The sequence below is a fragment of the Variovorax raffinosi genome (genome assembly GCF_051216615.1).
In the GTDB taxonomy this organism is placed as follows: Bacteria; Pseudomonadota; Gammaproteobacteria; order Burkholderiales; family Burkholderiaceae_C; genus Variovorax.
Map to the genome: position 1 here is coordinate 55,860 of NZ_JBPJZR010000017.1, position 54,385 is coordinate 110,244.

Sequence of the window (54,385 nt, forward strand, 5' to 3'; positions counted from 1 at the left end):
CGCGAAGTCACGCCGTGCGCGAGCGTCGCGCCGCGCGGCGATCCGCTGCTCGACCCAGGCGGCATCGACGTGGTCCGGATCGGGGGGACGAGCCGCCAGTTCGGTCAACGCCATCTCCGCCGGTCGCTGCCACAGCCCAACATGGCCGCCGACGCGCGCAGGGTGGCCTGGGCGCTACGGCGCGCTGCGGTCGAACCGGCCCGCTGCACGGCATCCGACAGTTGCCGCAGCCGCACCAGGGCTCCCGGCACGTTAAGGTCGTTGCACAGCGCCGCGAGCACCTCGTCGTCCGGCTCTGCAACCTCCTGGGCCCTCTCCCCGGCCTCCATCTCGGTGCCCTCCTCCAACGCCAGCGCACGGTAGCCGTGGATCAACGCCTGCTGCGCCGAATTGAGACGCCGGGCATTCCAATCCAGCGGGTGCCGATAGTGAGTGGACAACAGCGCCAGCCGGATCGCCTCGCCGAGCGCCTGCGCCAGCAGGTCGCGCACGAGCAGCACATTGCCCAGGGATTTGGACATCTTGTGCCCGTCCACCGTGACGAAACTGTTGTGCACCCACATGCGGCAGTAGCTCTGCCCATCGTGCGCGCAAGTGCCTTGGGCAATCTCGTTCTCGTGGTGCGGAAAGATCAGGTCCTGCCCACCTCCATGGATGTCGATGCCCATGCCAAGGTGCCGCCCGATCATCGCGGTGCATTCGATGTGCCATCCCGGCCGGCCTCGCCCCCAAGGGCTTTCCCAGCCGGGCAGATCCGGCGTAGACGGTTTCCAAAGCACAAAGTCCAGCGGGTCGCGCTTGTAGGGCGCCACCTCCACGCGCGCGCCGGCCAGCATGTCTTGCGGGCGCCTGCGCGAGAGCCGACCATAGTCCGGGAACGAGGCCACCTCGAAAAGCACATGGCCCTCGGCCTCGTAGGCATGACCACGCTCGATCAGGGTGCGGATCAGCGCGATGATGTCCGGGATATGGGCCGTGACCCTTGGCTCCAGGTCCGGCGGCAACACACTCAGTGCCTGCATGTCGGCTTGGTAGGCTCGGATGTACCGCTCAGTGACGATACCGATGGGCACGCCGGACGCGCTCGCGGCGGCGTTGATCTTGTCGTCCACATCGGTGAAATTACGCGCGTACAGAACGCGCGGATAGCGCTGGCGCAGCAGGCGCGTCAGCACATCGAAAACCATAGCGGGCCGTGCATTGCCGATGTGCGCGAAGTCGTAGACCGTTGGCCCGCATACGTACAGCGTCACACGCGTCGGATCGGCCGGATCGAGTACATCCTTAGTGCCGCTGAGCGTGTTGTGCTGCCGCAGCGGTGGCCCCCCACGCCGCATCACCATGGTGCTGGCTCCTCGGCCGAACTCGCCGGCACCACCTGCATGAAGCGGCGGAAGCTCTCCTCGATCACCACACGGTCGATGTCGCGCGTAATGAACACGAACTGCGAGCGTCGCCGTGATGAGGGCCAGGCCGGAAGCGCCTCAGCAGGATGGAGGATGTGCTGCACGCCATGCAGCACCAAAGGTAGGGCCTCGCCGCGGACGTTCAGCAGCGCCTTCATGCGCAGCATGTTGGGCCCCAGCAGCGTCAGCATCACCTCCAGCCAGGCTTCGAGTGCCACCGCCTCGATGGGCTCTTCGACCTCGAAGCAGAATGCGCGGATGTGGTCATCGTGCCGATTGACGTCGTGATGATGCCCATGCCCATGCCCATGCCCATGCCCATGTTCTTGCTCGTGCTTGTGTTCGTGAGCAAGGTCATGCGCGTGCCCAACCTCTCCGCCTGCTTCAGCATAAGCTTCGGTGCGCAACCATCGCGCCACATCGGGCGTCTTTCCTTCGGCATCGAAAAGACCCAGGTTCAGCACCGCCACCGGAGCGATCACACCATCCCGCACAGCCCATTGGCGCGCGCCCGGATTGATCAATTTCAGCCGGTCGCGCAAAGCCTGCGCCTGCTGCGAGTCCACGAGATCTTCCTTGGTCAACAGCAGCGCATCGGCCACGGCCACCTGTTTCACCGCTTCCGTATGGACATCCAGCGTCTGCGCCCCGGTCGCCAGATCGATGGTGGTGATCACACCATCCAGCCGGTAGCGGCTGGACACGAAGCGCTCTGTCATGAGCGTGTGCAGGATGGGCGCAGGGTCGGCCAGGCCGGTGGTCTCGATGACCACTCGATTGAACTGGCGCACGCCACCCCGGGAGAAGCGCCAGAGCGCGTTGCGCAGGGTCTTGACCAGATCGCCACGAATGGTGCAGCACAGACAGCCGCTGCTCATCTCCACCACGATATCCTCGGCGCTGTGCGCCATCAACAGGTGATCCAGCCCGATCTGGCCGAACTCGTTGATGATCACGAGCGCCCGCGCCATCTCGGGGCGCCGCACCAGCGCATTGAGCACCGTCGTCTTGCCGCTACCCAGGAACCCAGTGAGCAGCGTTACGGGAACCAAAGCATTCTTGTCCGATGTGGTCATCATGAGTCCCATCCCTTGGACACCCGTGCTACCGCATCGTGAGCATGGAGGCTTTCGCGGTGGGTCACACGCACGCTGTAGGCGTCGAACTGCGCGGCCAATGCTTGCTGCAACCGCCGTGCGGCATCTTCGACATACATCAGGTTCTGGCCGTTCAGCCTCGCGAAGGCCTGTTCATCCGCCCGCTTGACCGCGGTCTGCACCGGTGTACCCAGCGCAGCCTCCGCGAGGTCAATGAGCTCGCGCAGCGCCAGCCGCCCCTGGCCGTCCCAGTAGCGCACTCCTACCCGTGCCTCGCTGCGTTGGCTGTGAGGCGTGGCCCAGGTGGCGTTGTCGCGCAACCAGTCGGCAACGGTCTGCACCGGAACGGCCTTATCGGCAGCGAACTGGGCACTGAACGCCTGCTCCACCAGTTGCCTCGACAGTGCAGCCGAGCAGGGGCAGGTCGATGAATAGGCCACAGTGACCCAGGCGTCGAGCTGGAAGTCGCCTGCTTCCCAGCGAGCCTCAAGACGTATCGGATAAGACTTCCAGCCACCCAGATCTGGTGTGACCAACGCTGGGCGTTGAAGGGTCAACTCGAAATCCAGCACGATGTTCGCTTGCTGCGAGCCGCACTCTTCATGGCTGTCCACGCACTTGTGCAGCAAGTGGCGCAGCGAAGCTGGCGTCAACTTATGCGCGCCGGCGAAGGCATCCAGCAGCCGGTACAGGCGCGACATGTGGATGCCCTTGACATGGGGGATCGGCAGATCCACGCAGAGGTCCGCACGGGCACGGACCGGGCTCAGGGCACCGGGCTCATCCAAGGACAAGGGCACGTCGATGCCGGACATCCCGACTTCTTCGAGCGGAGAAAGAATGGCCGACGATTCGGCCGAGGCCACGTCGGGCAGGCGAGCGTTCATAAAAGCTCCATCAATGCATCGGGCCGGACCCGTGAAGGGTGAAGCCGTGCGTCAAGTCAATCGGAGGGGGGGGTCAGTTCCACGTGGGGAATGGGTCTTCGTAGCGGGCCCAGGTTTGCGGGCCCCGGGCCATCTCGGCATCGCTCAAAAGACAGGCGTCAAAACGTTGTCGCAACGCAGGCTCGTCCATGCCGATGCCAATCAGCACTAGCTCCTGCCGAGCGTCACCCACGCCCTCTTCCCAGTTCTTCTCGATCGATGCGACTGCCTCGGGATCCTCTGGCCAGTGCTCGCGCGGTACGGCTGCCCACCAATAGCCCGCGGCGCCATGCCGAGCCACCGCGCCAGCCTGCGACCAGGAGCCGGCGTAGGTGGGCCGGCTGGCCACCCAGAAGAAGCCCTTGGAACGCACAACGCCCGGCCACTCGCTTTCGACGAGATCGAAGAACCGCTTGGGATGAAATGGCCGGCGCGCGCGGTAGACAAAGCTGCCGATACCGTATTCCTCGGCCTCTGGCGTGTGCTGACCGCGCAGTTCCTTGAGCCACCCCGGCGCCTGCGAAGCCTGCTCGAAGTCGAACAGGCCGGTGTCGAGCACCGAGGCCAGGGCCACCTTGCCGAACGCCGACACCTCGATCTTTGCGCGCGGGTTGAGCCCATGCAGGATAGCCATCAGCTGCTCGCGCTCCGGCTCGGTGATCAGATCCACCTTGTTGAGTACGATCACGTCGCAGAACTCGATCTGCTCGATCAATAGATCGACCACCGTGCGCTGATCTTCCTCGCCCAGTGACTCGCCCCGTGATTGCAGGCTGTCGCGCGAGCTGTAGTCCTTGAGAAAGTTGTAGGCATCCACCACGGTGACCATCGTGTCCAGGCGGGCAATGTCCGACAGGCTTTTACCGTCCTCGCCTGCGAAGGTGAAGGTCTCAGCCACCGGCAGCGGCTCAGAGATGCCAGTGGACTCGATCACGAGCTGGTCGAACTTACCGTCCCGGGCCAGCCGTTCGACCTCGATCAGCAAATCCTCGCGCAAGGTACAGCAGATGCAGCCGTTGCTCATCTCGACGAGCTTCTCGTCGGTGCGCGAGAGCTCCGCTCCGCCTTGACGCACCAGATCAGCGTCGATGTTCACTTCGGACATGTCGTTGACGATCACCGCGACGCGCCTGCCCTCGCGGTTGTTCAGGATGTGGTTGAGCAAGGTGGTCTTGCCCGCGCCAAGGAATCCGGACAGGACCGTCACCGGCAGACGCCTGGCGTGCAAGACGAGTTCAGTGGACATATGGGTAAATGCTTTCTGTGGTCATGGATGGGGTTGCAATTGAAGGTTTTGTCACAAGGCGTCGATGGCCACTAACACCCGAGGCCCATGCAACGGAGAAACTGATGGCGACCGGTGAATGGCGCCAAGTTCCTCGCTGCCGGGCCAGCGCGCTCCCTTGAGGAGAGCGATGGCAAAGGGAGGAAGCGTGCGCACCGCAGCAGGACGCAGAATGAGACCGGAGGCTTCGTCGGACAGGCCAGCCGCGCCCCCGCCCAGCTTGGAACGATCGGCGTCCCGCTCGTCCAGCCACTGCGTCCCTGCCCCCCGGTAGGTGCATAACAGGCGGGCTTTGACGTTGTCGACGTGCAACCGTGGACAGTGCACGCCGGAGATCACGTCGAAACGGATCCTGGCCGCGCAGGCGCCCGTGACGTCGCGAAGCGGCCCGGCCAGCCCTTCGATGTCTTGCATCAGAGCCCCTCGCCCGCGCAGCAGCGGCAAAAGAGCGAGCTGCAAAGAGTCCCCCTCCTGAAACCGCTCGATCTGCCAACCTCGCCCCAACACCCCCTCCTGTGCTGCCTCGTCCAGATAGCGATGGATCGGCAGATGAGGCGGCCGATCCACCCAGCACATTTGCACGTCAGAATCGCGCCACTGCGACAGCGCCGCGACGAAGCGCGGCCTATCGATCGACAGCATGGACAACGTGGTCACCGACGGCTTCTGCATGAAGCTCAATGTGCTACGCATCGGGCACACACTCCACGCACCGCCACGTCTGCTTGCAGTCCTTGATGACCCTGCGCGCCCCACTGAGCAAACGCCTGCTGAAGGGCAGCGCTCAGCGCCTGAGGCAGCCCCGACAGCTGGTAGAGGCGATGGCAATGGCGGCACTCGAAGCGGGGATGAACAACGGAATCCGAAGCCATGCGCTCCCGCCCATAACGGGTCATGCGCTCCTGGTCCACGACCCGGACCAGCAGACCAGCGTCAACAAAGCGATCAAGCAGCCGGTACAGCGTGACCCTGCTGATCTCGACCTGCGATCGACGCAGGAAGCCATCGATCTCCGCGTGTGTCAGCAGCACCTCCCCCTCTTGGTCAAAAACGCAGAGCACTGCCCGCGACGCTGCCGTGCAACGCAGGCCCACGGACCCCAGCACTGCTTGGGCCGCCGAAGTGTCAGGAATGTTCATGATGGATGGTGTTCATAATCGCAACTCGGTTGCATTATAAACATTAACGCAACATAGTTGCGTTTGATGCGAATCGACCGGCTGGCGCCCGGAATCTCCACCCGTCCAAACTTTTGCGAGAATCCATTCTCAACAGTAAGTACGCATGGCAGCCACCTTGGCTGGTCACGCCCCTGCCCTAGGAGAACCCGATGCCTTCCCGTTCAAACTGCCGCCTTCGTCCCGTCAACACCATGGCCGTCGTAGCTGCCATGCTGGCCTTCACCGTCCCCGCCGGCGCCCAGCAACATGCCCACACCCATGGACGCATGGCCCTGGATGTCGCAGTGGATGCACAGTCCATCACGCTGCAGATCGAGTCCCCGCTGGATGGCTTCCTGGGCTTCGAGCGTGCACCGCGCACCGATGCGGAACGCAAACGGGTTTCAGACATGGTGGCCCGCCTGAATGCGGCCGGCCAGCTGTTTCAACCTGATCCTGACGCCGGGTGCCAGTTGTCGAAGGTTGAACTCAGCTCTGCGGTCCTGGGCCTGGGCGATGTCAGGAAGGAGGACCACGGTCATGCCCACAAGGACGCACACGCCGACAAGAAGGGGCACGACCACGGCGAGGACGAGCACGCGGACATCGACGTGAGCATCGTCTTCGCGTGCGCCAAGGCCACCGACGCCCGGTTCATTGACGTCAAGCTGTTCGAGGTGTTCAAGCGCATTCGCACCATCGACGTGCAGGTGGCCTCACCCCAGGGCCAGTTCAAGCGCACCTTGCGACCCAACGCGCCGCGACTGAGCTTGGGACGCTAAGGCTATGGCACACGCCGTCCTGGCACTGGAACACATTCGCTTTGCCTGGCCGCGCAGCGGGCAGGCCTGCCTGGACATCGAGGACTTCAGCGTGGTACCAGGAGAAGCCGTGTTTCTCCACGGTCCGAGCGGCTGCGGCAAAAGCACGCTCCTGTCTTTGATGGCCGGCGTTCTGCTGCCTCAGAGCGGCCGTGCCGCATTGCTCGGCACCCACTGGGGCGACATGCGCCAGACGGCACGCGACCGCTACCGGGTGGACCATGTCGGCTACATCTTTCAGCAGTTCAATCTCCTGCCGTACCTCACCGCCCTAGACAATGTCCTGCTGCCCTGCCGCTTTTCGCCGCTGCGCCGCGCCGCGGCACTCCGGCAAACTGGCTCCCTCCACAGTGCCGCCCAAGGCTGGCTTGCAGAGATGGGGCTGGACCCGTCGACGTGGGAGCGCCCCGCACATACCTTGTCGGTGGGCCAACAGCAGCGTGTTGCTGCTGCCCGGGCGCTGATAGGGGCGCCTGCCCTGGTCATCGCCGATGAGCCGACGTCGGCGTTGGACGAAGACCGTCGCGAAATCTTCCTCGATCTCCTGCTCTCAGCGTGCGGTGCCGCGGGCAGCGCCCTGGTCCTGGTGAGCCACGATCGGCGCATCGCCGAACGCTTCGGCCGTCAGGTCCTGCTGCCTTCGATCAACCGGGCGATGCAGCGGGAAGAGGCGGTGGCATGAGCAGCGGCTTCCTTCTGAGCCTGGCCTGGCACAGCGCCTGGAACCGGCGTTTCACGCTCGCTCTGACCGTCTGCTCGATCGCGCTGTCGACCTTTATGCTGCTGGGCGTGGAGCGCGTACGCACCGACCTGCGCAGCAGCTTCACGTCGGCGGTGTCAGGCACTGATCTGATCGCCGGTGCACGCACCGGCTCGGTGCAACTGCTGCTGTATGCCGTCTTCCACGTCGGTGCGGCCACCAACAACATCGGCGGAGCAGCGTCCAGGCCTTGGAGCAGTTGCGTGGTGTAGCGTGGGTGGTGCCGCTGTCGCTGGGCGACTCGCACAGGGGGTTCCCTGTACTGGGCACCACGGACGGGTATTTCGAGCACTTTCGTCACGGGGAGCAGCAAGCGCTGCAGCTTCGGGAGGGGCAGCGCTTCGACGATCTATACGACGCGGTCATCGGCGCGGAGGTTGCCGACCGGCTGGGCTACCGCCTCGGCGAGCGCATCACCCTGGCCCACGGCACCGGCGAAGTGAGCCTGGGTGCAGACCATGCGGACAAACCGTTCACCGTCTCAGGCATCCTCGCGCGCACTGGCACACCCGTGGACCGCACGGTCCACATCAGTCTCGAAGCGATGGAAGCGATCCACGTGGACTGGATGGGCGGTGCGCCACTGCCGGGCGTACGCATCGGACCCGAGGAGGCTCGAAAGATGAACCTTCAGCCTCAGACAGTCACGGCCGCCCTGGTCGGCCTTCAGAACCGAGCTGCCGTGTTCTCGGTGCAGAGGCAAGTCAACAACTTCGCTGGCGAGCCGCTGCTGTCCATCCTTCCCGGCGTGGCGCTGGACGAACTCTGGGACGTGGTGGGTGCAGGCGAGAAAGCGCTGCTGCTGATGTCGGGCCTGGTCGCCCTCGTCAGCATGGCCGGGCTGATGTCGGTGGTGCTCGCCGGCCTGAATGAGCGGCGGCGTGAGTTGGCAGTCCTTCGGACCGTGGGAGCAAGCCCGTACCACGTGCTTATGCTTCTGGTCTTGGAAGGTATGCTGATGACCCTGATCGGCATCGCCTTAGGCATCGCGGCCCTGAGCATGATCATTTTTGCGCTGGCACCTTGGCTGCAGTCGGCTTTCGGCTTGGCGCTGCAACTCGCGCAGCCCACACCGGTGCAGTGGACGCTGCTGGCGGGCCTGTTGATCGCGGGCTGCTTCGCCAGCCTATTGCCCGGATGGCGAGCCTACCGGTTGTCGCTCGCCGACGGCCTGTCACCAAGGATCTGACACGATGGCCTCCCACCCCTCCCCGCTGCTTCACAAACGCCGCCGCTTGTTGCCGGGAGTCGCTGTCGTCGGCACCGCATTCGTGCTACGCCGTACCTGGGCGGCAGACGACCGGGAAATCTCCTGGGACGATCTGGTTCCAAAGGACTGGGATCCGATGAAGTCCTTCAGGGATCTGCAACATCTGGGTGCCCTGCCCGACTCGGATGCGCGGGTTCAGAAGCTGTACGACCGTATGCGCAAAGTCTGGGACGAAGCCCCGACGGTCCCTTCCTTGGCGGGGCAGGCCGTCAAGATCCCCGGCTTCCTGGTGCCACTGGAAGCCGGCAAGGATGGCATCCGAGAGTTCCTGCTAGTGCCGTACTTCGGCGCCTGCATCCACACGCCGCCCCCGCCCGCCAACCAGATCATCCACGTCCGCTCCGCCTCACCCCTCAAGGGCTTGCGGACTATGGACGCGGTCTGGGTGAGCGGCAAGCTCGGGCTGGAGCGCTCCAACTCTGACCTGGGCGTAACCGGCTACAGCCTGTCTGCGCGCCATGTCACCAAGTACACCCAGCCGAAGTAGCGTCAACGCGCGGGTAGCGACAGGGCTTTGAGCAACGCCGCTGTGTTGGCCTCCATTAACTGCAGATAGCTGGCCGCAGGTCCTCCCGGCGGCGACAGCGCATCCGAATACAGCTTGCCGCCGACGAAGGCGCCGGTCTCGCGCGCCAGTTGCTCCATCAGCCTGGGATCGGTGATGTTCTCGATGAAGATCGCCGGAATGTGCTCCTTGCGGATCTGGTCGATCAGCGCGGCGATGTCGCGCGCCGACGGTTCGGCTTCAGTCGAAAAGCCTCGCGCGGGAAGGAAGCGAAGGCCATAGGCCTCGCCATAGTAGCCAAAGGCATCATGGGTGGTCACCACGCTGCGTCGGTCCGGCGGAAGGACGGCGAGCATCTGGCGAGTTCTTGCGTCCAACGCCTTCAAGCGGGCCGTGTAAGTCGCGGCGCGCGAACGATAGTCCGCCGCCCGGGGCGGATCCGCTTGCGCCAAGCCGTTGGCGATGTTCTGGACGTAGGTGACCACATGGGCGGCGTTCTGCCAGGCATGCGGATCGCGCTCGCTGTGGACATGTCCATGCGAGTGACCGCCGGCGTGCTTTTTCTCTTCACCATGCACATGGGCCGCGAAAGTGCGCGGCTTGACGTCAAGCGATGCCACGATCTCCAGCCCCTTGAAACCGGACGACGTCTTCAGTCGCGGCATCCAGCCCTCGAAACCCAACCCATTGGTCACGAGCACGCGTGCTTGCAGCAACCTTCTCGCATCCTGAGGCGTCGGCTCGAAGACATGCGCATCGCCATCCGGTCCGACGAGCGACACGACCTCAATGGCGTCGCCTCCCACCTCTCGTACCAAGTCGGCCAGGATGGAAAAGCTCGCCACGACCTTGAGCTTGCCGGTGTCCGCCCAGGCGACGGAAGGGGCCCAGGTCAGGGCAAGTGCGGCGGACAAGAGCAAGCGTCGGTTTCGATGAAGTGAGTTCATGAAGGATCTCCAGTATTGAGGAATGCAGTCGGTCTCGCAGCCACGCGGCGATGCGCCAACAGGCTTCCGTGCCCACCGACCACGAGCGAGAGGACATACAGGACGCCGAGACACAGGGTGATTGCTGCCGATGCGGCGATGCCGAGATGAAACGACACGATCAAGCCGGTAGCGCTGCCCAGCAGCGCCAGGATCACCGCCAAGACCATCTGCGTTCCCAGACCACGCACCCAGAACCGCGCCGCGGCAGCGGGCAGCACGATGAAAGCCACAGCCATCAGAGTCCCAAGCGAATGAAAGCCCCCGACCAGGTTGAGGACCAGCAGCAGCATGAAGACGCCGTGCGCTAGCACTCCCTGCCGTCCCATCAAGCGCAGGAACCCAGGGTCAAAGCACTCGACCGCCAGGGGCCTGTAAATGAGCGCCAGCGCAAACACGGAAATCGTGGCGATGGACGCCCCCAGCAGCAGTGTCGGATCATCCAAGGCCAGCACGGAGCCGAACAGTACATGGAGCAGATCGATATTGGAGCCTCGCATCGAGATCAGCAGCACGCCCAGCGCGAGCGAGATCAGGTAGAAGGCCGCGAAACTGGCATCCTCGCGCAGCGTGGTCCACCGGGTCACCATGCCGGCCAGAGCCGCGACCAGCAGGCCAGCAAGCAAGCCGCCCACCGTCATGGCGGGCAGCGATAGCCCGAACAGGAGATACCCCAAGGCTGCGCCAGGCAGGATCGCGTGCGACATGGCGTCGCCCACCAGGCTCATGCGCCGCAGCAGCAAGATGACACCCAAAGGCGCAGCACCTACGCTCAGCGACACACACCCTGCAAGGGCGCGCCGCATGAAGCCATAGTCCACGAAGGGGGACCAGATGTCGCCGATCAGAATCACGCCACCGTTTCCGGGTTGCGCGGCTCGGGCGCATACGACCCATGCCCGTGGTCCGCGAGCGCCCGCAAGGCCTGCGCCGTGTCGCCCCAGGCGAGCACACGCCCCGCCAACGCCAAGGTCTGCGGAAAATGCGCGCGCACCAGATCCAAGTCGTGCAGTACCGCGATGATGGTCTTGCCTTGCACATGCCAGCCGGCGATAAGTCGCAGGAGATCGGCTACCGTCGGGGCATCGATCCCAGAGAATGGCTCGTCGAGGAGAACGATCGGGGCGTCCTGCGCCAGGAGCCGCGCAAAACGCACGCGTTGGAACTGTCCACCGGAAAGCTCTCCGATCCAGGCCTCCTCGCTGCCGTGCAAGCCGACAGCAGCGATGGCATCCCGGACCCGCTGCGCCAAGGGCGGCGTGACAGCTCCGAGGCCACCGATCCGCGTCCACAGGCCCACTGCGACGAAGTCTTCCACGGTGACCGGGAATCCCTGATCCACTTCGCTGGCCTGGGCAAGATATGCCATGGCCCGGCGGGGATGCGCGCACTCGACCGCTCCCTTTCGCAGCGGAATCAGACCCAGCACCCCCTTGAGCAAGGTGGTCTTGCCGGCGCCGTTAGGCCCCACGACCGCCGTCATCGAAGCGGGAGGAAATCGTCCGGAGATACCGTCTACCACCGCGCCGCTCCGGTAACCCAGAGTCACCTCATGCAGGATCACTTGGGACGACAGGCCCGTGACCCCCACCGTGGAATCGAGCCCTTCACTTTTCGGATACGTTACGTGCTTCACCACCACTGGATAGCCCAGCCGACGACCAGCCAGAGCCCCGCCACGACAACCGCGGCAACGATGCAACGTGTGAACGCGGAAATCTGCAGCAGACTGACCCCGCGCTCTTTCGTGGGTGACCCACCATTCAAAATGCTCATTTCTCTAATGATAATGGATAATCATTATTGGTTTTTTGAACTTTTTTTTGACGGCTGCGACAATAGAGTTCTCATGGAACGTTCAACCCGCCAACGCCACTCGATCCGCACAGTAATGGAAGCAGCCGGTCGCCCCCTTCTCCCCTCGGAGATCCTGATCGCGGCCCAACGCGAGGTTCCGGCACTGGGACTGGCCACGGTTTACCGGAACCTCAAGCAGTTAGTGGAGGCAGCCGAGATCCAAATGGTGGAACTTCCGGGCGAGCCGCCACGCTACGAACTGGCCGGCCACCAGCACCATCACCATTTCCGATGCAATGTCTGTCACCGGGTTTTCGACGTCCATGCTTGCCCGGGCGACATGCAGAAACTGACGCCGAAAGGCTTCACGGTGGAAAGCCACGAATTGACCCTCTATGGGCGCTGCAGCGATTGCAAGCGGGCACCTGCCAATCCGGCCGCAAAACGGAAGCGTCTTCAGCCGTCCGCGGCCTGAGTCGACATTCGCTGTTCACAGTGGAACGGTTGTTTTTCTCGGCCGGTTGATGTTGACCACATAGATTTCGACCGCAACTTGGAGACGCCAGCAGCCTCACCTTCCGGAACGTAGATGATCTCCCCGCTCTCCAAGCGATAGGCTGTGCCCACGCGCTGGCCTTGCCGACTACCTGCGGCCGCATCTCCGGCAACGTAGCGCGACACCTTGCCGCCTTCGCGCGTGATGATCTCCATGTCCGCCTTGCCCGGGTTTTTCACCACGGTGAAATCCTTCGGAGTCAGCATGTCGGCCATTTTGAGGTGATGGGCTGTTCTTGGTCGTTGCTGCAGCTATATCTTTAGGTCGTTCTCGATCGCATGGATTCTGCAACTCAGCCTCCAAGTCAATGCGAGTATGGATTGATGACACGCCCTAACACCATCAGTTCATCTCATCACGAGACACGCACACCCTTGATCACGGTGCGGTCCGAGTCTCGCCGCAAGCTTTCTTGAATCCCCGGTCCCGCGAGATGAACGCCGCCAGCATGTGCGGCACCAGCGCCACCGCATCCACCGGCACATGATGCACACGCGCATGCACCTCTGCGTATGCATCAAGCTGCGCCTTCAGCTCGGTTGAGACCGTGATCGTCAATTTCACCGAAGATGACGCCGGCAGCGGCCCCAGGCTCAACCGGTTCACGCTCTTGCTCATTGAATCCCTCCGCGACTAAAAAAAAGCGGCTGGTACGGTCGAAGGATCAGGTCCTTGCTCACCATCACCCGCATCGGGAAGCCCGGTCGAATTGTCAGCGTCGGCTGAATGCTCGCATTGCGCCTCGTGATCTCCTGCCCCACCTGATTGATCGAGTCCTGCGCGCCCTCGCGGATAGCGATCACCGTCCGGTTGCCATCCTCGCTGGTGCGGCTCTCCGGCGCCGCCAGTTCCGCTCCGACCCCAAGCAGCGTGGACAGCGCGGCACCGGCCAGGATGCGGTCCCAGTGCCAGTCCACACCATCCTCCAGTCCGGCATAGCCTGCCGGGTCAATGCCCGGCAAACGGTCCAGCGCCACTGAAGACGTGTCCGGCAGGATCAGCCGAGTCCACACCAGCAGCACGCGCCGCTGACCAAACGCCACCTGGCTGTCGTAGCGCCCGATCAGCCGCGAGCCCTGCGGGATCAACAGGTGCCGCCCCGTGGCCGTGTCGTACACGGCTTCGGCCACGTTCGCGATCACCTGGCCCGGCAGATCCGAGTTGATCCCGGTCACCAGTGCAGCTGAGATCACCGTGCCCGCCATCACTTGGTATGGCGATGCAGGTAACTGCAAGCTCCCAGGACTGCGCGTGGCACCGTCACCGGTCTTCGCCAGGAAGGCCTCCTTCGCATCCTGCCGGTTTTGCGCCGCAGTCGGATCGACAGATGTTGACGAAGCGATCGGCGACATCGCACCCATTGGATTGAACGCCTGTTGGCTCGAAGGCAGCGCTGCCGTACCACCGGCAGCAGGCTGCACCGGCGCGACCGCGCCGGTGCCAGGCCGCGTGCCGCCACCGTTGCTTCCCGTAGCCCGGAAGAACACAGAGGATCGGGCCGCTTCTTCGGCCGCCAGCCGCTCGGCCTGCGCCGGATCGATGCCACCCGCTCCCCCATGGGGTGGTCGCATCTCCATCGGCTGCTGCGACTTCACGATGGCCGGCCCCAGGTCGCCCGGTAACGGCTCACCTAGCACGGGCGGCGCCTTCAACGCCGGCGGCAGTCCGGCGTAGTCCTTGGGCAGGCGCTCCAGGCCCTCCGACTTCGCGATTCGATCGACGTTGAACAGTTCGGCCGCTGAATTGCGCGCACGCTGCTGCGATTGCAGCGACCACAAGGTGCCGCCCAGGACGGCTGCGGCCAGCGTGCCCACGCCCATCGCCAACATACGGCGGTTCAGCCGGACGGCGGAACGCGGCTGCGCCCGCAACGCCAATGCCTCCGGATCGGCCTTGGCTGGCGGCGCAACAGGTTGGGCATCAGTCTCGCTCATGATCCGCTCCCACGCACGGTTGCCAGACCATCGGTGCGCTCGATGCGCACCACCTCCGCCTTGCCGCCCTTGAATCCGCCCAAGCGCAGTTCGGCCGCCCCAAACAACCGGTCCACCACGTAGTACGGTGAGCGGAAGCGGTAGTTCACGAGCTGGCCATCACCCTGTGGGCCGATGACGAACAGCGGCGGCAGCTCACCCTGCGCGATGCCGCCGGGGAACTGGATGTAGACCCGCTGCCCGTCGTCGAAGGCCCGCAGCGGCTTCCATGAAGGCCCGTCGCCCGTGATCGCATAGCGGAAGCGAATCTGTCCCAGCGAAAGGCCTGAGTCCACAGGCGTGGCCGCCTGGGCTTCTCGCGCCTGCTTCTGCAGCGCCAACATCCGATCCTTCGGATAGTCCCACGACACCGAAGCCATCCACGTCTGCGGCGTCGAGGACAGCTCGAGCAGGTAGGTGCGCCGGTTGGTCGTGATGACCAGGTTGGTCTTCAGGCTAATTCGCGTCGGCTTGACCAGGATGTTCACGCGGAGCGTGGCGCCTGCACCGCTCGCCGTATCACCCACGATCCAGCGCACGGTATCACCCGCCGAGACGGTCATGAGTTCCTCTCCCTCCTGCAGCGCGATGACGGTCACGCGGCCCGGGCTCGTGTAGACCTGATACAGCGCACCATCGGCATAGGGCCAGACCTGGATGGCGTTGACGTAGCCCTCGCGTGAAGGCGCGATGCGCGCCTCTTCGTTCGCGCGTGCAACACGCACCTTGTCATCGGCCGGTTCCGGCACCGGCTTCACCTCGACCTCGACTGGAAACGCCTTCAACTGCTCGGGCAGAGGAAGCGGCTGGGGCACCGCGACCACCTCGATGGGCTTCGCAGGTTCGGGCAGCATCTGCGCCGCGACCGCGACGGGCTCATCCAGCGAGATCACCGGCGGTGGCTTGCCCTGCGTGGCGCAGCCCGCGGCAGACGCCAGCGCGCCAAGCAGGAACGACCTCCAAACGTTTCTACGGAAATGTGTCTTCACGGTTTTGCTCCTTGCGATGCGTCGAGTTCACGGCTCCACGACAGGCCGTTGACGTAGATACCCAGGGGGTTCTTGCGCAACCGCTCCTCGGTGCGCGGCGGCTGCAGCACGATGGAGATGACAGCTGTCCAATGCTCCAGCCCGGCGGCCGCCCCGTTGACGTAGCGCCGTTCGGTCCAACGCACCTGAAACGAGGTGTCGCTCGCCCGAACGATGCTGTTGACTTGCACCGTGATGGTTTCAGTACCGATGCGCGAGAACGGGTCGTTCGCGCGGGCGTGCTCGTTGAGCGTGGCCGCGCCCCGGTCGGTCGTGTAGTCGTAAGCATCGAGCCAGTTCTGCCGAACGACGATGGGGTCGATAGAGAGCGAGCGCACCAGCGTGACGAAGCGCGCCAGGTGGTGGGCGGTCTGCGCATCGCTGGGCTTGTAGGGGGTGGCGGCCTCGCCGATTGCTCGGACCTGCCCGGCCTGCTCCACCTCGATGACGTAGGGCGTCACGATGGACTGCGCCGAACGCCAGACCAGGCCACCGCCCATCAGCAGGGCCAGGCCCAGACAACCGAAGGCCATGAGCCGCCAGTTCTTCGCCTGCACCCGGGCCGAGCCGATGCGTTCGTCCCAGACCTGCGCTGCGGCCTGATAGGGGGTGACGGGTGCGGGCGTGTCCGCATACCGCACCTGGGGTCGTTTGAATCGCATGAGGAATCCTTTCAAGAACTGGAGTCGTCGCGCAGGCTCGGGCCAGAGCCGCCGCCTGCGTGGTCACCGGACCGCAGCACGTGGGCCGCAGTGGTCGCGGCATGGGTCACCTGCTGCTTGCGGCGCATGCGCTGCGCCCATGCGGGCTCGGACGCGGGCGCCGCGGATGCACCGCGCTCAGCCGCCGAGCCAGATGCAGACGAAGAAGCCGGCGCTGGCGTTGCCGCATCGGCCACGAAGTTCGCCGCGCGGTCCTTGATGGCCTTGGCGCTGGATGCGACACGCTGGCCGGCCGCGCTGGCCCCGGCCTTTGCGACGTTGGCGAGCCCGGCACCGGCAGCTCGCACGCTGCCACCGCCCGATGCGCGGGCGCCCGCCTGGTAGGCGCTCTTGGCACTGCTGGCCAAGGCGCTGGCTGATCGCGCAGCGGTAGCACCGCCTCCGATGGCCGCACGCGCAGCACCTGGCGCCATGCGCGCACCAGCCGCGACGGAGGAACCGGCGCCTGCCACGGCCGCACCACCGGCGACCGCGAGCCCCGCCGCGCCGATGGCCGTACCAGCCGCAGCACCCGCACCCAGCTGCGGTGCACCGGACACCAGCCCCGTCGCAATCCCCGGCCCAAAGATCCCCAGGCCCAGCATCGCAAGTGACGCGAGCATGATCACCAGCGCATGGTCGATGCTCGGATCGGCACCGGGTGGCACAGTGAACTCGGCAAACAGGCCCGAGCCGATACCCACGATCACCGCCAGCACAAGCACCTTGATGCCGGAAGACACCACATTGCCCAGCACCTTCTCAGCCAGGAACGAGGTCTTGTTCCACAGCGCAAAGGGAACGAGGATGAAGCCCGCAAGTGTGGTGAGCTTGAACTCGATCAGCGTCACGAAGAGCTGCACGGCCAGGACGAAGAACGCCACGATCAACACCAGCCATGCGAGGAACAGCACCGCGATGGTGTCGAGGTGCGCGAACACCTCGGGGAATCCCGTCATGTCGCTGATCTGTTCCATGATCGGCCGGCCCGCATCGATGCCGACCTGCGCGAGCCGTCCCGGCTGCAGTAACTGCCCGTGCGTCATTGCTGAACCGGAAGCCGTCAGACCGAGTCCGGCAAAGGAGTTGAAGACGATGGCCGCCAGCCGATTGAAGTTGCCCAGAATGTAGGCGAAAGCACCGACGTAAAGCACCTTCTTGATCAACTTGGCCATCACGTCGTCGCCTTGGCCCGAAGCATGGCTCATGGCCCAGAAGAGACCGGCGAGCGTCATGTCGATCGCGACCAGCGTGGCCGTGAGAAAGGCCACTTCCCCACCGAGCAGGCCGAACCCCGAATCGATGTAGCGCGAGAAGACATCCAGGAAGCGGTCGATGACCGACACGTCGTTCATGGCGTCAGTCCTTCGCTGCCGGCGGCGTGGCGCTGGGAACCTCGGCCGGTGGCGGTGGCGGGCGCACCGGATTGTTCGCATAGGGAGAAGGCGTCGCCCGCATGAAGCGCTGCCGCGTGGCCTCGGCCACTGCGTTGCACTGGGCATCACCCACCTTGGCACGGTCGGCCTTGCACTGCGCACGCAGTTCCTTCAGGCGCTCCGGATTGGCGACCAGCGATTCGACCGATTCGATGGATGCCGGTTTTCCACAGGCCACCAGCAGCAAGGAAACAGCAGTGGTCAAGACGATGAAGACTTCTTTCATGACGGCCTCACGGGTTGCTGTAGAAGTTCACCGTGTAGGGCGTGTACGGCGTGCCCGAACCCATGAAGCGCCGCCGCACTTCCTTGGCCCGCTCATGCACGGCCACCTGCCGCGCCTGCTCCAGCGCAGTGGCCCGGTCCTGCGTGATCTGCAACTGCTGCGCTTGGATCGCCTGACGCGCCTGCAGGGCCAGCAGTTGGTTGGTCGCCTGCGTGGCCTGCAGCGCGCCCACGGCCGACTGGCTTCGGTTCACCAGATCCGTCAGTGCCTGCTCGTCCTTGGTGAAGTTCTGCACGGCCTGCGATTGCACTTTGGTCGCTGTGTGCAGGGCTTCGAGCGAATTCGTCCACCGCTTGCGCGCATCGAGTGCCATCTGCGTGCTGGTCATCGCCGCGGAGAACGATTCAGGATACAGCCGCCGGAACTCGGTCTCCATCTGCTGCACGTTGAAAGCCAGGCCTTGCGCCTGTTGGATCAGTTGGTTCGTCGCCGACAGCGCCGCACGGAGTTCGTTCAACGCGCTGAAGTCCAGGCCGGTCAGGTTCTTCGCCTGGTTCATCAACGACTGCGCCTGGTTCTGCAGTTGCTTGATCTGGTTGTTGATCTGCTCCAGGGTGTTGGCAGCGGTCAGGATGTTCTGCGCGAGGTTCGTGGGGTCGACTACCACCCACTGCGCGTGCGCGGCTGGTGCGAGCCCGATCAGCGAAGCCGCCGCAGCGGCAATGAGGGATTGGCGGAAGTGCTTCATGGCAAGGTCTCCTTCAAGGTTGAGGGCGGGGATGGGAACGAGGGAATGAGATCTGCCGCCCAGTCGAGGCCGCGACGGCGCAGCCAGGTGGCGGCGAATGCATCGGCACTGCCATCGGCGAGAACGGCATCGATGGCACGCTGGTCTTCCTGCGAGGACGCACCAGCGAAAGCCAGAGCCACAGGCCCGAGCCCGAGGTCAAAGACCCGGTTGCCGAGCCGCGACTGGTAGTAGTAGTCCCGCTTGGGCTGTGCGGTCGCGACGATCTCGATCTGCCTGTTGTTCAGGCCGAAGCCTTCGTAGATCACCTTGATCTGCGGCTCCGTCGCCTGCGGGTTCGGCAGGAAGATGCGGCTCGCGCAGCTCTCCACGATGGCCGGAGCGATGCTGGAGTTCTGGATGTCCGCCAGACTCTGCGTGGCGAAGATGACCGATACGTTCTTCTTGCGCAGGGTCTTGAGCCACTGGCGGATGCGCGCGGCGAACACCGGGTCATCCAGGAACAACCAGGCCTCATCAAGGATCAACAAGGTGGGCGCGCCGTCGAAGCGTTCATCGAAGCGAGCAAAGAGATACCCGAGCACGGCCAGCACCGCGGCCTTGCTGTGCATCAGCTCTTCCATCTCGAAACACTGAATAGGCGGCGATCCGAGCCGGTCCGAATCCGCGTCGAGCAGCTTGCCGTGGGCGCCGCCCAGCACATAGGGAGCCAGCGCTTGGCGCAGCGCGTTCGACTGCAGCAGCACCGACAAGCCCGTCATGGTGCGCTGCTCCGTAGGCGCACTGGCCAGACTGTTCAAGGCCGACCAGACGGCATCCTTCTCGGGCGGTCCGACAACGACGCCCTCCTGTAGCAAGCGTCCTTCGATCCACTCGGCTGCCCAGGTCCGATAGCCCTCCTGAGTGATGCGCGCGAGTGGCTGGAAGGCGATCTCACCGTCGTTTCCGAGGTCGTAGTGCTCGCCACCCAGGCCGAGCACGGTGGCTCGCATCGATCGTCCCATGTCGAAGACGAGAATCTGCGACCCCGCATAGCGCCGGAACTGCATTGCGAGTGTGGCGAGCAGCACGGACTTTCCCATGCCGGTGGGCCCGACCACCAGGGTATGCCCCACATCGCCCACATGCGTGACCAGCCGGAACGGTGTCGCGCCATCGGTGCGCGTGACGATGAGCGGCGGCCCGTCGAGGTGGCTGTTCCTGTCCGGCCCCGCCCACACGGCCGATACCGGCATCATGTGAGCCAGGTTCAGCGTCGAGACGATGGGCTGGCGCACATTGGCATACACGTTCCCTGGGATGGAGGACAGCCAAGCCTCGACCGAATTCAAGGTCTCGGGGATCGTCACGAAGCCACGGCCCTGGATCGCGCGTTCGACCTGCCGCAGCTTTTCGTCGGCAGAACTCGCATCGGCATCGAACACCGTCACCGTGGCTGTGACGTAGCCGAAAGCGACTTGATCGCTGCCTAGCTCCTGCAGGGCAGCATCGGCATCCGATGCCTTGTTACTGGCATCGGTATCGACCAGCGGGCTCTCCTGATTAAAGATCGTCTCGCGTAGCAGCGCCACGATGTTCTTGCGTTTGGCAAACCACTGACGACGCAGGCGCACCAGTTCCTTTTCTGCTTCGGCCTTGTCCAGGCACAGGAAGCGCGTGCTCCAGCGGTAAGCGAAGCCCAGGCGGTTGAGGTCATCCAGAATCCCCGGCCAGGTCGAGGTCGGGAAGCCTCGCACCGACAGCACACGCAGGTGCGCATCGCCCAGCATGGGCGCGAGGCCACCCACCAGTGGCCTGTCCGCCAGCAGCGCGTCGAGGTGCATCGGCAACTCGGGCACCGCGATGCGTTGCCGCTGTGTCGAGACCGTCGCATGCAGGTAGCTCAAGGTCTGGCTGTCATCGAGCCACTCGATTTCCGGCATCACGCCTTCGAGCAGACCGAGGAAGCGCTCGGACTCAGAGGCGAAGGTCTCCAGGCGCTCGCGCCAATCGTTGCCCTCGGTCTTCTGGTTTTCGTACAGAAGATGGCCAGCACGCGCTCGGGATTCCTCGGGCGGCAGGTACAGCAGCGTCAGGTGGTAGCGGCTCTCGAAGTGACTTTCGGCCTCCTCGAAACCCGCGCGCCGCTCCTCATCGACCAGCCAGGACAGCGGTTCGGGGAAAGCGGACTCCGGGTAGTCGGCGGCCTCACGCCGCTCGGCCTCCACGAACAACGCCCAGCCCGAACCCAGGCGGCGCAGCGCGTTGTTCAAGCGCGCAGACGTGGCGATCAATTCGCCCTGCGTCGCGCTGTCCAGGTCCGGCCCCCGGAAGCGGGCCGAACGCTGGAAGGAGCCGTCCTTGTTGAGGACGACACCGGGTGCGACCAGACCGGCCCAGGGGAGCCAGTCGGCCAGCAGCGCCGGGCGCTTGCGGTATTCGGCGAGGTTCAGCATGGTCGCCTTCCCTCACACGTCCAGCAGCGGCTTGTGCTTGATGTGCCGCGCGAACACAGCCATGAACTGTGCATCCATGCGCGCGCCCCAGACTGCCAGCGAATGCCCGACGATCCAGAGCACCAGGCCCGGAATCCACAGCTGCAGCCCGAGGCCCACAGCAGCGGCCAGCGTGCCGTTGGCAATCGCCACCGTGCGCGGTGCGCCGCCGAGCAGGATCGGCTCTGTCAGCGAGCGATGCAGCGGCACCTCGAACCCCGACGCGAAGCCTGCTGCGGCGTTGGGCCCGGTCGAATGCGTGCCGTTCATGCGATCACCGCCCCGCCTGTGAAGCTGAAGAAGCTCAGGAAGAACGAGGACGCTGCGAACGCGATCGACAGCCCGAAGACGATCTGGATCAGCTTTCGGAAGCCCCCGGAGGTGTCGCCGAACGCCAGCGCGAGCCCGGTGGCGATGATCACGATCACCGCGACGATGCGCGCCACTGGCCCCTGGATCGATTCGAGGATGGACTGCAATGGCGCTTCCCACGGCATGCTGGAGCCGGCCGCGTGCGCGGGCAGCGCGACAGCCAACAGCAACGCCGCGATGGCGGCGGTCTGCAGAAGCGGTTTTACGGAAATGCGTGGGATCGCAAGAGTGGATGGCGTCATGACGGTTCTCCTGTGGTGGATGACGAGTGGGTGGAAATCAAAGGGAATGCAGGCCCGAGCGAGGTGTCGAGCTGGTAGCCATGGCTGTCGAAGCCGATGACGCGTGCGATCTCGCGCACGCGGCGCGCGCGGCCACGACCGGAGATGAAGACGATCACGTTGACCGCCTCGGCGATCAGCGCCCGCGGCACGGTCACACTGACCTCCTGCACCAGCTGTTCGAGGCGCAGCAGCGCGCCCGCCGCAGAATTGGCGTGCACCGTCGCGATGCCGCCAGGGTGGCCGGTGCCCCAGGCCTTGAGCATGTCCAGCGCCTCGGCGCCGCGCACCTCGCCCACGACGATGCGATCCGGACGCAGCCGCAGCGTCGCGCGCAGCAGGTCGGCCATCGTGCTGACACCTGGCTCGGTGCGCATGGCCACAAAGTCGTCGCTGCTGCACTGCAGCTCCACGGTGTCTTCGAGGATGAGTACGCGGTCATGGGTGCGCGCGATCTCGTCGAGCAGCGCATTCGCCAGCGTCGTCTTGCCGGTGCTGGTGCCGCCGGCCACCACGATGTCCATGCGCTCGCGCACGGCCGAACGCAGAAACGCCGCCTGTGCCTCGGTCATGACGCCATCGGCCACGTAGTCGGCCAGGGTCATGATGCGCAGGGCGCGCTTGCGGATTGCGAAGGTAGGCGCCCGCACGATGGGCGGCAGGGCACCCATGAAGCGCTCGCCGGTCTCGGGCAGTTCGGCCGACAGCAGCGGCGCGCCGGGGTGAACTTCGGCGCGCACATGGGCAGCTACAAGCCGGATGATGCGTTCCGCAATGGCAGGGGGAATCTTCTTGCCCGTCGGCGAACGGCCGGTACCTAACCTGTCCAGCCATAGCGACCCGTCCGGATTCAGCAGCACTTCGACCACTTCAGGATCGTCGAGCGCTGCCGCGATCTCCGGGCCCATGGCCGTGCGCAGCATGCGGATGCGCCGTTGCGCGGACTCCGTTCCTTTGTCCTCGGATGGTTCTCGCCCGCTGCCGGGGTGTTCGCCCGGCGCATCGTCGAAGCGCTTCATGGTTTGTCTCCTTCGGTTCTGGAGGGATTGCCTCCGGGAAGGGGATCGCGGGCGCCGAACGGCGGATCGCCTTCCGTGCCAACGGACCCCGCGGAGTCCGGTTCGATCTCTTCATGGATCTCCCGGACCAGGCTGCGCCCGCGCTGGATGTGGCGGGCGAGCTGTTCGATGAACTGGGCATAGCGGGCACGGCCCTGGGCGCGCAGGGCCTCCTGCTGATGTTCGGGCACCGGCAGGGCCACCGTGAGGTAGTGGCGCAGGTACAGCGCCACGGTCTCGATCAGCACGCCCTGGTCGCGCTCCAGCCGGTCGAACTGGCGGGAGAGCCGGTCCAGGCGTTTGGTCAAAGCGGCTTCGCGCTGGTCCATTGCATCGGGCGACAGGAACGAAGCCAGCGCTGCGGCGATCACCGACGACTTCGAGGCCCCGCGGTGCGCGGCGAAGTCCTCCAGGCGCTTCGCGTGTTCGGGCTCGATGAAGATGTTCAGGCGAGCGCGGGTCATAGCGCGATCCCATCGTCAGGGTCCATGGCCGCCAGACGTGCGGTGCGCATCAATTGCCGATCGAGATCTCGCGGCAGCAGCGGCGCGCCGTCGTCGTCTCGTTCGTCATCGAACACGATAAGGTCGCCGGCCTCGGGCTCTTGCGCCGTCTCTTCGGAGATGTCCAGCTCGGGCTTGCGTTGATGACCACCTTCGTCGGCGAAGCCGCCCATCTCATCGACGGTCGATGACGCGGCCACAGCCGGAATCACCAGACCGCTCCAGTCGTCCGCACGCGCAGCAGGCTTGTCTGCGTACGTGCCCCCAGGCTGCGCTCCGAAGACCGGTGCCGGGAGCACCCGGCAGATGAAATTCCGGTCCTGGTAGTAGCGCAGCTTCTTCGCGCGGATCGGCGGATGCCCGGACACCATTACCACCGCATCGTCGGGCGGTAGCTGCATGACTTCGCCGGGCGTGAGCAGAGGCCGCGCCGTCTCCTGCCGCGAGACCATCAGGTGGCCCAGCCACGGCGCGAGCCGATGCCCCGCATAGTTGCGTTGCGCCCGCAGCTCTGTCGCTGTTCCCAACGAATCCGAAATCCGCTTAGCCGTGCGCTCGTCGTTCGTGGCGAACGCGATGCGCACGTGGCAGTTGTCCAGGATCGAATGGTTCGGGCCGTACGCCTTGTCGATCTGGTTGAGCGACTGCGCGATCAGGAAGGCGCGCAGCCCGTAGCCGGCCATGAAGGCCAATGTTGACTCGAAGAAGTCCAGCCGGCCCAGGGCCGGAAACTCGTCGAGCATCAGCAGCAGCTTGTGCCTGCGCTGAATGCCATCGCTGCCATCCAGCGATTCGGTCAAGCGCCGGCCGACCTGGTTAAGGATCAGCCGGATCAACGGCTTGGTGCGGCTGATGTCGGAGGGTGGAACGACCAGGTAGAGCGACACAGGATGCTCGGCCGAGATCAGGTCGGCGATGCGCCAGTCGCAGCGCGAGGTCACTTCGGCCACCGTGGGGTCGCGGTAGAGACCCAGGAAGCTCATCGCGGTCGAGAGCACACCGGAGCGCTCGTTGTCGCTCTTGTTCAGGACTTCGCGCGCGGACGAGGCGACGACGGGATGAACCTCCTCCCCCAAGTGCTTCGTCGTCATCATCCGATGCAGCGTCACCTCGAAGGGACACGCCGGATCGGACAGAAAGTTGGCAACGCCTCGCAGGGTCCTGTCCTCACCGGCGTACAGCACGTGCAGGATGGCGCCGACCAGCAATGCATGGCTGGTCTTCTCCCAGTGGTTGCGCTTCTCCAGCGCACCTTCGGGATCTACCAGGATGTCGGCAATGTTCTGCACGTCTCGCACCTCGTGGGCGCCGCGCCGCACTTCGAGCAGCGGGTTGTATGCGGCCGACTTCGCATCCGTGGGATTGAACAGCAGGCAGTGGCTGAAGCGCGAACGCCAGCCGGCCGTGAGACTCCAGTTCTCGCCCTTGATGTCGTGGATCACGGCTGAGCCGGACCAGGACAAGAGAGTCGGAACGACCAAGCCGACGCCCTTGCCGGAACGCGTCGGCGCGAAGGCCATCACGTGTTCGGGTCCTTCGTGGCGCAGATAGCGGCCATCCTTGGATGGCGCACGGCCGAGAAAGACCCCGGCATCGCCCGTCAGATCGGCCTCCTCGATCTCCTCACGCTCAGCCCACCGCGCAGAGCCATAGGTGGTGACACGGCGGGCCATGCGCGAACGCCACACCGCCATGCCGATGGCCGCGCCCGTGGCCAACATCCCACTAGAAGCGGCGATGGTGCCGCCGCGCGTGAACACCTCTGGCGCATAGGCGTCGTACCAGTACCACCACTCAAAAAGCTTCCACGGTTCGTAGATCGGAACGCCTGCCACGTCGAACCACGCGGCACCCAGGCGAGGCTGGTTGCCCAGTGCATGGGCGGTCCACTGCGTAGCGCCCCAAACGCCGCCCACGGCGACGCCGATCACGACTGCAATCTGACCGAACAAGATGCCCGTATGGGTGCCTGTACTTGCACTTCCACCGGTCTGAGACTCGGATGACATGCTCGCTCCTTCCGACGCTTTTCCAGCGCACGTTCTTTGCGCACTTCTGCGCAAGCGTGCCCCCACGGCACGCATCGCACGAGTGTGGAATCGATGCGCCGCGTAGCCCACCCATCGGGGCGCAGCGCAGCGCGCGCTATTCGGAAAAATGCGAAAGAAGCGTTCAGGCGCCGCAGCTGCGCCCTCTGGAGCGCTGTGCGGCGTCATGTTCTGGTGATGAGCCCGGCCAGCCGTTGCGACAGCGCGGACTTGTCTCTTGAATGGAAGCATCGGCACGCAGCATCTGCGCGTCCAGGGATCATTCGTCGAGGTCTTGATGCGTTGTCCAGCGCACGGGGCGCACGCGTCATCGGCGTGGATCAAGGCGCATCGCGGGAGATGCGTTGCCCGGGATTACTGCGGGTCTTTCATGTGGGCAATGAACTGCCCAACGACCAGCGGCACACCCGCGCTCAGCCGCTTGTGCAGTACGTAGGTGGTGAGCGAAGCCGTTTCGTGCCGCAGCGGGATGGACACGATGTCCGGTCGGTTCACCGTGAGCATGTGACCCGCGTCCGCCAGCCCGATGCCGCAACCGCTGCCGATCTTGGTGATGAAGACCGCCAGGCTGGACGCATGGTCCACGACGTTGGGTGTATCGGTGAAGCTGCGTACAAGTTCGTCGACCTGGCGATGCACGCCGGGCTTGTAGTTCGGGTCGCACATGACCAGCGGCTGGGCCACCACCTGCGGCAGGGTCAGTTCCTTCCGCGCGGCGAGTTCGTGGCCCGCCGGCACCAGTACGACCAGTGGGTAGGACCACGCGGGCTCCTGTACGATCGTGGGTTCTTCGACGATGCCGAAAGAAAAGCCCACGTCCAGTTCTTCGCGTCGCAGCGCGCCCGCAAGTTCGTTGGCGCGCATCTCGCTGATCTCCAGTTCGGTGCGGGGCACCGTGGCACGCCAGGCGGCAAAGCGCTGTGACAGCAGAGGCTGCACCAGTCCATCGGCGATGCCGATCCGCAGCGCAATGCCGGCTCTGGCGTCGGTGTCGCGCATCATGCGCACCATGTGTTCGAAGGACGTGAGCAGGTCGTCGCTCTGTACCTGCAGTTGCTCGCCTGCGGGTGTGAGGCGGATGGTGCGCTGCGTTCGCACGAATAACTCGACGCCCAGCCGTTCCTCCAATTCTCGAATCACGCGTGAGATGCCTGACTGGTCGGTGTGAAGGACCTCCGCAGCCCTGCGGAAGCTCTTCTCCTGGGCAACGATCCGGAACCAATGCACGTGGCGAAGGGTGATGGAATGGATCATCGGCTCCCCGCCGCGAACGAGGCAATGTGTTCTCGGCGGAGACGTTGGAACGGAGGATGAAAAGGATCGAGAATCGCGTGGAAGTCGTTCATGCTTGTCTCTCCTTTTTATGAAACTCTGGCCCTGAGCACCATCAAATGGGGCGTAGCGATGAAAGCCGTGATGTGCTTCGCCCCTCCCTCCCGGCCAGCCGATGCTGCGCCTGCTGGTCGGTGCGCTGCGCACGCAGGCTGGCCAGCGCCGCGCGGCCGGCATCGACCGTGGCCTGCTGCGCTGGGGTCGACCTCAACCAGCAGTTGCCCCTTCTTCACCACGCTGCCGGGCGCCACCGGCAGGCTCTGGATCAGCCCCGACACCTGAGCGCCCACGTCGACGTAGCTGCGCGGCTGCCGCGTACCGATGGCCGTGACGGTCGGCTCGACATCGCCGCGCGCGACGCCCTGCGTCTGGTAGGCCACCGAGGGCCGCGCCTGCCACCACCAGAACGCGCCACTGGCGAGGGCGATGGACACCACGATCACCGGCACGCGCCAGCCGCGTACCGGACGGGCCGCCACCTCCATCAGCGCGGCACCTCGAAGCTCAGCGTGGCGGTGTGGCGCACGTCCTCGTACTTCTTGCCGTCAACCGTGACCGCGCCGTTCACGCGCGCCGTGACCTCGAGCAAGTACAGGCCGGGGAACGGCGTGCCGAGCGTGACGGTGCCGTCCTTCGAGGGATTGAGCACGCGGCGCCAGCCCTCGGCGGTGTCCACGTTGACCTGCGACGCGGCCACGGTGTTGCCTTTCCACATCAGCTTGAAGGTGTTGCCGTTGGGTTCGGTCGGCACCAGCTCCAGGTCGTTCATCGCTTGAGTCTCGGCGCGCCCGAACCTGGCCTGGTAGTAGTTGAGGACGGGCATACCCGACGCGCCGTCGACGCGGCTGGTGACCACGCGCAGGTCGGCATTCGTCGACGGTGCGGCCGCGGCCGATACGGCGATCATCAGGCGCTCGGCCTCGGCCGTCAGCGGCAGGTCCTTGCCGTCGGCCAGGAAGGCGCGCGGCGCAACCAGGCCCGCGAGCGTCTGACTGCCCTTGCCGAGCTCGCCCATGCGCGCCTCGACGACCGCACCCTCGCGCTGCAGCCAGAGGTATTGCGCCTGCGCGGCACCGGCGATCGAGAACAGCGCGGCAGCGAGCGAGACATGGCGTGAAGGCGGAACGAAGAAGGCAACGTCATGAGCGGATGAACCTTGGAAGAAGCGGTTGAAGAGAGTTGGGCACGGCCATGCGAGGCGGCTCAGACAACGGAACGCCAAGCCAGCAGCACTACCACGCACAGTGCACCGGCGCTGAGGAAACCCAGCCACACCACGGTGCCCACGCTGCCGCCCCAGGCGAACAGGCAAGGCGCCAGCGCGAGCGCGATCAGCAGGCTTCCCAGGGCGCGCAGCGCCGCGCGCAGCAGGCGCGGCGTCTCGCGGCGTCGTGTGAGTTGCTCGTAGTGGCGGTCCATCGCGGCACTCAGCGCAGCCATGCCAGCGAAGGCCAGTGCAAGTGCGAGCAGCGACGCGGTGAGGGTGGTCGCGGTGATCAAGGCAAGGTTTCCACAGGGGTGGTCGTCGTCGCGGCATGCATGGCTTTTTTCGGCGCATGCGCAGCGCCGTGCCGATCGCGCCGGCGCAGCACGCGCATCCCACCCAATGCCGCGAGGCCAAACACCATCGCCACCCCCTCGACGCCCGCGCTCTCCCAGTCGCCGCGCAGCCACTGGGCCAGCGGCCAGTCGCCGGTGGTGGCGAAGTTCAGCACCGGCAGCAGCAGGCACAGCGCGGCCAGCAGGCCCATCTGCTCGCGCCACGCAGCGCCCGGCCTGCGCAGCAGCGCGTGGACCAGCGCCAGCAGCCACAGGCCGAAGAACACGCGCAGTTCCCAGTCGGCGCGCTGCGTGAGGCCCAGCGGTACCAGGCGGTTGGCCCAGAGGTAGCCGATGCAGGCGATGCCCAGCCCCGCGATGGCGGCGACGTTGAGGCCCTCGACCAGTCGATAGACGCGCGCGGTGGCACCGCCGAACTCGGTGCCGTGCTTGCCGCGGCGCTTGACGATGAACAGGATAGCGCCCGTGCCCATCATCGCGGTGCCCGCCAGGCCGCAGAGAAAGTAGAGCCACTTCACGGCCCAGCCGCCGAAGCTCGCCATGTGCAGGCCGCCCATCGCGGATTGCGCGAGCGCCGCGGTGCCGCCATCGGCTGCGCCAGGCAGGCGCACCTGCAGCAGTTCGCCGGTGGCCGCCGAGAACGAGGCCATGCCGGTGGTCGGGCTCAGGCGGCGCAGTGACTCGGCCTCGCCGTTCCAGCCGTAGACGCCGATGCGCGCCGCGGCGTCGCCGGGGTGGTCGATCACCACCGCGCGCACCGGCTGGCCCATGAGTGCCTGGCCGCGCGCGGCGAATGATTCGAGATCGGGCACGGGCATCGCGATGCCGCTGCGCGCGGGCTTGCCGCCGCCGAGCTCGGCCATGAACCGCTGCTGCGCGGCCGGGTCGCTGCCGTACTGCGCAAGCTTGGCCACGGGCATGAAGGTCAGGCCCGAGATCACGATGCCGGTGTAGGCGATCATCAGCTGGAAGGGCAGCGTGAGCACCGCGACCGCGTTGTGCGCATCGAGCCAGCTGCGCTGCCCCTTCTTCGGCCTGAAGGTGAAGAAGTCCTTGAAGATGCGCTTGTGCGTGATCACGCCCGAGATCAGCGCCACCAGCATGGCCAGCGCGGCGATGCCCACGATCCAGAGGCCGACCTGGCCCGCATGCAGTTCGTAGTGGAAGTCGACGAAGTGGTGGCCGGCCAGGGTGCCGCGCACCGGCGTGGCGGTGTCGGCGGCCAGCGCGGCGCCGGTCGCGGGGTCGAGCGCCGCGGCCACGTACTCGCCGTTGGCATCGAACCAGTAGACCTTGAGCTCGCCCGCACCCTGCGCATCGGCGGGCCAGAGCTCCCACATCTGCGCCTGGGGATGGTGCTCGGCCATGTAGGCCGTGCCCCAGGCGAGGCGCTGCGCGCGCCCGGCCGTCGCGACCTTGGGCGCCGCCGCGGCGGCCTCCTCCTCCGCATGGTGCTCGGGCGTCATCCAGTGCGAGATCGGCTCGTCGAACACCGCCAGCGTGCCGGTCAGAAAGACCGCGAACAGCAGCCACGAGAACCACAGGCCGCACCAGGTGTGCAGCCAGGCCTGCGCCTGGCGGAAGCCGCCCTCGCCGGCCCCGTTGCCTGCCGCCTTCTTGCGCAGCGCCTTGTGCGCCGCCTTGGTCTGGGAATTGCTCATCTCAGCCTCCCACGCGCGGCCACAGCCAGCCGAGCAGCGCGAGCACCACGGCGGGTCCCAGCAGGCCGAGCCAGACACGGGCCGGCCGCACCGGCGAAAAGGTCCAGATCACGGCGAGCGTGTGGACGACGAAGCTGATCTGCATGCCGGCCAGCACCGCATCGGCGCGCGCGGACGGCAACACGGCGCCGAGGCACACGGCCACCGCGGCGGCCAGCGCGTAACCGCCGAATACGGCGGCCGCGAGGCGGGACAGCACGAGCAGGCCCGGGTGGGTGGGGGTCGAACAAGGAGAAGGCATCGGGGTGGTGGTCAGGCGGGGCGCATGAAAAAGCACATCTCCTGATACATGACCAACGAGATCAAAAAAGGGTCATCCAGAAAGACCCTTACTCGAAGAACCAAAGTTCGGTTGTGTCGATGTTCAGGAGAGTCACCGCCATCGGCACACGTCCGCCGCTGCGAGCGTAAGAACTTGACGTTCAGATGCAAGGACAGCTTGGGAGAGAACTCATAGCGCGCCATCAGGCCAACTGGCGCGCAGGCCGTCTGCGAAAAGACGACGTCGCCACATCGGCCCCGCGCCCTCACCATCACCACCGATAGGTCGCGCTCGCAGACACGGTGCGTGCCTTCCCGTAGTAGCAGCCGAACGAATAGTTGCAGTTCGACAGATAGGTCTTGTCGAACAGGTTCTGGATGTTCAACGCGGCCTCGATCCCGCGCAGGCTGGGGTCGAACAGACCAAGGTCGTAGCGCAGTGCGGCGTCGAACACGGCGAACGCAGGGGTGCGGAAGGTGTTGGCTGCATCGCCGTACTTGCTGCCGGTCCAGCGGACCCCGCCGCCGATCTGCACGCCATTGAGCGGACCGCCCACCACCCGGTAATTGGCCCACAGCGAAGCAGCCCAGGGCGCGCTCAGAACCAGCTGCTTGTCCAGGCTGGAGGCGTAGTTCGAACGCGTGGTGCGTGCATCGGTGTAACTGAGCGCAGCGACGAGGTCCAGGCCGCTGGCGAGCTGTGCCTTGGCCTCGATCTCTGCGCCCCGCGAGCGGACTTCACCCTGCTGCACCTGGTACTGCGGGTGGTCATAGTCCTGCGTCGCCAGGTTCTGCTGACGGATCTCGAACACCGACGCCGTGACCAAGGCGTTGCGGCCCGGTGGCTGGTATTTCAGGCCGGCTTCGATCTGCTTGCCGGTGGTTGGCTTGAATGCCTTGCCAGCGTAGTCGGTGCCGACGACGGGCAGGAAGGATTCGGAATAGCTCACGTACGGCGCGACGCCGTTGTCCGCCAGATAGGTCAGGCCGATGCGGCCGGTGAAGGCGTCGTCGTTCACTTGCGTGCGACTGTTCGCGATCAGGTCCTTGTTGTCGATTCGAGCCCAGTCCTGACGCCCGCCGACCGTGAGGACGAAGCGGTCCCACTTCATCTGGTCCTGCACGTAGAGCCCGACCTGGTCGACCGTGTTGTCCCAACGCGTCGTCAGCGCCACGGCGCTGGTCGACGTGCCGTGGTTCGGCTGGTAGAGATCGGTGGCTTCAGCGGCATAGTTGTTGTAGCCGTCGTACTTGCGCGAGAACCGGCGGTAGTCGAGGCCGGCCAGAAGGGTGTGCGAAACGGCACCGGTGGCCGTCTTGAATTCCACGTTGTTGTCGAGGCTCAGCACGTTGTTGTGCTGGGGCCAATCCAGCTTGACCCGGTTGGCGCGGCTGTAGTCGGTCACGCCGGAAGCCGTGACGAAACGGCTCAGGTAGAAGCCCTTGTAGTCGTCCTTCACGTCGACGAAGCGCAGGCTCTGCCGCACCTGCAGGCTGTCGGAGATGCGATGCGAGAAATCTTCGCCGATCACGTACTGCTTGCGATGGAAGTGGTTGTAGGCCGGGTCGCCGGTGAAGAAGTTCCGGCTGATCGTCTGACCGTTCGGACCGGGGTAGAGCGTGCCCACCGTCGGCAGCGACTGGTAGTCGGGCACGCCACTGTCTTCCTGCACCTGCGCATAGAGCGTGAGCGACGTCGCCCCGCTCGGCTTCCAGGTGATGCTGGGTGCCAGGAAGGTCCGCTTGCTCTTGGTGTAGTCGATCTGCTGGTCGCCGCCATTGGCCAGGGCCAGCAGACGATAGGAAAGCGTCTTGTCGTCGTTGAGGGCGCCGCCCAGATCCATGGCGCCCTCGACACGGCCGTAGCTTGCGATGCCCACGCGGACTTCCCGCACGGGGTCATCCGACGGCTTCTTCGTGACCATGTTGATGATGCCGCCGGGCTGGTTCTGCCCGTACAGGACTGAAGCCGGCCCCTTGAGAACCTCCACGCGTTCCAGGCTGTAGGGCTCGATCTGCAGGGACCCACCGAGGCTGCCTGCGTAAGGCAGGTAGGCGCCATCGAGGTAAAGCGGCGCAGGGGCGAAACCACGTGAAGTAATCTCGTCGGCGATCATGTTCGCATCGGTGAAACCGTTCGTGTTGACGCCCGCCGTGTACCGCAGGGCCTGCGTGATGCTGATCGCACCGCGCGACGAAATCTCATCGGCCGTGACTACGTTGATGGTCTGCGGGATTTCGAGGATCGGCGTGTCGGTCTTGGTGGCGGTTGCACTCTGCTTGGCGACGTATCCTCTGACACGGCCACCGGCAGTTTCCGAATCAGATGCCGCAGTAACGGTCACAACCGGGAGCGTCGTGGTTCCTGCTGCTGATGGAATGGCCTTGACGACCACCACATTGCCTTCCTGGATCCCCATCAACCCGTTGCCGACCAGTAGACGGTCCAAAGCCTGTTGCGGCGTCAACCGTCCCGATACGGCCGGTGCCGTCCTGCCGGCCACCAATGCGGGCGGCACCATCAGCGTGAGCTGGGCCTGACGCGCCAACTCGGTCAGCGCCTGAGCGAGCGGTTGCGCCGTGACCGCGATGTCCATCGGCACGGCGGGCGTCGTCTGGGCCTGCACGGCGAAGCTGCCAAGGCTGAGCGCGACCGCCAGCGCAAGCGGTGCTAGGTCGAATCGGGTAAGTGCGGAACGCGGACGGTGCATGCGAGGAATCTCCTGAAGATGCGAACAAGAATCGGTATCTCCAGAAGACGGGCCACCTCGCCAAAACCTGATGTCACCCCGAAAAAAATTATTTGCTTCGCTGCGCCCGGATCGCTAAGGCCGTCTGGATTCCACTTCGACCGCGCCCTCGCGCGGCTCCAGCTGCACCGGCAAGACCTGCGGAAGGCTGCGGACGAAGTCGCCGACGCGCCGCACATCGACACTGCCGGTCACGCGCAGGGCCGCGACGGCGGGATCACGCACCAGCAGGCCGGTGCTCCCATAGCGTTCCAGTTCGGCCACGGCCATCGTCAGCGGCGTGTTGTCGAAGTTGACTCGGTTGCCGCGCCAGGGTGCGATGCCTTCGGCGGCGACCTGGCCGACCGGCCCCAGCCGGCCTTCACCGTCTGCAGCGACGGTCTGGCCCGCCTCGAGGTCGATCGCGTCGCCTACCGGAGCGGCCAGAAGAGAGCCACCTCGCCCTTTGACGGCATCGGCGCGAGCGACCCGTACGTGTCCTTCTTCCACAGCCACTTGCACCTGGTCGCTGCCAAGCGAAGGCGTGTAGCGCACCGAGAATCGCGTACCGACCACGGTGATGCGCATGGCGCCCGCCAACACGTCGAAGGGCCGGGCCTTGTCGCCCTGCACCGTGAACATGATCTGACCCTCGGGCAAGCGCACTTCGCGGCGCTGGCGATACAGCGTAACGTCGGCCTGCGACGCGGTGTCCAGCCGCAGCGTGCTGCCATCCGGCAACCGGGCTTCGACTTGCTGGCCCCGCGCCGTGGCGTAGTGTTGGCTGAAGACGGGCTGGTGCTGCCCATGGTCCCAGGCGAACCAGCCGCCGCCCAGCAGGGCGAAGGCTACGCAGGCCGCCAGGGCTTTGGGCGCCCATTGAGTGATGCCGGGTAACCATCGCCGGGGGCTGGAATGTCTTGTGGGCCTCGGTTGCCAATGCGCTTGTGGCGCGGGACCCGGTGGGACGCCCATCTGCTCATCCGATCTGGCTGATGCCACCGCGGCCTTGAGCTGGGCGACGCCGTCGGCGGGGATGCTGTCGATGCCCTGCCACACACCGGCCATGTCGTCGAATGCCGTCTGGTGCGCGGGGTCGGCGTGGAGCCAGGCCTGGAAGTCCGCCTCGGCAGCGGCATCCAGCCCATCCGCCCGGCGCACCAGCCAGCGAAGTGCCTCCGCCTCGGTGGCATTCAACTCTGCGAGCGAGGCATCGAGGGCATCGCCCGACGCGTGCGCGTCCTCCCGTACCCCATCCCGGTCGGGCTGGTGCTGTGCGTGATCGTCGGTGACGGGGCGTGAGGTCATGGCGCGAGAATCTCTGCTTGCTTCTTCGTAGACGGGCGAGCACGCCGAAACCTGATGTCGAAGCGCGAAAAAAGTGGGGTCGATGTCAATGCGGCTCCTGGCGGCCGTCCCGGCATTTGCGGCAGGCCAGCACGGCCAGCATCACGTGGCGCTCCACCATGTTGCGCGAGATGCCCATCCGCTGGGCGACCTCGGCATGCGACAAGCCATCGAATTTGTGCAGGATGAAAGCTTCCTGGCAGCGCGGTGGCAAGGCGTCAATCGCAGCGATCAGCCGCCGCACGCGTTGCAGCGCGGCGTAAGCTTCCTCGGGCTGCTGCGCCGAAGGGGCGGGCATCTCATCCAGCGTTTGCGGGTCTTCGAGGTCACGCAGCGCGTTGTGCCGCTGCTGGTCGATCAACACATTACGCGCGGTGCGGTAGAGCAGCGCGCGCGGCTCGCGAATGGCCTCGCCGGCCTGTTGCACAGCGAGCACGCGCGCGTACGCTTCCTGGACGATGTCAGCCGCGCCATCGCGGTCTCTCACCTGACGGGAGAAGTAGTTCAGCAGTTCTCGGTAGTAGCGCTCAAGCACGGATCAACCAAGGCAAAAAGGGACGAAGACTTCCCTCAGCAGGCTGGCGTCGAGATGTGGCGGTGGCTAACCTGGTGCGCGCGTTTAGATGGGAATCGTTCGCATTATCTCCGATGTGTGGCGACACTCTTCCGCGCGGCGAAACGCTGCGGTTATCTCAGGGGCGACGGCGTCATATGGACATGCCGCGCTGGCGCCCCAGTTGCCAGCTAACCGATGACCCACGCACCACGACACTGAGCTGCTGCCCCAGCCGCTGTTCGATCACCGGCCGCCAGGGCACCAAGCTGAAACCCATGCCGTCGTTGAGCATGGCGAAGCGGCCGCTGGCGAGTTGGATGGACTGGCGGTAGATGCCGCTGGCCTGCTGGCCGTCCTGCAGCGGGCGGTAGGTCTGGCCGGTCTGGTCCTGCAGTGTCTTGCCGACAGTGGCCAGTTCGCTCTCGCGCAAGGTCGTCAGCAGATTGCGCGCGAGCACCACGCGCTGACCCCGGCGTTGGGCCAGGCCTTGCTCGGCGAGGAAGTCCACACGCCCGCGCATTGCCTTGCCCACTTGGGCACCGAAGCCCTGCGGCGCCAGATCCTTACCGTCACCCGCCAATTGCCGATCCAGCCAAGTCGCGCCCATGGCGCGCACCTGCTGCTCGATCGACAGGTGCGAGCGCAGTTCGATGGAAACACCCGCCGACTTCTGGTGGTCATGCTGCTGCGCCTTCTTCAACAGATCTTGCGGGACCTGCCAGACGCCCTCGGCGATGCGCTCCGCCGTGCCCGTGCGGCGCAGCGCTTCGAGCCGGCGCACGTGGGCATCGATGGTGGCCTGCGGGTCGTGGTTGCCGGACTGCCGCAACTGCACAAGGTGATCGGCCGTTCTGTAGATGCCGTCCTTCGATACCGCCAGGATGTTGCGGTCCACCGCCTTCTCTTGCCCGGCCGGCCTCGCCTCCACGATCCCGCCCACCGGCAACTGCGTCAGGTCAGCCCCGGCCGGCAGCCTCAGGTAGTGCGCCCGCCCGTCGATGCCGTCGACTACCAGATAGCCCCGGTCGTGCAGTTCGTCGGCCAGTCCCTTGGCCACGATGCGCCCGATCACCGTCGAGGCCGATTCGCCCGTCGTGAGTTCCCGCCTTTCTCCCTTCATCGCCCGGTGCATGGTGCGAAGGATGTCGCCGCGCTCGCCCATAGCAGCGAGGGTGTGCTCCATGCCCGGCACCAGCCGCCAGTGGTTGGCATCGATCTTCTCGGCCAGCGCCATGGCTTCGAGCCGCTGCAGCCGGGCGCGCAGTACGTTCATGCGCTGCCGATCCGTAGGCGTGGCCTGCGGCTCCGTCAGGTCCACGATGTCCACGTTCGCCTGTTTCAGCAGTGCCCGGTCCAGGCTGGTGAGCCGCTGCTGGTCCACCTCGCGCAGCAGGCTCTGGCGCATCTCGGCCTGGGTGCGCGGTCCCAGCCACTCGGTGGCGATCTCGCCCGCGCGCAGGCGCATGCCGTTGGCCATGTAGTCAGGTGCGATCACCAGGTCCTGCCCCTTGCGCTCGCTGCCGGCCCAGCCTCGCAGGACGATGTGGGTGTGGGGGTTGTCCGTGTCCCAGTGATCGACGGCCACCCAGTCCAGCCGGGTCTCCAGGTCGATCTCCATGCGGCGCATAAATTGGCGGGTGAAGCCCTTCAGGTCCTCCAGCTCTGACGCATCCTCGGCCGACACGATGAAGCGGAACTGGTGGCGGTCGCCCCGGCCGCGTTCCTCGAAGGATTTCAGATCCACGATATCGGCATTCGGTCCATAGGCCTGCCCCTTCTGCCCGTCGCGGGTGACGCCATCGCGCTCGATGTAGCGCAGGTGGGTGGAGGCCGAGGTGGCACCGGCCCGCTTGAGCACGACGAAGCGGCTCTTGATGATCACGCGCCGGGCATTGGCGCCCAGCTTCCGGCCGGCCAGCGTAGCAGCCACCCGGCCGCGGCCGAAAGTGGATGCGGGCCGCGCTCCGCGCGCGCCCGAAGCCCGCGCACCGGACTTGGAGACGGCCTTCAGCACCTGCGAGACGAAGCCCTTTGTGGACGGCCCAGAGCGTGCCTTCGGCGCAGCTGGCCGGACCCGGAAACGGTCGGCATCACCCGACTCTCTACGCGTTGCCATGGCGAAGACTCCAGCGCACCGTGGCGCAGCGCATGAGAAGCGGCACGCGGGAGCGCAAGGCACCACGCGCGAAGTTGTGTTCGCACGGCACAAGCGCCTGCAAGCGCGGTGCCGCGCCAAACCCACGTGCAGACTGGCTTGGCGGGCGAAGCCGTGCCAGCCCTTTTTTCTTGCCCTCCGTCTTCGCCTTCCGCATCCGCTCCCGGCTCCGACTCTCCGCCAGCCGCGCACGAGGTGCGCAGCGCAGCCTGCAAGGCCGCGTGGGTGCAGCAGGCGCTGCACGCTGGCGCAGGGCTCCCTGCACGTCGAAATGCGGGCGAAACACCGTTTCGGCCGCAGCTCGGCGGCACGGCTGGCGCTCAGTTGGACACAGCATGGGCACACGAACGGTGCAAGTTCGGTGCATGCGTGAACGCATGGCCGGCCACAGTTCCGACGCAGACGCATCGCAATGATGAGAAACGCCTGGACGCATGAACGGCGAAGGGCTCATGGCGTGGCCCAAGTCCACAACGGGAGCGCGATACCGAGCACGGCGGACGTGTCGATAGGACCGAAGTAGCGGCTGTCGAACGACGCCGGATTCGTGTCGCTGAGCAGGAACAGCTCAGTCTCGCCGAGCGAGCGGCATTGCGTCCACGCAGACAATGGACGACGTGCGCCATCGTGCAATCGGACCGTCGCCACGGCATCGCCGTCGATGCGCACAATCTGTTCCCGAACACACACCGATTGCGGCGCCAATGCGCCGATGCGCTTGAGGATCGGCAAGCCCGCAGGCAGATAGCCACGCTGCGCCGCGATCGCAGCCGTATCGGCAGGAAGCCGGGCGAGCACGATGCTGCCAACGCGCAGTGACTTGAAGCCGACTGCGGGAGCAATGCGGTACCAGCCGCGCGCGACGCTGTCGCTCGGGTTGTAGACGATGCGGGCTTGACCCTGCCCAAAAGTCGGCACGACGAGCCCCACCAAGCCGATGCCCATGCTGGCCAGCAACACAAGTCGCTTCATGGCCTGCGTCATCGCAGCGCTCCCCGCGCAAGATGCGCCGCATGGCGCTCGGGCGTGTACGCCGGCAGCGGCTGGGGTGCAGCCAAGCGGTTGCCGACCGTGCGCCAGTAGGTTGGCGCTGCAGCGCAAGGCTCGATACCCGCAACCTCAATCTTGTCGATCACTTCGAGTACCGCCTTGACCTGCGACTCGCCATTGGCGCGCAGCAGGATGCGCGCGCCAGGCGACACGCCTGCGACGCGCTGCATGTCGTCGAACGGCATCGGCGCCTGCAGCACCATGAGCTGCCAGAACGCGGTGCCGTAGTCGTTGCCGATCCACTTGATCCGGCAGCAGACTGCCACCGGCGCGAGCACCGCGACGCGCCGCCAGCGGTCCAACCTGATCTCGCGTCCGGGCTCGCCGAAGCGCAAGTAGACGTTCACGCGATGCTCGACGAAGGCCAGCGACACACGCATTTGGGTCGGCCGAGCCGGCAACGCCGTCTGCGGCCACCGCTGCGTCGAAGCGGTGGCAAGGCCCGCGTTCGGCGTCTTCATGCCGTGCCCTCCGCAAACTCCCTCTCCAGCAACTCGCGCAGCATCTCGGCCGCCGTGATGCCGCGTCCGAACGCGATCACCTTGATGCGACCGCGCAGCGCAGGCGTCACGTCAATGGTGAGCCGCGCGGTGAAAACTTGGCTCTTCACGGGTTCGACGACAGCTCCGCCCGCGTTCTCCCGATGCACCCAGGCCGTGGCGGGGTCCGCCGCCGGCCTGCGGCCGATGGGCGCTCGTCGCGGTGTCTTCGATTGCCTCGGCGTCGTCATCCCAACACCTCCCGCACGGCATGCGCGAGTGCGGCGATCTCGCGCGCGGCTGCGCACTGCGGTGCCACTTCGCTCACCAGCCGGCCCGCAGCGACGCTGTCGGCGAACACGATGCGCTGCGAGACCTCGGCACTCAAGGCGTGGAACGGTTGATCGGCCAGCGCCTGCCTGGCCTCGCGCCCGATCACCGTGCCGACGACACGTCGGTTGATCACGAAGGCCGCGCGCAGCTGTGGCCGGAAGACTCTCGCCTCTGCGATCAAGCTCACCATCTCCTGCGTCGCCCATACGTCGTACGCGCTCGGCTGCACCGGAATCAGCACCAGGTCGGCCGCCAGCAGCGCGGAGCGCGCGAGCGCCGCCACTCTTGGAGGTCCGTCGATGACGACGTAGTCGGCCTCCAGCGCGATTCCGGGCACTTCCCGGTGCAACGTATCCCTCGCCAGCCCGAACACCCCGTAAAGCCGCTCCTGACCGTTTTGCGCGCGTCGTTGCGCCCAGTCCAGGGCCGAGCCCTGCGGATCGGCATCGAGCAGCGTCACGCGGCACCCCTGCATCGCCAGTTCGCCCGCCAGGTGCGTTGCGAGCGTGGTCTTGCCGGCTCCGCCTTTCTGGTTCAGTACCGCGACGACCTTGCCGACGAGGTTGGTCTGTGTTCCTTGTCTTCCTGGAAAGCGGTCTTCGCTGCCTCGGATTTCAGCAATGCCACTTTTTTGAGCACCGCCGGTTCGCACGCGCGTCTTATTCATTTATGTATCCCTTTAGATGTTTAAGGGTCCCGAAACCGTTGCTGGGCGCGGCTTCCGGGCCGATCGGTGCGGGCGATCCACCGATAGCTCTGCGGGTGATCCACCGAGGGTCGTGCGGGTGATCCACCGAGTCCGTCCACACGCGATCCACAGGTTCTTCAACAGAAGCTGTGGATAAGTCGGTGCTTGGCGGCTGAAGCGCATCAGGACGGAAAGACAGCCACTCGATGCCGCCCGTTCTTTCAATCGACAGCCAGTAGCCCGGCAGCGCCTGGCGCCGCGCCAGCTCGCGCACCTGCAGCGCGAAATCAGAGTGGCGCTGCAAGCTCCCCGACTTCAGGTGCAGGTGGCGCATGTCGAAGCGCCAGCCCGCCGGCTGGCGGCCGCCGTGCTTGCGCACCAGTCGGTACAGCCAGCGCTCAATGCCACCCGTGAGCTGGAAGTACGTCGGGTCCAGCGTGAGCACCAGGGCGTCGTCCATCACCCCCGAGAAGAACCAGTCGGCCAGGATCAGCTCGATGCCGTCGGAGCGGCCATCGGGCCGGACGTACTCTTTCCACTCGTTGATCCACGAGAAGCGATGCGTGCGGCGGATGCCGTTGAGGCGTTCGCGCTGGCGCAGCGTCGTCGCGATGGTGGTGGACTGCAGCCGGTCCAGCGCGGCGCGCAGTGCCAAGTAGTCGCTGCGGCCGGTGCCGCGCTGCGCGAAGCGCAGGATCTCGTAGGGAGTGGCCACCATCAGGCGCGAAGGCGCAATGCCTTCCTTCTTGGCCTGGACGATCTGGCTGGCCGCCCAGATCAGCACATCTGCGTCCCAGATGGTGGCGATGCCATGCTCCGGCACGCCTTCGACCGTGAGGGACACGCCGCCAGCCTCGAAGTGGATCGGCACGGTGCGCCGGGACTTGGCCAGACTGAAGAAGGGATAGGCCATCAGGTCCTGCGCATCGCGCAGCGCCATGTCACCCGGCAGCGCGCGGAACAGCGCAAGCTGTTCGCGTTCGCTCGGGCGCTTGGACATGGCGGTGGCTCCAGTTCGGCAAGGATCAGCGGACGGAGTCGCGGATCACGTAGCCGGGGTCCGAGGTCATGCCGAAGGTGTTGCTGTCGGCCCAGGCACGGAGATCGACTGCGGCATAAACCACGCGGGCGCCGAACTTGCGGAAGCGCGGCCCGCCACCGAGCACGCGCTGTTTTTCCAGGGTGCGTGGCGACAGCCGCAGGAACGTCGCCGCCTCGTCGGTGGTCAGGAATTCAGGATTTGCGGCGGCGGCTGGCACCAGTTGCGCTGGAGCGGGCTGCGGCGCAGCGGTTGCAGCGCCGCGCGAAGGGATCGAATGTCCGACTGCCATGAAGGCCTCCATCTCGGTGGATGGGCCGCAAACCATTTGCAGCCCGATGGAGGCAGTCTCGGCAAAGGGGAAGGCGCTGCGAAGGGAGATTCGGTTTGGAATCTCGTCTCCGTGGGCGGGCGCTATTCAGGGCGTACGCCAGCAAGCTGGAGGTAGCCGCCGGCCACCCAGCGTTGGGCGCGGGCAAGGATGTGCCGGACCTGGGCGCGCAGGTCGCTGTCGGCGTGCCAGCGTTCGGCAACGGTGTCGGCGCCGAACAGGGCCTCGGCCACGCCACGCTGGCCGCAGTCACCCTGCTGCGCGTCGAGCGCCTGCAGGCCGCGCATGTGCAGGACGGCTGTGCGCGATACATGACGGAAGCAAGGCTGTGGCAGTTCGCCGAGCAGCCGGCGCATCTGCGTTCGGCAGGCTGCAGGCTTGCCATCGAGCGGAAGTGAAACCCGACAGGCCGCGCCGTTGGCCAGGGCTGGGGAAATGCAGGCGTGCAGCCCGTGCAGATCGTTCTGCACGGAAAGGATCAGGTCCGTGCCGGCGTGCAGCAGGCGCTTGCGGCCACGGATGCGCCAGAGGCTGAAGACCTGACCGCGCGGCACGCTTTGGGCCAGCGCTGGCCGCAGGTGCGGCAAGGCGTCTTCGACGCCGAGCCAGACAGGATGCGCGTCGCGCGCGTCCAAGCGTGGGTCAAGGTCTACATCGCAAGCCCCAGCGGGGTGCAAGGGCGCTGCGCTGCCGGCGCGTCGCGAAGAGCCAGGCGGCGCGGTAGCCCGGGTGCCGGCGCAGGTACTCCCAGGCCAGCGCGGGACCGTCGAGGTCCAGCGCATAGAGGTAGGCGGCACCGGCGCACCACGGCGCGGGGACTGCATCGGTATCGCGAGATGTCGTCATGGCGGCAAGCTCCTGCGGTTGAAGGAGCACGCTGCCACGGTTTCGAGGGGCGATGGTGGATGAATCGTCGAGGTCTTGATGAAGAGGTGGAATCGATTTGCGACCCGATGCTGGCAGCGCAGAACAAATCGCTTTATCATTTCGCCCAGGCGTCTGGGCCCAACCTGTTCCCGGGTTAAAGCAGACAAACTCACCAAACCGCGAACGGACTTCAATCCGGGTCGATGTGTAATCGGGAAACGTCGACCAACGTTGGGATTGGAGAACGTATGGCAGCCATTGCTCTGACGGAAGCATCCGTCGTCGCCGTCAAGAATTCGTTACGAGACGAATTCCTCGACACCAAGTCAGCCCACATCAGTGAAGCCTTGGCCTACAGCCTAGGATTCAACACACAAGCTGCGTTGCGCGCAGCGCTGGTGCCGCCCGATGCTGATCCTCCCTATGTGCTTCTGGACACTGGCCGGATGTTGCAGCGGATGCGCCAGTTCGGCTATCCCGATGACCCCGAGTTCGATTTCGAACTCTTGATCAAGTCGCCGCCCGAGGTCATTTCCACCGTACCGACTTCCGCATACGAGATCGAATACAAGACCGAGCGTCAAAAGGCTTGGCGCAACCTGATGATCTGCGCCGTCAATGCCGCTCTGACCCAGAAGATATTCACGCTGCGACCGGGCGACAACCGCTTTCCGGACAACATGCGCCGGGGCGAGTTGTTCGATTTTCAGTTGCCCAACGGCCTTCCCGCACGCGGTTCTGTCAGCGATGCGGGATTCGACGAGTTGGCCGTGATCGCCGCGGTCAACCCCAAGGGCGATGCGGTGCGCGCGTACAACGCGGGCTTCGATGCCGGCGACGCTTTCGGTTCGACCTGGATCGAGCGGCAGCGCGGCGCATGGATGCAGACATCGGACACGAACTTCAACTGCCGTCGGGCACTTGTGCCAGTACTTGCGGCATTGAAGGTCGAGCCCATGGGATACGGAGACCGCGGGCGCGTCATCATGTGAGCGTGTGCAGGTTTGCAGGTTTGCAGGTTTGCAGGCCGTCATGGTCCGCAAACCATGTGGCGACGCGGGAGACGCTCAGTCGGTGACCATCCCGTCGCGCTGCGCGTCGGCCACGTAAGCCGACAAGGTCTTGCGCGCCTTGTAGTGCGGCTCCACCGCCACAGGCAAGCCGCGCGGTCCCTGGATGCCCGCAAGCATCGACAGGCTGACAAGGCCCAGTTCGGTAAACCCGGCGCCAATGTCGATGAGCCCATAGGCCATGTCTCCATCTGCATCGAGGGCGGTCAACACCCAGGCTGCGCCGGCATCCGGTGTGTAGAGCTTGAGCACCGGATAGGGATCGATCTCTTCGCCCCGTGCGCGGGCCTCGCCATTGGCGAGCATCTGGCGGCGCTGTTCATCTGTCAGGAAGGGCATAGGGCCTCCAGAAGTTGAGGCCCGCAGATCTCCCGTCAGGGCATCCGATCGAGCCGATGGGCATGGGTTGGCTGCGCGCCTGCCTGTGCATTTGCCGGGAATTTTAGGCCACGCCGGTATTGCATGCTGAATAAAGAGTTATCTTTAACGTGGTTTTAATAGCCAGGCAAGACGACGCTTGGCTCCATGCAAGCCAAGCGCGCAATCCAGCGAGGAAGGCCTGCCGGAGCAACGACATTCGATGCCGTGCCGGCGCTCGCCTTCGGCGCCGCCGTGCGCGCGATTCGCACCGAGGACGGCATCGCCCAGGAAACGCTGGCCCACATCGCCGGCATCGAACGGTCCCACATGGGAAAGATCGAGCGCGGGGAGCACATGCCCACGCTGGCCCTGGTGTTCAAGATTGCACGCGCACTGCAGCGCAGCGCGGGCGAGCTGGTGCTGGAGGCGGAAGCGCGGCTTCCGAAGGAATGGCGCGAGCCGCCGGCGTAGTAGCCAACGGCTCAGATACGCAACCCTTCCCGAAGGCTACACAACGATGAGACCGGCCATCCGGGCTTCTCGCGCATAGGCGCTGATGGGCTTGTCGGCCTTGAAGTACAGGTCGCGCTCCACCGGCAGACGCAGCGACCCACGGAGAGTGGCCAGTTCCGCCAGGCTCACCCACCCCAGTTCCGGAAAGCCTTGGCCCAAGTCGCACAGACCGTGTGCGTGGTCATCGTCATCGATCTCGGTCAACAGCCAGGTGGCTCCGGCATCCGGCGTGAACAACTTGACCACAGGATGTGGATCGAAATCCGGGTTCTCGATGGACTGCCGGCCGTTGGCCAGCAGTTGCACACGTTGTTCGTCGGTGATGAGCTTCGTCATGTCGTTCTCCTTGAACGGAATCAGGGCTGGATTGCCCGGGACCGCAAGAGGCACGGCGCAGCGCAGCAGTCCAGGTTCGAAGACGGCCGCCAGGACGCGAGCGTGCAACGCACGCGCAGACCTCGACGGCGAGAACGCCGTGCAACGATGAAGGTCATAGCAAGCCAGCCCCACACGCCACCTGCCTTGGCAAGCGCAGCGCGCAGGCGTCAGCGATCGGCGCCCGCAGGGGCGAGACGCCATGGGCGGCTCGATGCAACGCACAAGAGCGCGGTCCGGCTTCGCCGGAGACGCACAGAATCGCCGAACCTCAAAACCTTCCTCCATCCAATCCGACGAAGAACAAAGCCTTCTGTACTTCTCTACGGCGATTCGTAAAAGCACAAACGACCAGAAGCGGCTTTACGACCTCCTCCAAGAAGTCCAGCAGCCCACACAGCACGGACCTCGCAGCTTCGGCCAGTGCCGAGACAGATGGAGGTCGATGCCGAACATGGCAAAGCGCCCCGCTGATGCGGGGCGCTTGGGCAACGCTCAATCGCCCCTGCTGCGCGACCAGATCAGGTTGTGCGCGCCGTCCTCGCCTTCGACCAGGCGGGCGTAGATCGTCGCCGGGAACGACGGGTCATCCAGCGTCACCGAGACGTACGGGCGGTCTGCACGGCTGAGCTTTTTCCAGCCCGCGCCGATGTCGAATCCACCGGCCGCGACGATGCGGTAGTCCGGTGCGTTCTCGCTGCCCTTGTCGTTGGGCACGATCTTGACCTTCACGTTCAGCGTGAGGGTGCGAACCGTGCCAGCGAAGCTGTCGTTCTGTGCGGTGAAAGTGCCGATGTGAGCCATGATTGAAAAGTCCTTCGAGGTTGAGCCTGGTCCCGCGCCCATCGCGGCCTTGGCGTGAACCGGACGGCACGGTGCCGGGCGCGCCGCACCGAAGGCCGCAGCAACGCGTAGGACCGGCAGACCCGGGAGATTTGCCTCGCGAGGAATGCGCGCAGCGCAGGGGAAATCTCTTGGGCAGGCCGGTTGCGGCGAACAAGCCCGAGGCGCACCGAACGCAGAGAGCGTGCGCCGTGCCCGCGCCAGGATTCACGGCAAATACAAGGCCGAGGGAGCGGACCTGTCCTCGCAAAGGACGGACCTAATGGCCCAGGCATCCCCACCGCAGGGCAGCGCTCCGACATGGATTCAGCCAAGCCGAACGTCAACCCGGCTGACCACGGACAAGTCTGAACGCACCGCCGCGTCGAAGCGGCTGGTCAGAGTCAAGCCACTGCTGGAAAAGTCGGCAGGCCATCCGCCTGTCGGTGACCTGCCGTCGCCATCGGCCGTGTCCGCCTGCCGACATCGAGGATGGTTTGTCCATTACGACCCGCGCAGCAAGGGCAGTTGAACGTCCGCGCACCGCGCCGGCGGGGCTCCATGCCTGAGGCTCGGGCAACGCCCGCTGGAATCCGGAAGTCAAAGCGCGCGCGGCACACCTGCCGCGCGCGTCGCGCCGATGAAATCGGCCGAGGCGAAAGACGAAGGAAAGCCCCGACCGAAGCCGGGGCCCATGCTCAAACGGCAGCGTGCATCTCTGCGGAATCTTCAACAGACACGTCATCCACATTGGTCTTGACCTCCGTGCGTTCGTCGGCGTTCACCGCCACCGGCTTGTCGAACATCCCCGGTAGCCATCCCGACCCCACCGCCAGCCGCTCGGCTTCGCTGGCGATCTGCGCCTTCTTGAGCTTGGCCAGCCGGTTCACTTCCCTCGGCGCAAACACATGCACCGCTTCCAAGGCCTTGGCCTTCGACACATGATCGAAGTAGCCGGCCGCAGTTGGCGTCCACCAGTCGTGCATGTCGAGGTTCACCGCATGGGCCAGCGCGGCAGCGGGAATTTCGCTCTCCTGCGATGCGATGGCCGAGACGGTGTATCCCACGCACACGGCCAGCAGCGACAGCAGTTCCGATTGCGGCATCGCCAGCAGTTCGGGGAAAAGCGCGTCCGGGTCACTGGGCAGGCGTGCCGCCCAGGCCTCCCGCACTTCGCGCATGCCCACAGCAGCCGGGGCCTCGTCCACGTCCGGCGCATGGTGCGTCAGCCGGTCCTGCGGGAATGCCGTGATGTTGAGGGGCGATGCGCCATAGCCGTCGAGGATGACGCGATGCGCCAATTGATGCACCACGGCCACCAGTGCCACATGGGGATGCCGGGCGACTTCGGCCTGCAATGCAGCCGTGCGATGCGCGCTCAGGCGCTTCGCCAGCTTCTCCGAGATGCCGGTCTTGCCCGGTTCGGCGTCCCGTGCTTCTCCACCGTTGGCGTTACTGCTTGAACCGTCCCCGGCCTCCTGCCGCTCCTGAGCCCGCAGCACCTTGGCCTGTTCCTCTCGCAGCAGCCCGCGATGCACCACGACACCGCCCATGTGATCGATCGACACCACGGCCCCGGCCATCGGCACGACACCCGGCGCGTAGACCATCAAGGTCTGCTCGATGGCTTCCAGTTCGTTGCCGAGCCGGTCGAGTTCGTCATGCAGTGCCTGCGCCCCGTCATCGGACAGGTCGGCGTCCTCGTCATCAAGCTTGTCCTGAATCCTGTTCTGCTCGGCTTCCAGCTTGGCGATGCGCTTGGCCTCGGCCTTGTTCGGTTCCCGGCGCGTGCGGCGCGCCCGCTGGAATGCATGCAGTTCCGATGCCGTCGCACGTGGGGCGATGTCCACCCAGCCCCAGCCTTCGGCCCGCGCGGATTCGGCAACAGCCGCCAGTTGGTCCCGCGCCAGTGCATCCAGCAAAGCGGCATCGGTGAGGAACACACCGAGTTGCTCGTCCGAAAACAGATCGCGGCGGATGCCGCCGCCCGCCACCTCGTAGGCTTCGACGCCGACGAAGCGCGCCACCGCATCGCGGCTGGCGTCGATCTCTTCATGCGTCAGGTGATCGCGCAGCGACTCCGGGCTGCGTTGCCACTGTGGAGATTCATACCATGCGACCTCCTGCTCCGCGTGATCGTCTGTAATGGCCAGCGCCATCAACTGCTCCAGAGACACGCCATCAGCCTGATAGTCCGCCAGCAACCGGGGCGAGACGTTGGCAAGTTTGAGTCTGCGCTTGACCACCAGCGGCGTGACTCCGAAGTCGGCTGCTATGTCTTCCAATGACCGGCCTTCGGCTGCAAGTGCCTTCCAGGCGAACAGTTCGTCGACCGGCGACATGGATTCCCTGTGCACGTTTTCGGTCAGGCTCACGGTGCGCGCTGATGCATCGGGCACCAGCAGGCACGGCACCGGATGGTTCTTGTCCAGCTTGCGGCGCTTCGCCAGCAACTTCAAGGCCGCCAGCCGCCGCTTGCCTGCGACCACCTCGAAGTGTTCGCCATCGAGCGATGCGATCACGGTGAGGTTTTGCAGCAGGCCGACGCGGAGGATGGACGATGCCAGTTCGGGAATCGCGGTGCCACCGCTTTTGCGCACGTTGCGGTTCGAGGGCCGCAGCTTGCACAGCGCGATCAGGTGCAGTTCATAGGGTGCAACCACCGGGATGCTGATGGCTTCGCCTGCGCCGCTCGCACTGTTGGAAGCTGTGGCGACAGCCGCAGCAGAGGCCACGGCATGCAGGGCCTGGATTTCGGAATGGGTAACGCTGTTCATGGTGTAGCTCCTATTGATGAGATATGAAAAACAAGGGACCAAGGGAAGGAAACAGGGAATGAATGGAGGGGCAGCGCCCCTCCGGGAAATCAGGCCTTGAGCTGGCGCATGCCATCGGCCAGCAACCACAGGGCACGGTTCAAACGCAGATTGGTGTCGATGCCCTGCACCGGGCGTGTTCTCTGGCGGCGCCCGTTGGCGGCGCGACCAGACAAACCACCCTTGATAAGGTTTTCTTGCGTGCGGTTGAAGACGCTCCACAGGTCGGGGCGGCGGTCATCGACGCGGCGCGGCATCAGAATTTGGGTTTCCGTGATGGGCGCGGGCTTGTCCGGGTCGTCGTACTTGAGGGCCAGCGCAGCACGGGCGAACACCTCCGACTCTCCGGCGTCCAGCGTGACGGCCTGCATAGACTCGCGGGACTGCAGCGCACGGTCGAAGCCGTGCAGCACCTCATACGCGCCCTCGATGACCTGTCCGGCCACGTCCCCTTTGTGGTGCACGCGCACGTCCGCCACCGTGTCGCCGCAGACAAGTCCGTTCTTGCAGACGAAGCGGAACATGCCCGCCAACAATTGATAGCTGCTCGTCCCGTCGTGGGAGTTCAGCAAGATGATTTCATTGGCCTCGGCCGCATTGATCTGGCCCGCGTGGCGCAGCCTGACCATATGCTTGGTGAAGTCGCGGCGGTCTTCATCGCGCACGCGGGTCTGCGTCACCATGAAGGGCTGGAATCCCTCCTTGCGCAGTTCCGTCAAGACAGTGGCGGTCAGGATGTAGGCGTATCGCTGAGAACGGCTTTCGTGCGGCGCGTCCGCGAAGATGGACGGGGCCACGGTGCGGATTTGATCGTCCGACAGCGGATGCTCGCTGCGCAGGACCGGGGAGCGGGAAGCGAAACGTGATGCGAGTTGCATGATCTTTCTCCAAAAAAACGAAGTTGCTGTTGCGGTTTCAAAGCTGACCGGATTCCAAGATTCGGAGCCCGTTGTGGCTTCGGTGGGTTCGGCGCATGGACCTGGGCCGGTCCCTGTTTGCCGCCGTCTTTCCTGAGTTCATCGCCCGCGAAGAACCGGGCCAGCGAGGGCGTGGCCGTCAAGGGAGAAGCGCAGGGTTGGTGCGGCCCGCAGCCGAAGGCGAGGACACGGCCCTGCGCGCCTTGACGGCCAGGCACCGCGGGCTACGGTCGCGGGAGAAAGCGATGAACTTGGGGAAAGACGATCAGCGGCCCAAGGGCCAGGGGGATGCGCTGAGGCCCACGCCGCGCGGCGAGCGCCTCCGCGTGCGAATGCACGCCTGGTTGGAGGGGATCAAAGCGCGCAGCGCGCCATCGGCACGATGCAAGCGCCGATCAGGCGCAGCCTGTTCGGCTGCTTCCGGGGCGCCAGGTGCAACGCGGCCAGGGTGGCCCGCAGGCCAACCTCTGGAGTCAAGACACGCGCGTAGCGTGCATGCCGAAGAAGAAACAAAGAGGGCCGAAGCCCTCGACGTCTACACCAGTCCCTTTTCTGCCATGGAAAGCACCGTGCTGCCCGCCACGATCAGGTGATCCAGCACCCGCACGTCCACCAGCGCCGTTGCCTGCTTGAGCATTTGGGTCAGGTGTACATCGGCCCGCGATGGCTCAGCACAGCCGCTCGGGTGGCAGTGCACCAGCAGCAACGCGCAGCTGTTGAGCCGCATCGCATCCTTCACCACCTCGCGCGGATAGACCGATGTCTGCGTCACCGTACCCCGAAACATCTCCACGTAGTCGATCACCCGGTGCTGCGAGTCGAGGTGGACCACCGCAAAAATCTCAAAGGGAAGATTCCCCAAACGCGCCCCCAGGAAGTCCTTGACCACCGCCGGCGACGTCAACACGTCGGTTCCACGCACCCGGCCCGCCAGCAGCCGCTGCGCGGCGGCCAGCACCTCGTCGATGTCGGCCGGACGGTACTCGCCCGCGACATCGCGAACGAGCAACGAAGAGGAAGCAGAAGAAACGGCAGCGAAGGAATCGAGGGAAGAGAACAGATCGTGCGACATGGCGAACTCCAATGATCGGGCGGGATTGCCCGAGACCGGAACCGGCACGCCGCAGCGCAGCGATCAAGGCTCGAAGGACGGCCGGCAGGACGCCAGCGCACAAAGTGCGCGCAGGCCTTTAACGCGAGAACGGCGTGGCACCATGAAGGGAACAGCAAACCTGTCCCACCAACCACGCACCGTCAAAACATTGGCAAGCGCAGCGCGCAGCCCCGCAAGAGGGCAAAGGCGTTAGCGATAGGAGCCAAAGGGGCGAGACGCCGTGGGCGACTCGATGCGAAGCACGCATAGCGCGGCCCGGCCGTGCCGGGAACGCCAACCACCCGCATCGATAGGGCCGCCTATGGGAAGCTCCATCCATCCAGTTGGTGCAAGGCGCCGAGGCGAATGCAGAAACGCGGGCGCAGCGGGTGGCCGCGCCGGGCTCCTAGTGCCGGGGCGCTTCATTGCGTCGATGCGTTTCGCCGATGCAGTTCAGGTGGCGACAGGGCAGGCAGATCCTTGGCGCTCGATAGACACAGCATGCACACACCCAGCATCGCGACGGCAAGAGTGGTCAGAAGTCCGGCATGGCCTGTCTGGTCCAGCAGCAGGCCACCCAGCGCGGGCACGAGCAGCCGGCTGAGCGAGAACAGACTCGATTGCAAGCCGTAGTCCGTTGCGGCCGCGCTCGACCGTGCGAAATGCATGGTCAGCCCGAAGGCCAGTGCGGCGATATAGCCCATGGCCGCTGCGACGCACCCGGCAGCGGCGATGAGGACAGGAGCCGGTGGACGAAAAGCAGCGGCAAGCGCCAGGGCGCTCAATGCAACGAACCCCAGCCAAGCGCCTGCAGGCACTGCGCGACGCAGGCCGATGCGGCGGGCCAGGGATGCGGCGGCGAGGCTGGCTACCGCTGCGATCACACCCCCGCCCACGCCAACGATCTGTGCGACGCGCGGGGCCTCGAAGCCCATGTCCAGCATCAGCGGCTTGAGGTAGAACCACGCGGTTCCGACGAACGGAAAATACAGCATCAGCAGCAGGGTCCATGTCCGGGCACCCGGTTGCGCCAGGTAGTTCTGGAAGTCTTCCCGCAGGGATGTGGAACCCCGCATGGAATCGTGCCGAGTCGCGGCTGTGGGCTCATCGCTGGTGCGCATCAGCACCAGCAGCACGGCACCGAGCGCAAGCACGCCGGCCAGCGCCCAGAACGGCGCACGCCAGCCCCAGCGCAATTGGACCATCAGCATTACGCCCCCACCCACGATGGCCCCCAGGGACAGCGCGGCCGAGCGCAGGCCTCCGGCCCGAAGCTGTTCACCGGGTGGCAGGCAGCGGATGGCCAGGGCATTGACAGGGATGTCGGCCCAGGTGGCCAGCCAGGCGGCGGCGAATGCCAGTGTGAACAGCAGCATCGGGTTGCCCAACAGGTCGCTCCAACCCAGCAACAGCAGGCTGCCCGCCAACGCCAGGCACAAGGAGATGGCCCAGGCACGGTAGCGCCGAAGCGGTAGCCGGCCATTCTCCATGGGCCGGGCCAACAGGAACTTGAAGACCGCAGGCAACCCGGCGAGCTGGAACAGACCGATGTCCACGCCCGACCAGCCGTGCTGGCGCATCAGCAGCGGCAGGCCCAACCACAGGTAGACGCTGGGCGCGGTCAGCGCGAGGTTCAGCCAGGCAAACAGGGCCTGCAGGCAAGCCAGCCGTGCGCGCTCAGACATGGCGAGCCTTCGGATGGCCCGGCGCCTGAGGCTTGCGGGCGACCGCCACCTGCACCGGTGACATCGGGAAGCGGCCCGACGCGAACTGTTCGATCTCCACGAAGCCTGCTTCGGCCAGTGCGGCCGCCGTGCCGCCTTCGGGGAGCACGTGGCGGCCCACCATGCGCATGGGCAGGTAAAAAGGCATCACCTGTGCCGCTTCTTCGGCCGTGGTTGGCAGTTCCGCATGTACGCAGACGAACAGGCCACCTGGCGCCATCGCCGCCATAACCTTGGCGAGCACGACGCCGATGTCGGGTACGAAATGCAGCACCGAGGAGCACCACACCAGGTCGAAGCCTTCTCTCTCTCCGTCTCCCAGGGTATCGGCAGCCACATCGCCGCCCTGGGCGCACAAGCGTTCGGCAAGGCCTGAGGCCTCGATGTTCTCCTGCGCCACGGCCGCTGTCTCGGGCCAGTCGAACACTACGCCCCGCAGATCCGGGAACCGGCGGGCAAGTTCGATGGCGATCCAGCCCGGGCCGCCGCCCAGGTCCAGCAGGCGCGTGGCCTGCCGCGCTTGGGGTAACCGGTCCATGATGTCGAAGGCCCCAGCCGCGCTGACAGCGCGCTGTTCCTGGCCGATCTGCGCGCGTGCCGCTGCGGCCCAGCCAGCGCCGGTGGCCGACTGAAAGGTGTTCTCGGGCAGTTGAGGCCCTTGTTCGACATGAGCACGGAGCCGGTCCGCGAGGCCCCGCAACGAGGTCAACCGGTAGCGCCACGCATCGCCGCAAAAGCCCGGCGCGGCCCGCACCAGAGATTCGCGGGCCACGGGGGCGAGTAAGTACCGATCTGGTGCCTGCTCGGTGCGTTGCCGCTGCAGCAGGCCCAGGCTCCACAGCAGTTCCAGCAGGTGGGCGGTGTTGGCCGCATGCAGGTCTTGGCGGGAGGCCAGCTCGGCTGCCGTCAGCGGCTCGACCAAGGCATCGAACAGATTCAGAGCCAAGGCCGTGTCCAGGGCCTCGGCGCGGATGGCCGAGGCTGCCAGGTCCCAGCAGCCGTGCAAGGGATGAAGAGGAAGGGTGTTCATGGTGACGCTTTCCTCACATCCGCCAGGTCAGTCGCACGCCGACTTCGCGTGGCGGACTGTAGACAGTGACGATGCCGTTCTGAAAACCCACGGCGTCGTAACGCTTGTTCGCCGCGTTCCGCACGTAGGCGCTCAGCTCGAAGGCGCCGAAGCTGCGACCTGCCTGCAGGTTGATCAATCCATAGCCACTGCGGCTGTAGCGGTTGGCGGCGTCCAGGTAGACCTTGCCTGTACCGTACACGTGGGCCTGGGCATGCCAGCCGGCGGGGGCGTCATAGCGCAGGCTTACGTGGCCCGACACATCTGGCGCAAAGGGGTTGCGGTTGCCGTCGTAGGTGTTGGCGCCATCCTGGAACTGGTCGAAGCGCGTGCGGTTGAGCGCCAGGCCGGATTGCAGCTGCCAGCCTTGGCCGAGCAGCCAGTCCAGCTCGAACTCCGCGCCTGTGGAATGACCGGACGCGGCGCTGGTGATGTAGACCATGCCCGGCACGGGCATCTGCTGCACCTGCATGTCGCGCATCTGCATGCGGTAGAGCGCGGCCGAGTAGCGCAACCGCTGGCCGGCCAGCGTGCCTTTGATGCCGATCTCCAGGGAGCGCAGCTTCTCGGGCGTGTAGGCCGCGTAGCTGGCCGCCGGTACGAAGACGTTGAAGCCTCCAGCCCGTATGCCCCGGCTCACGCTGGCATAGACCTGGGCAGAAGGCGCGAGCTGGTATTGCAGCGCGAGCTTGGGCGAGACGTTCGTGTCGTTGGCGGAATGCGTGGCGCGTCCTGCCGGCGTGAAATCGACCTGATTGCGTTCAATCCGCGCACCGGCCTCCAGCGTCCACCGCGAGGCCAGGGGGACGGTCCAATTCGTGAACAGCGCGGTGCTGTGGCCTCCCAGCGCAGCGGCCGATTGGCTTAGCGCCGCTGGCAGCTTCTGCGAATTGAGCAGGTCGCGATCGTCGCGGTCGGCGTACAGGCCGACGAGCCATCGGGATGCGCCGGCTTGGCCCTCGAGTCGCAGCTCCTGCGACAGGCTGCGAAAGCGGTGGTCGCGGGCGATATGCAGCAGGTCTGCTGGCTGGAAGTCGGTGTCCTGCTGAATCCGGTCGCGGTAGGCGTTGTAGGCCGTGACGGAGCGCAGCTTAAGGCCGGTGCCGAAGTCATGGGCAACATCCAACGACACCGTGTCGCCGCCGGAGCGGTTCCAGCTCGGCGTGCCCGAGCGCACAGTGGTGCGTGACGCGGAAGGCGCCCCCCAAAGTGCCGCGCCGTCGTCGAAATCCTGCTTCGCATAACGCAGCGTGGCATCGGTGCGGGCATCGGGCGTCCAGCGCAGCGCCAGCTTCAGGTTGCGGCGTTCGCGGTCGTCCTCGCGCCGGCCAGTGGCCAGATTGGTGATGAAGCCGTCCTGGCGGCTCCAGTCGCCAGCGATGCTGGCGTACAGCGTGTCCTCCACCAGAGGGCGGCTCAGCTCGAAGCGCAGCGCGCGACCGGAACGGCTGGACAACCCCGTGGACACAGCGGTGCGCGGTGTGTTGTCCGGCTTGCGAGTGTGGATGCTGATCACCCCGGCCTCAGCATTGCGGCCGTAGAGCGTGGACTGTGGTCCGCGCAGCACTTCCACGCGGTCGATGCCGAGCAGTCCGTCGTCGAAGCCCTGCGCCATCAGCGTCGGCACGCCATCCACCAGCAGCAGCGTGGATGAGGAGAACGAGAAGAACTGCGCTGAGATGCCGCGCATGACGGGCGAATGCACTCCCGCCTGGCCGAAGGACTGGAAGGACAGGCCGGGGGTAACCTGCTCCAGCGATT

55 protein-coding genes and 3 pseudogenes (2 of these 58 only partly in view) are annotated in these 54,385 nt (G+C 65.6%); 7 read left to right on the forward strand and 51 right to left on the reverse strand.

All coding sequences use genetic code 11. From position 1 onward, the window contains the following. The 7 genes from ACSFB7_RS33480 to ACSFB7_RS33510 form a co-directional block, all read right to left on the reverse strand. Positions 1 to 114, reverse strand: partial view of a CysS/YqeB C-terminal domain-containing protein gene (locus ACSFB7_RS33480; RefSeq protein WP_435476641.1) — the 5' portion only. It extends 102 nt beyond the left edge of the window; only the first 114 of its 216 coding nucleotides appear in the window; it begins with the start codon at positions 112 to 114; its stop codon lies off the left edge, out of view. Further along, positions 105 to 1,343 carry a cysteine--tRNA ligase gene (cysS, locus tag ACSFB7_RS33485; RefSeq protein WP_435476642.1) on the reverse strand — a complete coding sequence of 413 codons (1,239 nt, stop codon included), beginning with the start codon at positions 1,341 to 1,343 and terminating at the stop codon, positions 105 to 107. Before cysS ends, ACSFB7_RS33480 begins: the two co-directional genes overlap by 10 nt. Then, positions 1,337 to 2,485, reverse strand: coding sequence for a CobW family GTP-binding protein (locus tag ACSFB7_RS33490; RefSeq protein ID WP_475545401.1), 1,149 nt, complete (start codon positions 2,483 to 2,485; stop codon positions 1,337 to 1,339). Before ACSFB7_RS33490 ends, cysS begins: the two co-directional genes overlap by 7 nt. Beyond that, positions 2,482 to 3,390: a GTP cyclohydrolase FolE2 gene (gene folE2 / locus ACSFB7_RS33495; RefSeq protein WP_435476643.1), complete on the reverse strand. Its 909-nt coding sequence runs from the start codon at positions 3,388 to 3,390 to the stop codon at positions 2,482 to 2,484. Before folE2 ends, ACSFB7_RS33490 begins: the two co-directional genes overlap by 4 nt. Positions 3,391 to 3,463: 73 nt before the next feature. After that, a complete protein-coding gene (gene zigA, locus ACSFB7_RS33500) occupies positions 3,464 to 4,675 on the reverse strand; it encodes a zinc metallochaperone GTPase ZigA (protein WP_435476644.1) in 1,212 nt (403 codons plus the stop codon). Between the two features lie 51 nt (positions 4,676 to 4,726). Continuing rightward, entirely contained in the window at positions 4,727 to 5,407 is a 681-nt protein-coding gene (locus ACSFB7_RS33505; RefSeq protein WP_435476645.1) for a DUF1826 domain-containing protein, read from the reverse strand. Further along, a complete protein-coding gene (locus tag ACSFB7_RS33510) occupies positions 5,392 to 5,853 on the reverse strand; it encodes a Fur family transcriptional regulator (protein ID WP_435476646.1) in 462 nt (153 codons plus the stop codon). The genes ACSFB7_RS33505 and ACSFB7_RS33510 overlap by 16 nt, the downstream gene beginning before the upstream one ends. Before the next feature lie 191 nt (positions 5,854 to 6,044). Here ACSFB7_RS33510 and ACSFB7_RS33515 point away from each other — a divergent pair, with 191 nt between their 5' ends. The 4 genes and pseudogenes from ACSFB7_RS33515 (at position 6,045) to ACSFB7_RS33530 (ending at position 9,212) form a co-directional block, all read left to right on the forward strand. Next, positions 6,045 to 6,656 carry a DUF2796 domain-containing protein gene (locus ACSFB7_RS33515; protein WP_435476647.1) on the forward strand — a complete coding sequence of 204 codons (612 nt, stop codon included), beginning with the start codon at positions 6,045 to 6,047 and terminating at the stop codon, positions 6,654 to 6,656. Positions 6,657 to 6,660: 4 nt separating this feature from the next. Further along, positions 6,661 to 7,377 (forward strand): ABC transporter ATP-binding protein, encoded by a 717-nt coding sequence (locus tag ACSFB7_RS33520; RefSeq protein WP_435476648.1) that lies wholly within the window; start codon positions 6,661 to 6,663, stop codon positions 7,375 to 7,377. Next, positions 7,374 to 8,644: pseudogene (locus tag ACSFB7_RS33525) on the forward strand (ABC transporter permease). The gene ACSFB7_RS33520 and the pseudogene ACSFB7_RS33525 overlap by 4 nt, the downstream one beginning before the upstream one ends. 4 nt (positions 8,645 to 8,648) lie before the next feature. Continuing rightward, positions 8,649 to 9,212 carry a DUF3299 domain-containing protein gene (locus ACSFB7_RS33530; protein ID WP_435476649.1) on the forward strand — a complete coding sequence of 188 codons (564 nt, stop codon included), beginning with the start codon at positions 8,649 to 8,651 and terminating at the stop codon, positions 9,210 to 9,212. A 2-nt stretch (positions 9,213 to 9,214) separates the two neighbouring features. Here ACSFB7_RS33530 and ACSFB7_RS33535 read toward each other — a convergent pair whose 3' ends face one another. The 3 genes from ACSFB7_RS33535 to ACSFB7_RS33545 are packed head-to-tail and all read right to left on the reverse strand — an operon-like array spanning position 9,215 to position 11,852. Further along, positions 9,215 to 10,177 carry a metal ABC transporter substrate-binding protein gene (locus ACSFB7_RS33535; protein WP_435476650.1) on the reverse strand — a complete coding sequence of 321 codons (963 nt, stop codon included), beginning with the start codon at positions 10,175 to 10,177 and terminating at the stop codon, positions 9,215 to 9,217. Continuing rightward, a complete protein-coding gene (locus ACSFB7_RS33540) occupies positions 10,174 to 11,022 on the reverse strand; it encodes a metal ABC transporter permease (protein WP_435476722.1) in 849 nt (282 codons plus the stop codon). Before ACSFB7_RS33540 ends, ACSFB7_RS33535 begins: the two co-directional genes overlap by 4 nt. Before the next feature lie 44 nt (positions 11,023 to 11,066). Continuing rightward, positions 11,067 to 11,852, reverse strand: a complete 786-nt coding sequence (locus ACSFB7_RS33545; protein ID WP_435476651.1) for a metal ABC transporter ATP-binding protein — start codon at positions 11,850 to 11,852, stop codon at positions 11,067 to 11,069. A gap of 213 nt (positions 11,853 to 12,065) precedes the next feature. On the opposite strand from ACSFB7_RS33545, the gene ACSFB7_RS33550 reads away from it, so the two are divergent. Continuing rightward, complete coding sequence (locus tag ACSFB7_RS33550) at positions 12,066 to 12,488, forward strand: Fur family transcriptional regulator (protein ID WP_435476652.1); 423 nt, start codon at positions 12,066 to 12,068, stop codon at positions 12,486 to 12,488. Here the strand turns inward: ACSFB7_RS33550 and ACSFB7_RS33555 are convergent. The 32 genes and pseudogenes from ACSFB7_RS33555 to ACSFB7_RS33710 all read right to left on the reverse strand — a co-directional run bounded on the left by ACSFB7_RS33555 (position 12,470) and on the right by ACSFB7_RS33710 (position 41,844). Further along, positions 12,470 to 12,784, reverse strand: a complete 315-nt coding sequence (locus ACSFB7_RS33555; RefSeq protein WP_435476653.1) for a DUF2149 domain-containing protein — start codon at positions 12,782 to 12,784, stop codon at positions 12,470 to 12,472. The two genes, ACSFB7_RS33550 and ACSFB7_RS33555, sit on opposite strands and share 19 nt — an antisense overlap. Before the next feature lie 163 nt (positions 12,785 to 12,947). Beyond that, positions 12,948 to 13,187 carry a DUF2274 domain-containing protein gene (locus ACSFB7_RS33560; RefSeq protein ID WP_435476654.1) on the reverse strand — a complete coding sequence of 80 codons (240 nt, stop codon included), beginning with the start codon at positions 13,185 to 13,187 and terminating at the stop codon, positions 12,948 to 12,950. After that, a complete protein-coding gene (locus ACSFB7_RS33565; protein WP_435476655.1) occupies positions 13,184 to 14,503 on the reverse strand; it encodes a TraB/TrbI/VirB10 family type IV secretion system protein in 1,320 nt (439 codons plus the stop codon). Before ACSFB7_RS33565 ends, ACSFB7_RS33560 begins: the two co-directional genes overlap by 4 nt. Beyond that, complete coding sequence (gene trbG, locus ACSFB7_RS33570) at positions 14,500 to 15,531, reverse strand: P-type conjugative transfer protein TrbG (RefSeq protein WP_435476656.1); 1,032 nt, start codon at positions 15,529 to 15,531, stop codon at positions 14,500 to 14,502. The genes ACSFB7_RS33565 and trbG overlap by 4 nt, the downstream gene beginning before the upstream one ends. Beyond that, a complete protein-coding gene (gene trbF / locus ACSFB7_RS33575; RefSeq protein WP_435476657.1) occupies positions 15,528 to 16,232 on the reverse strand; it encodes a conjugal transfer protein TrbF in 705 nt (234 codons plus the stop codon). The genes trbG and trbF overlap by 4 nt, the downstream gene beginning before the upstream one ends. 11 nt (positions 16,233 to 16,243) lie before the next feature. Then, the gene (gene trbL, locus ACSFB7_RS33580; RefSeq protein ID WP_435476658.1) at positions 16,244 to 17,626 is read right to left on the reverse strand and encodes a P-type conjugative transfer protein TrbL; all 1,383 of its coding nucleotides are present in this window, start codon (positions 17,624 to 17,626) and stop codon (positions 16,244 to 16,246) included. A gap of 4 nt (positions 17,627 to 17,630) precedes the next feature. Continuing rightward, on the reverse strand, positions 17,631 to 17,933 hold the full coding sequence (locus ACSFB7_RS33585; protein WP_435476659.1) for an EexN family lipoprotein: 303 nt from the start codon (positions 17,931 to 17,933) through the stop codon (positions 17,631 to 17,633). Between the two features lie 7 nt (positions 17,934 to 17,940). Next, positions 17,941 to 18,681 carry a P-type conjugative transfer protein TrbJ gene (gene trbJ, locus ACSFB7_RS33590; RefSeq protein WP_435476660.1) on the reverse strand — a complete coding sequence of 247 codons (741 nt, stop codon included), beginning with the start codon at positions 18,679 to 18,681 and terminating at the stop codon, positions 17,941 to 17,943. Then, complete coding sequence (gene trbE, locus ACSFB7_RS33595) at positions 18,678 to 21,116, reverse strand: conjugal transfer protein TrbE (RefSeq protein ID WP_435476661.1); 2,439 nt, start codon at positions 21,114 to 21,116, stop codon at positions 18,678 to 18,680. The genes trbJ and trbE overlap by 4 nt, the downstream gene beginning before the upstream one ends. A 12-nt stretch (positions 21,117 to 21,128) precedes the next feature. Next, positions 21,129 to 21,425: a VirB3 family type IV secretion system protein gene (locus ACSFB7_RS33600; protein WP_435476662.1), complete on the reverse strand. Its 297-nt coding sequence runs from the start codon at positions 21,423 to 21,425 to the stop codon at positions 21,129 to 21,131. Then, positions 21,422 to 21,769, reverse strand: coding sequence for a TrbC/VirB2 family type IV secretion system protein (locus tag ACSFB7_RS33605; protein ID WP_435476663.1), 348 nt, complete (start codon positions 21,767 to 21,769; stop codon positions 21,422 to 21,424). Before ACSFB7_RS33605 ends, ACSFB7_RS33600 begins: the two co-directional genes overlap by 4 nt. Next, on the reverse strand, positions 21,766 to 22,731 hold the full coding sequence (trbB, locus tag ACSFB7_RS33610) for a P-type conjugative transfer ATPase TrbB (protein ID WP_435476723.1): 966 nt from the start codon (positions 22,729 to 22,731) through the stop codon (positions 21,766 to 21,768). Before trbB ends, ACSFB7_RS33605 begins: the two co-directional genes overlap by 4 nt. Before the next feature lie 92 nt (positions 22,732 to 22,823). Further along, a complete protein-coding gene (locus ACSFB7_RS33615) occupies positions 22,824 to 23,330 on the reverse strand; it encodes a CopG family transcriptional regulator (RefSeq protein ID WP_435476664.1) in 507 nt (168 codons plus the stop codon). Then, a complete protein-coding gene (locus ACSFB7_RS33620) occupies positions 23,327 to 25,378 on the reverse strand; it encodes a conjugal transfer protein TraG (RefSeq protein WP_435476665.1) in 2,052 nt (683 codons plus the stop codon). The genes ACSFB7_RS33615 and ACSFB7_RS33620 overlap by 4 nt, the downstream gene beginning before the upstream one ends. Positions 25,379 to 25,771: 393 nt before the next feature. Then, positions 25,772 to 26,926, reverse strand: coding sequence for a LysR family transcriptional regulator (locus ACSFB7_RS33625; protein WP_435476666.1), 1,155 nt, complete (start codon positions 26,924 to 26,926; stop codon positions 25,772 to 25,774). Further along, positions 26,847 to 27,234 (reverse strand): annotated as a pseudogene (locus ACSFB7_RS33630) (efflux RND transporter periplasmic adaptor subunit); the annotation flags it as partial. The gene ACSFB7_RS33625 and the pseudogene ACSFB7_RS33630, both read right to left, overlap by 80 nt. Continuing rightward, a complete protein-coding gene (locus ACSFB7_RS33635) occupies positions 27,234 to 27,971 on the reverse strand; it encodes a hypothetical protein (RefSeq protein WP_435476667.1) in 738 nt (245 codons plus the stop codon). The gene ACSFB7_RS33635 and the pseudogene ACSFB7_RS33630, both read right to left, overlap by 1 nt. Beyond that, the gene (locus tag ACSFB7_RS33640) at positions 27,953 to 28,249 is read right to left on the reverse strand and encodes a DUF3325 domain-containing protein (RefSeq protein WP_435476668.1); all 297 of its coding nucleotides are present in this window, start codon (positions 28,247 to 28,249) and stop codon (positions 27,953 to 27,955) included. The genes ACSFB7_RS33635 and ACSFB7_RS33640 overlap by 19 nt, the downstream gene beginning before the upstream one ends. Then, positions 28,246 to 29,970, reverse strand: a complete 1,725-nt coding sequence (locus tag ACSFB7_RS33645; protein WP_435476669.1) for a PepSY-associated TM helix domain-containing protein — start codon at positions 29,968 to 29,970, stop codon at positions 28,246 to 28,248. Before ACSFB7_RS33645 ends, ACSFB7_RS33640 begins: the two co-directional genes overlap by 4 nt. Before the next feature lies 1 nt (position 29,971). Then, positions 29,972 to 30,271, reverse strand: coding sequence for a hypothetical protein (locus ACSFB7_RS33650; RefSeq protein ID WP_435476670.1), 300 nt, complete (start codon positions 30,269 to 30,271; stop codon positions 29,972 to 29,974). A gap of 292 nt (positions 30,272 to 30,563) precedes the next feature. Next, on the reverse strand, positions 30,564 to 33,002 hold the full coding sequence (locus ACSFB7_RS33655) for a TonB-dependent siderophore receptor (protein WP_435476671.1): 2,439 nt from the start codon (positions 33,000 to 33,002) through the stop codon (positions 30,564 to 30,566). Between the two features lie 114 nt (positions 33,003 to 33,116). Beyond that, a complete protein-coding gene (locus tag ACSFB7_RS33660; protein ID WP_435476672.1) occupies positions 33,117 to 34,328 on the reverse strand; it encodes a FecR family protein in 1,212 nt (403 codons plus the stop codon). Between the two features lie 85 nt (positions 34,329 to 34,413). Then, entirely contained in the window at positions 34,414 to 34,902 is a 489-nt protein-coding gene (locus ACSFB7_RS33665) for a sigma-70 family RNA polymerase sigma factor (protein ID WP_435476673.1), read from the reverse strand. A 172-nt stretch (positions 34,903 to 35,074) separates the two neighbouring features. Continuing rightward, on the reverse strand, positions 35,075 to 37,039 hold the full coding sequence (locus tag ACSFB7_RS33670; RefSeq protein ID WP_435476674.1) for a DUF3363 domain-containing protein: 1,965 nt from the start codon (positions 37,037 to 37,039) through the stop codon (positions 35,075 to 35,077). A 489-nt stretch (positions 37,040 to 37,528) separates the two neighbouring features. Next, positions 37,529 to 38,062, reverse strand: coding sequence for a S26 family signal peptidase (locus ACSFB7_RS33675; protein ID WP_435476675.1), 534 nt, complete (start codon positions 38,060 to 38,062; stop codon positions 37,529 to 37,531). Further along, positions 38,059 to 38,589 carry a DUF2840 domain-containing protein gene (locus tag ACSFB7_RS33680; RefSeq protein WP_435476676.1) on the reverse strand — a complete coding sequence of 177 codons (531 nt, stop codon included), beginning with the start codon at positions 38,587 to 38,589 and terminating at the stop codon, positions 38,059 to 38,061. Before ACSFB7_RS33680 ends, ACSFB7_RS33675 begins: the two co-directional genes overlap by 4 nt. Then, complete coding sequence (locus ACSFB7_RS33685; RefSeq protein ID WP_435476677.1) at positions 38,586 to 38,858, reverse strand: chromosome partitioning protein ParB; 273 nt, start codon at positions 38,856 to 38,858, stop codon at positions 38,586 to 38,588. Before ACSFB7_RS33685 ends, ACSFB7_RS33680 begins: the two co-directional genes overlap by 4 nt. Further along, positions 38,855 to 39,607, reverse strand: coding sequence for a ParA family partition ATPase (parA, locus tag ACSFB7_RS33690; protein WP_435476678.1), 753 nt, complete (start codon positions 39,605 to 39,607; stop codon positions 38,855 to 38,857). Before parA ends, ACSFB7_RS33685 begins: the two co-directional genes overlap by 4 nt. Positions 39,608 to 39,812: 205 nt before the next feature. Then, a pseudogene (locus ACSFB7_RS33695) lies at positions 39,813 to 40,628 on the reverse strand (replication initiator protein A); the annotation flags it as partial. 25 nt (positions 40,629 to 40,653) lie between these two features. Then, the gene (locus ACSFB7_RS33700; RefSeq protein WP_435476679.1) at positions 40,654 to 40,959 is read right to left on the reverse strand and encodes a helix-turn-helix transcriptional regulator; all 306 of its coding nucleotides are present in this window, start codon (positions 40,957 to 40,959) and stop codon (positions 40,654 to 40,656) included. 122 nt (positions 40,960 to 41,081) lie between these two features. After that, positions 41,082 to 41,633: a DNA -binding domain-containing protein gene (locus ACSFB7_RS33705; protein WP_435476680.1), complete on the reverse strand. Its 552-nt coding sequence runs from the start codon at positions 41,631 to 41,633 to the stop codon at positions 41,082 to 41,084. 7 nt (positions 41,634 to 41,640) lie between these two features. Next, complete coding sequence (locus ACSFB7_RS33710) at positions 41,641 to 41,844, reverse strand: transcriptional regulator domain-containing protein (RefSeq protein ID WP_435476681.1); 204 nt, start codon at positions 41,842 to 41,844, stop codon at positions 41,641 to 41,643. Between the two features lie 269 nt (positions 41,845 to 42,113). On the opposite strand from ACSFB7_RS33710, the gene ACSFB7_RS33715 reads away from it, so the two are divergent. Continuing rightward, a complete protein-coding gene (locus ACSFB7_RS33715; protein ID WP_435476682.1) occupies positions 42,114 to 42,857 on the forward strand; it encodes a hypothetical protein in 744 nt (247 codons plus the stop codon). A 75-nt stretch (positions 42,858 to 42,932) separates the two neighbouring features. On the opposite strand, the gene ACSFB7_RS33720 is transcribed toward ACSFB7_RS33715, so the two are convergent. Then, complete coding sequence (locus tag ACSFB7_RS33720; RefSeq protein ID WP_435476683.1) at positions 42,933 to 43,274, reverse strand: DUF2958 domain-containing protein; 342 nt, start codon at positions 43,272 to 43,274, stop codon at positions 42,933 to 42,935. Between the two features lie 186 nt (positions 43,275 to 43,460). On the opposite strand from ACSFB7_RS33720, the gene ACSFB7_RS33725 reads away from it, so the two are divergent. Further along, complete coding sequence (locus ACSFB7_RS33725; RefSeq protein ID WP_435476684.1) at positions 43,461 to 43,766, forward strand: helix-turn-helix domain-containing protein; 306 nt, start codon at positions 43,461 to 43,463, stop codon at positions 43,764 to 43,766. A 36-nt stretch (positions 43,767 to 43,802) separates the two neighbouring features. On the opposite strand, the gene ACSFB7_RS33730 is transcribed toward ACSFB7_RS33725, so the two are convergent. From ACSFB7_RS33730 to ACSFB7_RS33765, 8 genes are all read right to left on the reverse strand, one after another. Then, on the reverse strand, positions 43,803 to 44,144 hold the full coding sequence (locus ACSFB7_RS33730) for a DUF2958 domain-containing protein (protein ID WP_435476685.1): 342 nt from the start codon (positions 44,142 to 44,144) through the stop codon (positions 43,803 to 43,805). A 534-nt stretch (positions 44,145 to 44,678) separates the two neighbouring features. Next, positions 44,679 to 44,987 (reverse strand): DUF736 domain-containing protein, encoded by a 309-nt coding sequence (locus tag ACSFB7_RS33735; protein ID WP_435476686.1) that lies wholly within the window; start codon positions 44,985 to 44,987, stop codon positions 44,679 to 44,681. A 716-nt stretch (positions 44,988 to 45,703) separates the two neighbouring features. After that, positions 45,704 to 47,782, reverse strand: a complete 2,079-nt coding sequence (locus ACSFB7_RS33740; RefSeq protein ID WP_435476724.1) for a ParB/RepB/Spo0J family partition protein — start codon at positions 47,780 to 47,782, stop codon at positions 45,704 to 45,706. Positions 47,783 to 47,871: 89 nt separating this feature from the next. After that, on the reverse strand, positions 47,872 to 48,699 hold the full coding sequence (locus ACSFB7_RS33745; RefSeq protein ID WP_435476687.1) for a DUF932 domain-containing protein: 828 nt from the start codon (positions 48,697 to 48,699) through the stop codon (positions 47,872 to 47,874). Between the two features lie 574 nt (positions 48,700 to 49,273). Further along, complete coding sequence (radC, locus tag ACSFB7_RS33750) at positions 49,274 to 49,810, reverse strand: RadC family protein (RefSeq protein WP_435476688.1); 537 nt, start codon at positions 49,808 to 49,810, stop codon at positions 49,274 to 49,276. A gap of 443 nt (positions 49,811 to 50,253) precedes the next feature. Then, positions 50,254 to 51,516, reverse strand: a complete 1,263-nt coding sequence (locus tag ACSFB7_RS33755) for an MFS transporter (protein ID WP_435476689.1) — start codon at positions 51,514 to 51,516, stop codon at positions 50,254 to 50,256. Beyond that, complete coding sequence (locus ACSFB7_RS33760; protein WP_435476690.1) at positions 51,509 to 52,585, reverse strand: class I SAM-dependent methyltransferase; 1,077 nt, start codon at positions 52,583 to 52,585, stop codon at positions 51,509 to 51,511. The genes ACSFB7_RS33755 and ACSFB7_RS33760 overlap by 8 nt, the downstream gene beginning before the upstream one ends. A 13-nt stretch (positions 52,586 to 52,598) precedes the next feature. Further along, positions 52,599 to 54,385 carry the 3' portion of a TonB-dependent receptor gene (locus ACSFB7_RS33765; protein ID WP_435476725.1) on the reverse strand. It continues 184 nt past the right edge of the window, so 1,787 of the gene's 1,971 nt are visible here — the last part of the coding sequence; the start codon falls outside the window, past its right edge — the gene reads right to left on this strand; the stop codon is at positions 52,599 to 52,601.

Bases quoted from the DNA above. Each gene is read 5' to 3' on its own strand.
- ACSFB7_RS33730 (WP_435476685.1), bottom strand. From the start codon at position 44,144: ATGACGAAGCTCATCACCGACGAACAACGTGTGCAACTGCTGGCCAAC.
- ACSFB7_RS33520 (WP_435476648.1), top strand. From the start codon at position 6,661: ATGGCACACGCCGTCCTGGCACTGGAACACATTCGCTTTGCCTGGCCG.
- ACSFB7_RS33510 (WP_435476646.1), bottom strand. From the start codon at position 5,853: ATGAACATTCCTGACACTTCGGCGGCCCAAGCAGTGCTGGGGTCCGTG.
- ACSFB7_RS33535 (WP_435476650.1), bottom strand. From the start codon at position 10,177: ATGAACTCACTTCATCGAAACCGACGCTTGCTCTTGTCCGCCGCACTT.
- ACSFB7_RS33585 (WP_435476659.1), bottom strand. From the start codon at position 17,933: ATGAAAGAAGTCTTCATCGTCTTGACCACTGCTGTTTCCTTGCTGCTG.
- ACSFB7_RS33490 (WP_475545401.1), bottom strand. From the start codon at position 2,485: ATGATGACCACATCGGACAAGAATGCTTTGGTTCCCGTAACGCTGCTC.
- ACSFB7_RS33650 (WP_435476670.1), bottom strand. From the start codon at position 30,271: ATGCCTTCTCCTTGTTCGACCCCCACCCACCCGGGCCTGCTCGTGCTG.
- ACSFB7_RS33505 (WP_435476645.1), bottom strand. From the start codon at position 5,407: ATGCGTAGCACATTGAGCTTCATGCAGAAGCCGTCGGTGACCACGTTG.
- ACSFB7_RS33645 (WP_435476669.1), bottom strand. From the start codon at position 29,970: ATGAGCAATTCCCAGACCAAGGCGGCGCACAAGGCGCTGCGCAAGAAG.
- ACSFB7_RS33735 (WP_435476686.1), bottom strand. From the start codon at position 44,987: ATGGCTCACATCGGCACTTTCACCGCACAGAACGACAGCTTCGCTGGC.
- ACSFB7_RS33715 (WP_435476682.1), top strand. From the start codon at position 42,114: ATGGCAGCCATTGCTCTGACGGAAGCATCCGTCGTCGCCGTCAAGAAT.
- ACSFB7_RS33605 (WP_435476663.1), bottom strand. From the start codon at position 21,769: ATGACGCCATCCACTCTTGCGATCCCACGCATTTCCGTAAAACCGCTT.
- ACSFB7_RS33655 (WP_435476671.1), bottom strand. From the start codon at position 33,002: ATGCACCGTCCGCGTTCCGCACTTACCCGATTCGACCTAGCACCGCTT.
- ACSFB7_RS33745 (WP_435476687.1), bottom strand. From the start codon at position 48,699: ATGCAACTCGCATCACGTTTCGCTTCCCGCTCCCCGGTCCTGCGCAGC.
- radC (WP_435476688.1), bottom strand. From the start codon at position 49,810: ATGTCGCACGATCTGTTCTCTTCCCTCGATTCCTTCGCTGCCGTTTCT.
- ACSFB7_RS33565 (WP_435476655.1), bottom strand. From the start codon at position 14,503: ATGAGCGAGACTGATGCCCAACCTGTTGCGCCGCCAGCCAAGGCCGAT.
- folE2 (WP_435476643.1), bottom strand. From the start codon at position 3,390: ATGAACGCTCGCCTGCCCGACGTGGCCTCGGCCGAATCGTCGGCCATT.
- trbF (WP_435476657.1), bottom strand. From the start codon at position 16,232: ATGCGATTCAAACGACCCCAGGTGCGGTATGCGGACACGCCCGCACCC.
- ACSFB7_RS33760 (WP_435476690.1), bottom strand. From the start codon at position 52,585: ATGAACACCCTTCCTCTTCATCCCTTGCACGGCTGCTGGGACCTGGCA.
- ACSFB7_RS33740 (WP_435476724.1), bottom strand. From the start codon at position 47,782: ATGAACAGCGTTACCCATTCCGAAATCCAGGCCCTGCATGCCGTGGCC.
- trbJ (WP_435476660.1), bottom strand. From the start codon at position 18,681: ATGAAGCACTTCCGCCAATCCCTCATTGCCGCTGCGGCGGCTTCGCTG.
- ACSFB7_RS33725 (WP_435476684.1), top strand. From the start codon at position 43,461: ATGCAAGCCAAGCGCGCAATCCAGCGAGGAAGGCCTGCCGGAGCAACG.
- ACSFB7_RS33755 (WP_435476689.1), bottom strand. From the start codon at position 51,516: ATGTCTGAGCGCGCACGGCTGGCTTGCCTGCAGGCCCTGTTTGCCTGG.
- ACSFB7_RS33675 (WP_435476675.1), bottom strand. From the start codon at position 38,062: ATGACGCAGGCCATGAAGCGACTTGTGTTGCTGGCCAGCATGGGCATC.
- ACSFB7_RS33700 (WP_435476679.1), bottom strand. From the start codon at position 40,959: ATGGCAGTCGGACATTCGATCCCTTCGCGCGGCGCTGCAACCGCTGCG.
- ACSFB7_RS33600 (WP_435476662.1), bottom strand. From the start codon at position 21,425: ATGAACGGCACGCATTCGACCGGGCCCAACGCCGCAGCAGGCTTCGCG.
- ACSFB7_RS33555 (WP_435476653.1), bottom strand. From the start codon at position 12,784: ATGGCCGACATGCTGACTCCGAAGGATTTCACCGTGGTGAAAAACCCG.
- trbE (WP_435476661.1), bottom strand. From the start codon at position 21,116: ATGCTGAACCTCGCCGAATACCGCAAGCGCCCGGCGCTGCTGGCCGAC.
- cysS (WP_435476642.1), bottom strand. From the start codon at position 1,343: ATGGTGATGCGGCGTGGGGGGCCACCGCTGCGGCAGCACAACACGCTC.
- ACSFB7_RS33680 (WP_435476676.1), bottom strand. From the start codon at position 38,589: ATGAAGACGCCGAACGCGGGCCTTGCCACCGCTTCGACGCAGCGGTGG.
- trbL (WP_435476658.1), bottom strand. From the start codon at position 17,626: ATGAACGACGTGTCGGTCATCGACCGCTTCCTGGATGTCTTCTCGCGC.
- ACSFB7_RS33720 (WP_435476683.1), bottom strand. From the start codon at position 43,274: ATGCCCTTCCTGACAGATGAACAGCGCCGCCAGATGCTCGCCAATGGC.
- parA (WP_435476678.1), bottom strand. From the start codon at position 39,607: ATGAATAAGACGCGCGTGCGAACCGGCGGTGCTCAAAAAAGTGGCATT.
- ACSFB7_RS33620 (WP_435476665.1), bottom strand. From the start codon at position 25,378: ATGTCATCCGAGTCTCAGACCGGTGGAAGTGCAAGTACAGGCACCCAT.
- ACSFB7_RS33530 (WP_435476649.1), top strand. From the start codon at position 8,649: ATGGCCTCCCACCCCTCCCCGCTGCTTCACAAACGCCGCCGCTTGTTG.
- ACSFB7_RS33615 (WP_435476664.1), bottom strand. From the start codon at position 23,330: ATGACCCGCGCTCGCCTGAACATCTTCATCGAGCCCGAACACGCGAAG.
- ACSFB7_RS33670 (WP_435476674.1), bottom strand. From the start codon at position 37,039: ATGGCAACGCGTAGAGAGTCGGGTGATGCCGACCGTTTCCGGGTCCGG.
- ACSFB7_RS33660 (WP_435476672.1), bottom strand. From the start codon at position 34,328: ATGACCTCACGCCCCGTCACCGACGATCACGCACAGCACCAGCCCGAC.
- trbB (WP_435476723.1), bottom strand. From the start codon at position 22,731: ATGCTGCGCACGGCCATGGGCCCGGAGATCGCGGCAGCGCTCGACGAT.
- ACSFB7_RS33625 (WP_435476666.1), bottom strand. From the start codon at position 26,926: ATGCCGGCCGCGCGGCGCTGGCCAGCCTGCGTGCGCAGCGCACCGACC.
- zigA (WP_435476644.1), bottom strand. From the start codon at position 4,675: ATGTCCACTGAACTCGTCTTGCACGCCAGGCGTCTGCCGGTGACGGTC.
- ACSFB7_RS33550 (WP_435476652.1), top strand. From the start codon at position 12,066: ATGGAACGTTCAACCCGCCAACGCCACTCGATCCGCACAGTAATGGAA.
- ACSFB7_RS33560 (WP_435476654.1), bottom strand. From the start codon at position 13,187: ATGAGCAAGAGCGTGAACCGGTTGAGCCTGGGGCCGCTGCCGGCGTCA.
- ACSFB7_RS33710 (WP_435476681.1), bottom strand. From the start codon at position 41,844: ATGACGACATCTCGCGATACCGATGCAGTCCCCGCGCCGTGGTGCGCC.
- ACSFB7_RS33685 (WP_435476677.1), bottom strand. From the start codon at position 38,858: ATGACGACGCCGAGGCAATCGAAGACACCGCGACGAGCGCCCATCGGC.
- ACSFB7_RS33540 (WP_435476722.1), bottom strand. From the start codon at position 11,022: ATGCGGCGCGCCCTTGCAGGGTGTGTGTCGCTGAGCGTAGGTGCTGCG.
- ACSFB7_RS33515 (WP_435476647.1), top strand. From the start codon at position 6,045: ATGCCTTCCCGTTCAAACTGCCGCCTTCGTCCCGTCAACACCATGGCC.